Genomic DNA, 57,671 nt, shown 5'->3' with positions numbered 1-57,671 from the left:
GTTTTATATAAACGTTTGGCCACCTGCGAAACCGAAGCGCAAATCAACGCCGTGCACGAAGAGCTGGTCGACCGCTTCGGCCTGCCCGAGCAACCGGTGAAAACCCTGATCGAAAGCCACCGCATCCGCCTAAGCGCCAAAGCAATGGGCATAGACGCGATTGATGCGACCAGCGAAGCCGTTACCCTCACCTTCGGCAAACACCACAACCTCGACCCCGCCGACATCATCATGCTGATGCAGAGCAACAAAAACTGGCGCATGGCCGGCGCCGACAAACTGCGCGTGGGCGCAGTGTCGGACGATGTGGAAACGCGGATTCACACCGTGAAAACAGTGTTGAAACAACTGGCGGGGAAATAAAAAGGCAATGCCTGTCTGAAAAGTTTTCAGACAGGCATTCAAGGTATCCGTATTTGACGGTTATCAAACTCGGGCTTAGCTATATATATTCACCACATTTCGGCCACTCTTGTAAAAGATACCGCTTCACCCTATACTTTAGCGCACTCTTATTCTTCTTCAATTTAAGGACAAAATTATTATGGCACGTTTAACCGTACACTCTATTGAATCTGCTCCGGAACAAGCCAAAGAACGCATGGAAACGGTTCAAAAAAACAATGGCTTCATTCCCAACTTAATCGGTGTATTGGCTAATTCGCCCCAAGCCTTGGCGATGTATCAAGAAGTCGGCAAACTCAACGGCAGCAACAGCCTGACTGCAGAAGAAATCGAAGTGGTTCAAATTACCGCCGCTGCCCACAACGGCTGTGATTTCTGTGTTGCCGGCCATACCAAGCTCGGCAAACTGAAGCTGCATATGCCGGACAACGTGCTCAACGCATTACGCAGCCGCACCCGTATCGAAGAAAATGAAAAATATCAGGCATTGGCCCAATTCACCATGCAATTAATCGATCAGCGCGGAAAAGTATCTGATCAAGAACTGCAAGCTGTCAAAGCCGCAGGTTACAACGATCAAAATGTATTAGATATAGTAATGGGCGTAGCATTGGCCACCTTATGTAATTATGCCAACAATGTCGCTCAAAACGATATCAACCCTGAATTACAAGCTTACGCACCTTAATTGGTCCGTATCCGTTATTCAACCAACCCCGTAACCTGAGTGTTTGGGGTTGGATTTTTATCGGTATCTTTACCCTTTTACGCTATCGCTTATTCCCGTTAGCCATAAATATATAGCGGCCCCAATTACTTCGATACAAGGCGACAGTACACACGTACGAAACCGATTCTGTTGCCGCTTTAGCGGCTTACAAAATCGTTCTTTTTGAGTTAAAGACGCAGCGGAACCTTCGCGAAAATTAAGTTAATCCGCTATTCCGCTATAGAGTGGGTTAATTCAAACTTACTTGAAGGCTCCGATCCACTATAAAAGCCCTGCTTTGCTATCCAAAATTCATTGAACACACTCTTACATGTTCATAGGATGATTATGAATCAATTCAGCACCTACTATCACGATACCCCGGCGCCGAACCAGCCGCTTCCTACCATTACACAATGGTGCAACCAGCCGGATTTTTTCGACAATATCAGTAAAGCTGCCCACACCTTACTTGACCCGATTGCAATTGATAAAGGTTACTACCCGATCAAAGAAATGAGTGAGCTGGCTAGGTTGGGCGCATTTTCTACTCATCTCAACAGCCAAGGAAACCGTTTGGGCGATGCCATTTTGTCTACTGCCAAAATCGGCGAAGTATGCGGTACGACCGGATTTCTATCATGGTGTCATCAAGTATGTGCTTTATATCTCGACCAATCCGATAATACCGAACTGGCCAACCGCATTTTACCCGGCCATATGCTCGGACACAGCTTCGGCGGTACCGCCTTGTCCAACCCAATGAAAACTTTTGCCAATATCGAATCAATGATTCTACGCGCAAACAAAGTAGACGGCGGTTATACCGTATCGGGCACTTTGCCGTGGATCAGCCATATCGCACCCGATCAATACTGCGGTGCGATTGCCAGCGTAGAGGCAGACAGGGCTGTTGAAAAAAATATTTTCTTTTTATTGTCGTTTGACGAAGAACGTAAAGGCCAATGGAAGCTCAATCCCTGCCCAACGTTTAGCGGAATGGAAGGTTCCAGCACTTGGCAAATCGAACTTAACGATTATTTTGTTCCTCACAACACCCTTATCGCCGACCCGGCCGCGCCTTTTATCCAAAGGATTCGGGGCGCGTTCGTATTAATGCAATTGGGCATTGGTGCCGGCATTATTCAAGGTGCGATTAACGACATCATAGCAGTAGAAAACCAGCTGGGGCATGTTAACCAATTCTTAGAAGACCAAGCAGGCGGCCTGCAAGAAGCATTGGATGACTTGGTTGCCCAAACATTAAGCCTGGCGCAAACACCTTTTGAAACACACAAAGACTTTTTCTTGGATGTGTTGGATGTGCGCATCCAAGGCGCAACACTGTCGCTGAATGCCACCCAAGCATCTTTATTACATCAGGGCGCAAGAGGCTACCTGATGAGTGCTGCGCCGCAACGCCGCATCCGTGAAGCACATTTTGTAGCGATTGTTACGCCGGCGATTAAGCACTTGCGCTACTTGTCGCACCAATTACTGTCCGACGTATCGCCACGATAAAGGAGCGGTGATGAGCAATCCCTTATTAACTTCCGTCAATATGGATGCAGACTGCAATCCCACCGATGGCCGCGGTGATTGGAAACGCTTTTTATGCCGTGCTTGCGGTTGGATTTATGACGAACAACTGGGTGATCCGGATGGCGGTTTACCTGCCGGTACCCGCTTTGAAGACATCCCCGATGATTGGGAATGCCCATTGTGCGGCGTAACCAAGCGCGATTTCGAACCTTACGTCTGCCGTAATGAACTGGTTGTCAAACCGATTTTCAACCCTTGCGCCGATAATGACGGCGTGGTGGTCATCGGCGGGGGCACGGCCGGCTGGACGGTAATCGAAGCCTTGCGCACTTTAGACAAACAATTACCCGTTACGCTGATTACTGCCGACAGTGGCAACCGGTATATGAAACCGCAACTATCGGTGGCCATCAGCCAAAACAAGACACCCGACCAACTTATTTCCCAATCAGCGGTATCATCGGCGCAACAACTGCATATCGGGCTGATCGCCCACACTTTCGTAACACGCATCGACACCAACAAACGGCAAGTACGCACTACCCGTGGCGATTTCGGTTATCGTCATTTGATTTTGGCGCTGGGCGCGGCACCGGCTCTGCCGGCATCCTTGCCGCCTGATTGTGTCTGGCGGATCAATCATGTCGATATGTTTGCCGATTTACAAGCCAAATTAGCCGCACGAGCGAACCAACACATTGCCATCGTCGGAGCAGGCATGATTGGCGTAGAGCTGGCCGAAGACATCGCCAAAGCGGGCCATCACGTTACCTTAATCAACCGCGAAGCACTGCCTTTGGCAGAAATTTTGCCCGACATCGCCGGAGAACGGCTGAAACAGGCTCTGGAGCATACAGGTATCCGCTATCTCGGTAATACACACCTGCAAAAAGTCTCCGCACTAAGCAACGGCCAATACCGTATCCAACTTAATGACGAATGTTTTATAGCCGACGAAATTGTCGCCAGTACCGGCTTAACCCTCAACGAGCGTTTACCTAAACGTGCCGGGCTGGATTACTCCCAACAAGGCATTGCCGTAGACGAGCGTACCTTACAAACTTCCCATCCCGATGTATTTGCATTGGGCGACTGTATTGCCATCGGCGGGCAAGCCTGCCGCTTTGTCGCACCGTTGCGCGAGCAAGCCGAAGCCATCGCCCACCGCATCGTCGGACTGGAGCATAAGGGCTATATTCACAGTCCGCCGCTTATCCGTCTGAAAACTAAATCGATTAACGTTTCCGTAACCGGTAAGGTCGATAAAGCACAACCGTGGCAAGTATGCGAAGACAGTGCCCAACGCTTGTTGTTGATTCAAAAACAGCAAGGCAAAACTACGGCCAAAATCGAACTAAAACATTAACCCAACGAATAAAACCTATCAATTATGCCCAATATTTTCCGCCCTTTTGAAGATAAGCAGTTGAATTTAGGCTGCAGCTGCGGCAAACACCGCAGCCAACATGAATGCAATCAGAGCGTGCAGCTGGATGAACGTTTCACCGGTGTACAAGACAATAGTCGTGTTGAGCATACGGCCACCGATATGATTGAGGCTGCGGCTGTAAAAGCACTTTTTCCACACGATCCCACCCGCCGTGCCTTTTTAAGAGCAGTTGGTAAAAGTACTGCCGTGGCTGCCATCACCAGTGTATTACCGCTAGCCATGTTGCAAGAAGCATCTGCCATTACCCTGCTGAAACCCGAAAAAAAGAGTGTCGATATTGGTTTTTTACCGATTTTATGCTCTACGCCGCTGATTATGGCCGACCCTTTGGGCTATTATGAAGAACAAGGTATTAAAGCCAACCTGCACAAGCGTGCCGGTTGGGCATTGGTGCGCGACCAAATGATGAATCGCGAGCTGGATGCTACCCATTTCTTAGCCCCCATGCCGCTTGCCATCAACTTAGGCCTGGGATCTGCCAAGCAAGATATGAAAGTCGCCGCCATTCAAAACACCAACGGCCAAGCCTTGGTTATGGCACTCAAACATCAAGACAACCGAGATCCCAAAAATTGGAAAGGCATGACTTTTGCCATTCCGTTTGAACACTCCATTCACAATTACCTGCTGCGTTATTTCTTAGCAGAGCATGGCATTGATCCCGATAAAGACGTCAAACTGCGTTTGACCACGCCCCCGGATATGATTGCCAATCTGAAAGCCGGCAATATCGATGGTTTTTTCGGCCCTGAACCGTTTAACCAACGGGCCGTTTGGGATAAAGCAGGTTATATTCACACCCTCTCCCGCGATATTTGGAATGGGCATCCATGCTGTTCATTTGGCACCTCGCAAGCGTTTATCAACGAATATCCGCAAACTTTTTTAGCCATGTACCGCGCCATTATCAAAGCCAACGTTATGGCTAACGATCCCAATATCCGTAAAGATTTATCCAAACTGCTCGCACCGGCCAACTATCTCAACCAGCCCGAGCTGGTGTTGCGCCAATCCATTATGGGGCGGTTTGCGGACGGTGCGGGCAATATCCAAGACTTTCCCGACCGCATGGGCTTTGACGTGATGCCGTGGCATTCGGTAGCCGTATGGATGCTGACACAAATGAAACGCTGGGGCTATCTTAAAGGCAATGTCAATTATCAAGACATCGCCAATCAAGTATTTATGTTAACCGATGCCAAAAAGCAGATGCGCGAAATGGGCTACCGCTTCAACGAAAAAGAACCGGGTATTACTGTGATGGGCAAATCATTCGATGCCCAACGCCCCGATGCGTACCTCAATTCATTTGCCATTGGTAAAAAGGCTTAAGGCTTAGGAAAATATAATGAAATTAACCACTAAAACCAAAGGCTATCTACTCTCTTTGCTGATTGTGCTGGCGACTTTGGGCATATGGCAAGCTGCCACCTTACCCAAACAAATCCATGCACCGACCGATCCGGTCAAACTGGAATACAGCATCCTCATGGGAGATATTCCCGAATTCACCCAACCCGGCGCAGTTGTATCCAGCCAAAAAAGCGAATTCCCTTCACCGACCGATTTCGCTCAAACCGCCATCAAGCATTTATCCAATCCGTTTTATGATAACGGCTTAAATGATAAAGGTATCGGCATCCAGCTGGGCTATTCTATCGGTCGGGTGTTATTAGGATTTGCACTGGCGATGCTGGTGGCCATTCCGTTGGGTTATCTGATCGGTATGTCGCCGGTACTGGGCAATGCCGCCATGCCGTTTGTACAGATTCTGAAGCCGATTTCACCGTTAGCATGGATGCCTATTGCGCTCTACACCATTAAAGACTCCAATGCCTCCAGTATTTTTGTGATTTTTATTTGCTCAATTTGGCCCATGCTGACCAATACTGCTTTCGGCGTGGCATCGGTTCGGCGCGAATGGCGTAACGTTGCCAAAACACTGGAATTCTCTCCTCTGAAAACCGCCGCCAAAATCGTTATTCCGGCTGCCGCACCCACCATCGTTACCGGCATGCGCATTTCCATGGGGATTGCCTGGTTGGTGATTGTCGCCGCCGAAATGTTGGTTGGCGGAACCGGTATAGGCTATTTCGTTTGGAATCAGTGGAACAATTTATCGCTTGCCAATGTGATGTTCGCCGTTCTGTTAATTGGCTTGGTAGGCATGATTTTAGATATGCTGTTTGGCATTTTGCAAAAAAAGGTGAGCTATGTTGAATAATAACGTCACAACTTTAATTCAAGTCGACAATCTCACTAAACGCTATGGCGATGGCGAAAATGTTTTTGAGAATGTCAACTTCGATATCCGTAAAAACGAATTTATCTGCCTAATCGGCCACTCCGGCTGCGGAAAGTCCACCATTCTGAATGCTTTGGCCGGTTTGGAACAAGCCAGCTCCGGTAGCATCGTTATGCACGGAAAACCTGTCGTCAAACCGGGCTTGGAGCGCGGTGTGGTGTTCCAAAGCCATGCCCTTTTACCTTGGTTGACCGTTGGCGAAAATATCGGCTTTGCCCTTAAAGCCAAAACGCCCGCCATTGAGGCCGAAGAATTACATCAGAAAATCGATTTCTATCTCGACATGGTCGGCTTAGCCAAAGTTAAAGACAAAAAGCCCAGCCAACTATCCGGCGGAATGAAACAGCGTGTCGGCATTGCGCGTGCCTTTTCTACTCAGCCTGAACTCTTGCTGATGGATGAGCCTTTCGGTGCTTTGGATGCCCTGACCCGGGGCGTGATTCAAGACGAATTGGTCAATATTGTCGAAGAAACCCATCAAACCGTGTTTATGATTACCCACGATATAGATGAAGCGATTTTGCTGGCCGACCGTATCTTTCTCATGAGCAACGGCCCGCACGCTTTTTTAGCGGAAATTTTGGAAAATACCATTCCAAAGCCCCGTCACCGTGACAATATCCACCACCATCACCAGTATTATAAAATCCGCAACCATCTACTGGATTTTCTGGTCCACCGCAGCAAAGCATTGCAACAAAGCAGCGAACGCCCGTCTCAACCAACTATTGTTAATTTTAATCACGATGCATGGAGTATCTAACTTTTGCGAATGCCGGTAATTAGTTCAATAGGCTATAACACAGGATGAAAAAATGCCTGTCTGAAAACTTTTAGCTTCGCCCAAATACGCAAACCGGTTTTCAGACAGGCTATATATTACTTACGCAAGCCGCTTGTTCAGATTTTCACCACCACACGGCCGCGGATTTTACCTGCCAATAAGGCTTCTGCCGCCGCAGGTACCTCTTCCAGCAAAATCTCTTCGCTAATCTCAGACAACAACGGCGAGCCTTGGAAAATTTCGCCCAATTGCTGCCAAGCAAAAATACGGTCTTCGATCGGGCGCATCACACTATCGATACCGGCCAATGTCACACCGCGCAGAATAAAGGGAGCAACCGTACCTTCAAAGTCCATTCCCTGTGCCAAGCCGCACGCTGCCACAATGCCGCCGTAACGGGTAGCGGCACAAATATTGGCCAAGGTATGACTGCCCAAACTGTCTACCGCCCCTGCCCAGCGCTCTTTCAATAAAGGTTTACCTTTTATACTGTATTCACTGCCCTCCATGATTGCTTTGGCACCCAAGGTATCGATTAAATAAGCACCCTCGTTAACGCGGCGGGTTAATGCGGTTACCTCGTAGCCCATTTGAGCCAAAATGGCGATGGCAAAGCTACCGACCCCGCCGTTGGCGCCGCTGACCACAATGTCACCCTCCCCGGCTCTTACACCGTGCGCTACGATGCGCTGTACCGACAACATTGCGGTGTAACCGGCCGTACCCAACGCCATACAGTCGTATAAGCTTAATCCTTCTGGTTTGTGCAGCAGCCACGCAGCCGGCACCCGTGCCATTTCGGCCAAACCGCCCCAATGGCGTTCGCCGACACCCCAGCCGTTGAGTATCACTTCATCACCCGGTTTGAAGCGCTCGCTTTCGCTGGCTATGACCTCACCGGCAAAATCAATACCGGGAATCATGGGAAAATCACGGATAATTAGGCCTTTATTAGTGATTGCCAACGCATCTTTATAATTGAGCGTGGAATAACGTACCCTTACGGTAACCTCGCCCGCAGGTAAATCCATTTCACTCAATTCATTACAAATCTCAACACGATAATCAGGGTTTTTATCAATTTTGATGCCTTTAAACATAAATTCTCCTTGGTTGGATTGGGCGCCACACCACACACTAGCGGTTTCACCTATCGGGCAACCCGTACTCGCTACTTCCGTTGCTATTTGCCATCAGAATCCCCGTTTAAATCCGGCAGTATTTTCAATACTATACGTTTTTTTCTATCACATTAATAGGTACAACATTTATCAAAAACAGATTTTAAGTCTATAATCCCTTAAAAATCAAAGCCTATAAAGGCATTCTTTGTACATTACCCTCTCCCCGGCAACGCTTTGTTCACTTGACAACATTTTGCAATCTCTGTTTAATAATTAATACAAATATTATTTTGTATTAATTCAAAAAATAAAAGGTTTATTTTGTTATGGATGCATTAATCCTGAGCCGGTTACAATTCGCGCTCAATGTTAGTTTCCACATCCTCTTTCCGGTAATCAATATCGCGCTGGCTTGGTTTGTGGTGTATTTCCGTTATAAAGCAGGCAATAGCGGTGATGCGGGCTGGTTGGCCGCTTACCGTTTTTGGACAAAAGTTTTTGCCGTTACCTTTGCCATCGGCGTGGTCTCCGGCGTAACCATGAGTTTCCAGTTCGGTACCAACTGGCCGGGTTTTATGGAAAAGGCGGGTAACATCGCCGGCCCCTTGCTTGGTTATGAAGTGTTGACTGCGTTCTTTTTGGAAGCGGGCTTTCTCGGCATCATGCTGTTCGGGCGCGAAAGGGTAAGCCAAAAAGTGCATATGACCGCCTCCGTAATCGTGGCCATCGGCACCTCGATTTCGGCTTTTTGGATTTTGGCGCTGGATTCGTGGATGCAGACACCCCAAGGCCATTGGATAGATGCCCAAGGCGTGATTCATGTGAAAAACTGGCTGGAAGTGATTTTCAACCCCTCGTTCCCTTACCGTTTAACTCACAAACTCTTGGCTTCCGCACTAACTGCTTCATTCCTGCTGATTGGTCTGTCGGCTTGGCAGATCCTGAAAAAATCAGGTAACAGTGCCACGCCAAAGGTGTTGAAAACCGGCCTTACTGTTGCCGCTATCAGCATTGTGCTGCAAGTATTCGCCGGCGATGCGCACGGTTTGAACACGCATAAATACCAACCGGCCAAACTGGCCGCCATCGAAGCGGTGTGGCATACCGAAAAACCGGTTCCGCTTACCTTAATCGGCTGGCCGAACGAAGAAACCCAAGAAACCGACTATGCGGTAAAAGTACCTTATCTGGGCTCGCTGATTCTCACCCACACCATGGACGGCGAAATCAAAGGCTTGAGCGAGTTTGCCGACAAACCGCCGGTTGCACCGGTGTTTTTCGCCTTCCGTGTGATGGTGGGCGTGGGCGTGTTGATGCTCTTGGTAAGCTGGTACGGCTGGTACCGTTTCCGCAAAACCCGCTGGCAACCGCAACATCTGCCCAAATGGTTGCTCTATACTTTTGCCGGTATGACTTTTTCCGGCTGGGTAGCCACGCTTGCCGGTTGGTATGTGACCGAAATCGGCCGCCAACCGTTTTTGGTATACGGCGTGCTGCGCACAGAAGATGCGGTTACCAAAATCGTACCTTCCGACAGCATCGGCCTGACATTGGTAATGTATCTGGTGTTATACACCGCTATGCTGATTTCTTACATTATGGTTTTAAAATACATGGCCGAACACCCCGAACATGAGGTACATCAAACAGGCCGTCTGAAAGCGGAGGATCAATAATGGATTGGAGTTACTGGCTGCCCCTCGTATTCTTGGGCTTACTCGGTTTTTCGATGACCGTGTATGTGGTACTCGACGGCTTCGATTTAGGTGTGGGCATGCTGATGCCGCGTGCCAAAGCGGAGGAACAAAACGTAATGGTCGGCTCGATCGGACCATTTTGGGATGCCAACGAAACCTGGCTGGTTCTGGGCGTAGGCGTATTGTTTATCGTATTTCCCAAAGCGCATAACCTCATTTTAGGCAATCTCTACCTGCCCGTTACCTTTATGCTGTTTTCCGTGATTGTGCGCGGCGCGGCATTCGACTTCCGCGTAAAAGCCGACGACAACCACAAAAGCTTGTGGAACATCGCCTTTATGCTAGGCTCGGCCGGCATGGCGCTCACGCAGGGCTGGATGCTTGGCCGTTACGTAACCGCTTTCGGCACCCGTCCTTTGGATTATCTGTTTTCAATCGGCATCATGGCCACCGTACCGGCGGTTTACGTATCATTGGCCGCCTGCTGGCTGCTTGCCAAAACCGAAGGCGAGTTGCAGAAAAAAGCCCGGCAATGGGCCAATGAGTCTTGGTGGTTGCTGGTAGGCTGCCTCTTGCTGATTTCACTGGCTACGCCGTTTGTCAGCAGCAGCATCTTCCAGCGTTGGTTTACTTTTCCCAATCTTTTGCTTCTCATGCCGATTCCGCTACTGGCCGCGTTTTGCCTGATTCGCGCGAAGATATTGCTGCGCCGCGAAGACATTTGGCAGGAGCGTATTTGGCAGCCGTTTGCCCTGCTGATAGCCTCATTGGTATTGTGTGCACTGGGCTTGGGCATCAGTATCTTCCCCTACGCCGTTATCGGCCAGCTCACCGTATGGGAAGCGGCCGCCAGCGTGCCGACTCTGGCCGTTACCTTAATCGGCGTAAGCATCACTGTTCCCTGTATTATTGCTTACAGTATCTTTGCCTATTGGGCGTTCCGCGGCAAAGCCACCGAACTTACCTACGGTTAAGCTAACTTCTGTTTAACAATAATGCCTGTCTGAAAACTTTTCAGACAGGCATTTTTTGTTTATTCCGATTAAGCATAGTTGAACACTTAACCAAGGCTGTTCTAAATATGTGGTGTGTAGTTCTTATCAGATTGACTAGGTGGTTAACACAACGCGACGGCTGATTCAGCTTCACGCAACACGTTAAACGGTCGTTACGCCCCTTGCCAGTCTTTTCAGATTACTTTATATATAAACCTTTCTTTATGTTTCCCCGCACTATTCATGCCGCTCACCAGCCCGCCCTTCGCCCCCGGCACCCTGCGCGCCCTGCAAGCGCTTGCCGTCAGAAGCCATGAGGATTTACGCCGTATCGGTGCAGTCAAAACCTTTTTGTTGTTGAAAGCCGGCGGCCTTACCGCCACCCGCAGCATTTTGTGGCAACTCGCCGCCGCCTGCCGCGGCATCCTGCCTGCCGAACTAAACGAAGCGGACAAACAAGCGCTATTGGCCGAAATGGCCGCCCATCCGCCGGTAGATATATTTCCGCCCGAGCAAGAAATGGCCGGTTTTATGCGCCAAGCGTTGATACAAGCGGAATTGGCGGCGGCGGCAAACGAAGTACCGGTCGGCGCCGTCGTCGTGAAAGAGGGCAGGATCATCGCCGCCGCACACAATCTTTGCGCCTCGTCGCACAACATTAGCCAGCACGCCGAAATCCGTGCGCTGGCACAAGCCGGCGCCGCTTTGCAAAACTACCGCTTAGACGGTTGCGATATTTACATCACACTGGAACCCTGCATCATGTGCAGCGGCGCCCTATTGCAAGCACGGCTGCGGCGGGTAATATTCGGTGCCGCCGAGCCGAAAACCGGTGCCGCCGGCAGCATTGCCGATGTGTTTTCAGACAGGCATTTGAACGCGCATACTGCCGTATTGGGCGGTGTATTGGCCGAAGAATGCCGCACCTTGTTGCAACAATTTTTCCAACACCGCAGAGGAAAATAATATGGAAACCGCTATTTTTGCCGGCGGCTGTTTTTGGTGTATCGAAGCCGTTTTCAACCGCATTCAAGGCGTCGAGCAAGCCCTGTCGGGCTACATCAACGGCCATACCGAAAACCCGAGCTATCAAGCCGTTTGCCAAGGTGATACCGGCCATGCCGAAGCCGTACAAATCACCTTCGACCCCACAATCGTCAGCTATCGCACACTCTTGGAGATTCTGTTTTCCATCCACGATCCCACCCAACTCAACCGCCAAGGCCATGATGTGGGCACTCAATACCGCAGCGGCATTTACTACCTCAACCCCAAGCAAAAAGCCGAAGCCGAAGCGTTTGTGCAAGAAGCCGCCGGCCATTTCGATGCACCGGTTGTTACCGAAATCCGCCCGGCCGCCCGCTTCTGGCCGGCTGAAGACTATCACCAAGGCTATTTCCTGCAAAATCCCGGCGCCGGTTATTGCCAAGCGGTTGTCGGGCCCAAGTTTTTCAAAGCCCGCGAGCGTTACGCCCGCTTGTGGAAAGATTAAAACCGTCCGCTCCGAATCTTCTCCATCAATGCCTGTCTGAAACCTTAATGCCACAATCGGCCGCCCCTCTTAAAGTTTTCAGACAGGCATTAGCCCGCAGCAGGCAGATAACTGTATATAATCGCAAGCAACCACATACACGTCTTCATTCGTCATGAAAAGCCAATTCCAACATATCGGTATCGTTACCCGCCCGCAAACGCCGAGCGTCGAACCCTGTTTGCATGCTTTAATTCAATTTCTGCTGGAAGAAAACATCAACGTCTACATCGATGCCGACAGCGTGGCCGATGATGTGGTGCGCCCCGAAGACCTCGAACGCTGCATCGTCACCACCAAAGACATGCTCGGCAAACAATGCGATCTGGTTATCGTACTGGGCGGCGACGGTACATTCCTTTCGGTTGCCCGCAAAGTCGCGCCTTACCGGGTGCCCCTAATCGGAGTCAACCAAGGCCATCTCGGCTTTCTTACCCAAGTCTCGCACGAGACCATGCTCGAACAGCTGCGCGGCATGTTTACCGGAAAATACAGCTCCGAAGAACGCATCCTGCTGGAAGCCGACCTCATCCGTGACGGCGAAGCCATCCACCGCGCCCTCGCATTGAACGATGCGGTGATTTCACGCGGCGGCGCCGGCCAGATGATCGAATTCGAAGTATTCATCAACAAAGAATTCGTCTACACCCAACGCTCCGACGGCCTGATTGTTTCCACCCCCACCGGTTCCACCGCCTACGCCTTGGCCGCCGGCGGCCCGATTCTGCAAGCCAGCCTGCGCGCACTCACTCTGGTGCCGATTTGCCCGCAATCGATGACTAACCGACCGATTGCCATTCCCGATACTTGTGAAATCGATATTCTGATTACCAAAGCCGGCGACGCACGCGTACATTTCGACGGCCAATCCTATCTCGACATCAAAAGCATGGACAAAGTCCGCATCCGTCGCTACCGCTACAGCCTGCGCATTCTTCACCCCAGCGATTACAATTACTACACCATCCTGCGCCAAAAACTGCATTGGGGCGAGCAATTGATTTAAAAAGCACCAAACCTAGCACTCAGGCGGAAAGCAAAATGTTTTCCGCCTGTTTTTCTGGTCATTTGAAGCTATAATAAAGCCTCTTTTTAACCCTTTGGACAACCGAATGCTCTTGGCGCTTTCCCTCCGCGATTTCGTTATTGTCGATAAACTCAATCTGGATTTCGACAACGGCTTTACCGTACTTACCGGCGAAACCGGTGCCGGCAAATCCATCACCCTCGACGCCCTCGGCCTGCTGCTTGGCGACAAAGCCGACTTCAGCCAGATCCGCCACGGCGCGCCCGAAGCGCAGCTCTCAGCGCTGTTCGATTTAAGCGATCTGCCCCAATTGCAAGCCCAATTGCGCGAACAAGGCTTGCTGAAAGCAGACGAAAACGAGCTGGCCATCCGCCGTATCATCGATGCCAAAGGCAAGAGCCGTAATTTTATCAACAACCAAGCCGCTACCCTGTCGCAACTCAAACACATCGGCGAACAGCTTATCGATATCCACGGACAAAACGCCCATCATTCGCTCAATCAAGAAGCCGCCCAACGCAAACTGCTCGACGCTTTCGCCGGCGCACAACCCTTGGCCGAACAAGTACACCGCGCCTGGCAAGAATGGCAAGAAGCCGTATCGGCGCTGCATGAGGCGCAAACCCAAGCCGAGAGCCTACAAATCGAGCGCGAGCGCCTCGAATGGCAACACAACGAATTATCCCGCCTCAATCCCGCGCCGGAAGAATGGGAAAACCTCAGCCAAAGCCACGACAGCTTGGCACACGCCGCCGAAATCTTGCAGGCCGCGGAAGAAACCGCCGAATTGATAGACGGCGACAACGGCTTGCAACGACGCTTATACCAATGCCAAAAAACATTGGAACAACTCAGCAACATCCAACCGCGTTTTGCCGAAAGCTTGGAATTATTGGCCAGCATCGAAGCCGAGCTGGGCGAAATCAGCGCCAATATGCGCGACGTCGCATCCGATGTCGAAATCCGGCCGGAAGAATTGGCGGCACAGGAAGCGCGCATGGCCGAATTAATGGGCATGGCGCGCAAATACCGCATCGAGCCGGAAAGCCTGCCGGCCAAACTGGCCGAAACCGCCGCTGCTTTGCAACAGTTGGAAGCCGCCGCCGATATTGCCGCATTGGAAGAGGCCGCAGCCGAACGGCAAGCCCGTTATCAAACTGTTGCCGAACAACTTAGCGCCGAACGCGCCCACGCCGCGCAAACACTGGGTTCGGAAACCACCTTGAAGATGCAGGAATTATCGATGGCGGGGGCCGACTTCCATATTGCACTGTTACCCGGCGAGCCCGGTGCACACGGTCTCGAACACATTCAATACCAAGTGGCGGCCAACCGGGGCAATCCGCTCAGACCCTTGCACAAAGTCGCTTCCGGCGGCGAGCTCGCCCGTATCAGCCTTGCCCTGCAAGTCGTTACCAGCCAATATGCACCGGTACCCACCCTGGTTTTCGACGAAGTGGATACCGGCATCGGCGGCGGCGTCGCCGAAACCGTCGGCAAAGCCCTGCGTGCACTGGGGCAACGCCACCAAGTGTTGGCGGTTACCCACCTGCCGCAAGTAGCAGCCTGCGGCGAACACCACTGGCAAGTGAAAAAGCATTTGGCCGACGACAAAACCATCAGCGAAATCCAAGTACTCGACCAAGCAGGCCGCATCAATGAAATCGCCCGCATGCTCGGCGGCGAAACCATTACAGAAACCACCCGCAGCCATGCGGCGGAACTGCTGGCGCTGGCCTCCGCATGAGCCGGGCAGGCGCTTTCCTGATGAAACCCTCAGCACAGGAGCAAAATAATGGACATCATCTTATGGCGGCACGCCGATGCCGAATACGGCCCGCCCGATTTACAACGCCGTTTGACCGAGAAAGGCCACCGTCAGGCTGAGGCAGCCGCAAAATGGCTGAACCGCCATCTGCCGGCCGATTATCAGGTATGGGCATCCGAAGCGGCACGCAGCCAAGAGACCGCCGCCTATCTCGGGCGCAGGCTGATTATCCGCCCCGAGCTGAATCCCGAAACCGATTTTCGAGTCTTCCCTGCCTTGCTTTCGGCCATTGGCGAGCAACAAACCGTTGTCATAACCGGCCATCAACCTTGGATCGGCGCTTGGTGCGCTTACCTGCTCAACGGCAACTGGCAGGCCGGTTTGGATTGGTCGGTGAAAAAAAGCGGTTTCTGGTGGTTCCGTTATCAGCAGAGCGAGGGTTATACCCACGCGAAATTAGTGGCTGCACTTACACCCGCCATCTTGCTTGCCGATTAGATTGAATCAGAGGATTAACGAGATAATTAATCAAATGCCTGTCTGAAAGAAAATATTCAGACAGGCATTTATCAAAAAAACGAAACGCTTAACTTCCTGCGAAGCAAGTCCTCAGCCGAACCATTTACGCCACCACAAAACCAAATTGTCGCGAATACGCCCCCACAAACCGGCTTCTTCTACCGGGTTGAGTGCAGCCACTTTTACTTCGGCCAACACTTTGCCTTCGTAAGTCAACTTCACTTTGCCCAAAACCTGGCCTTTGCGAATCGGGGCAACCACCGGTTGCTCGGTCTCCAAAATCGGTTTCAGGTTTTTCCCCTCGCCGTGCGGAATGGTGAGGTAAACGGCATCCAGAAAACCGGCATTCACCGCCGTTGCCTCGCCTTTATACACTTTCACCTGGGTGACAATCTGGCCGGCACTGTAAAGTTTCGGCGTATCAAATGCCTGCAACGCCCAGTTCAACAGTTTGCTGCTTTCGGCGGCCCGCGATTCGGGGCTGTCCATGCCTACCGCCACCGCCACCACACGGCGGTCGTTACGGCGGCTGGAGGAAACCAGGTTATAGCCCGCGGTCGGAGAATGGCCGCTCATCATACCGTCCACACTCGGATCACGATAGAGCAACAGATTGCGGTTGGGCTGTTCGATACCGTTGTAAGTAAACGAACGCATCGAGAACAGCGGGTAATATTTCGGAAAATCATGGATAACAGCGCTGGCGAGCTTAGCCAAATCGCCTACCGTAGAAAGGTGGCCGTCTTCCGCACGGCCGGTGGCATTTTTAAACGTCGTATCCAGCATGCCCAAGCGCTTGGCCTGATCATTCATTTTTTTGACGAAACCGGCTTCGCTGCCCTCACCCAACGCTTCTGCCAAAGTCAGAGTCGCATCGTTGGCCGACTGTACGATCATGCCTTTGAGCAAATCGGCAACCACCACCGGTTTATCCGGCGACAAGAACATTCGCGAACCTTCGGCTTTCCAAGCGTTCTGGGAAACATTCAGCGCTTGATCCGCTTTGAGCTGGCCGTTATCCAGCGCTTGAAAAACCAGATAAGCAGTCATCAATTTAGTCAGCGCGGCAGGCTCAATCAAGGTATTGGTCTCTTTAGCACCCAACGTTTGATTACTTTGCAAATCGCGTACGATATAGGCAGTGGCAGCCAATTCGGGTACTTGCGGCATAGCAGTTTGCTCGGCTGCCTTGCTTGCCGATGCAGCAGCTGAGGCGGGTGCCGAAGCTGCTTGAGGTGTAGCGTTTTTGGCAGAAGCAGCCGCAGGTGTTTTAGGCACATCGGCAGCCATGGCGGTCATGGTAGCGGCCAGCATCAGGCCGGATAAATATTTTTTCATGGGTATTCGGTATGAAGGATAGAAGACGGAGAGAGCACCGTTGTTGGGCTGACCCGCTTAAATTTAGCTTAAATATCAGTGTTTTCTATCCGGTGAAAACCCACCGGAATCCGTATGTATGGTGATACTGCCGCTCAAAGCGCCGGCTTCGGAATATTCATCCGACTTGTTATTTGATTTTCAGGCTGCCGATTATACCGTAAACTGCTTTTTTTCTTGCATGAAAACCTTACACGGAGTATGGTTTTACCTTTTCCTTGCATCTTCTTAACAAAGCAAGACTCCTCTTTCCATTGTTCTATTTTGCTTAAATCATGGCCAAAAATCTGCATTCCGACTACCTTACCCGTATCCTCACCGCCTCCGTTTATGATGTTGCCATTGAAACCCCGCTGGAGCCGGCGCGCAGCCTGTCGCAACGCCTGAATAACCATATCTGGCTCAAATGCGAAGATTTGCAGCCTGTCTTCTCGTTCAAAATCCGTGGTGCTTACAACAAAATGGCCTCTCTCTCGCCTGAAGCGCTCCGCAAGGGCGTGATTACCGCCAGCGCGGGCAATCATGCGCAAGGTGTGGCCTTATCGGCGCAGAAATTGGGCTGCGAAGCCATCATTGTGATGCCGGAAACCACGCCGCAGATTAAAGTTGATGCGGTTCGGGCGCGAGGCGGCAAAGTCGTGCTGGCCGGTACTTCCTATAATGATGCTTATGATCATGCGATGAAACTGGTAGCCGAAAGCGGTTTGACCTATATCCCGCCGTTTGACGATCCTTATGTGATTGCCGGCCAAGGTACGATTGCACTGGAAATCATCCGCCAGCATCCCAAGCCGATTGATGCAGTGTTCGTGGCCATCGGCGGCGGCGGCCTGGCAGCTGGTGTAGCCGCTTTTATCAAGAATGTGCGCCCGGAAATCAAGGTTATCGGCGTAGAAACCTTTGATGCTTGTGCGATGAAGCAGTCTATCGACAAGGGCGAACGTGTGGAATTAAAAGATGTCGGCCTGTTTGCCGACGGTACTGCGGTGAAGCTGGTGGGTGAAGAAACCTTTGCCTTGTGCCGCGATTTGCTCGACGACATTATCTTGGTCGATACCGATGACATTTGCGGTGCATTAAAAGATATTTACGACGACACCCGCAGTATCACCGAACCTTCCGGCGCGCTGGCATTGGCCGGTTTGAAAGCCTATATCGAGCGCGAAAACTGCCAAGGGCAAACGCTGATTGCCGTCAACAGCGGTGCCAACATGAATTTCCACCGCCTGCGCCACGTTTCCGAGCGCAGCGAACTGGGCGAAGGCAACGAGGGTATTTTCGCTGTCTCGATTCCCGAACAGCGCGGTAGTTTTCTGAAATTTGTCAACGTTTTAGGCAGCCGCAACATCACAGAGTTTAATTACCGCTACGGCGATGAAAAGATTGCACATATTTTTGTCGGCATTCAATCTGCCGGCGCACGCGATTTGAAGAAAATCAGCGAAGAGCTGACTGCCGCCGGCCTGCCCAATACCGATCTTACTGAAGACGAAGTGTCCAAAATCCACATCCGCTATATGGTGGGCGGGCGTTCCGCCAAAGTACAGAACGAACGCTTGGTAACGTTTGAATTTCCCGAACGCCCCGGCGCACTCACCCGTTTCCTCAGCCAGATGCGCGGAGTATGGAACATTACCCTGTTCCACTACCGCAATCACGGCGCCGACTACGGCCGCGTGCTGATGGGGGTAGACGTACCGCCGGCTGAAATCGACGAATTCAACGCTTTTTTACAATCGGTAGGCTATGTCCATCACGATGTTAGCGACAATGCCGCCTTCAAGCTGTTTCTCAGCAAAGAATAAAATGTAAAATGCCTGTCTGAAAAATATTTATCTGCTCCGTATCACTTTCTTGCGGTTGAAAGTAAACTTTTTCAGACAGGCCTTTACTAATCTTAATGACAACGCCGGCTTTGCCGATCCAAGCGAACGCCGCCTTTCATTTTCTATTGAATGATTGAAGAAAATATGACGATCAACCCCAAATCCATGCTCGCCTCCGTTGACCTCGGTTCCAACAGCTTCCGCCTGCAAGTCTGCCAGATTATCGATGGCCAGCTTAAAGTTATCGACTCGTTGAAGGTGATGGTCCGCTTCGCCGCCGGCCTCGACGAACACAAAAACCTTGATGCTGAATCACAAGAACGCGCGCTGGCCTGTCTGGCCAAATTCGGCGAGCGCCTGCGCGGTTTCGAGGCCGATCAGGTACGCGCAGTGGCCACCAACACCTTCCGCGTCGCGAAAAACATCCGCGAATTTCTGCCCAAGGCCGAAGCGGCGCTGGGCTTTCCGATTGAAATCATTGCCGGCCGTGAAGAAGCGCGCTTGATTTATACCGGTGTGGTGCACACCCTGCCGCCCAACGGCGACAAAATGCTGGTTATCGACATCGGCGGCGGCTCTACCGAATTCGTTATCGGCGCCGATATCAAACCGCTCCATACCGAAAGCCTGCCCTTGGGTTGCGTAACCTACAGCCTGCGCTTCTTCAACGGAAAAATCAGCCAGAAAAACTTCCAAGCCGCCATCAACGCCGCGCGTGCGGAAATCCAACGCATCAGCAAGCTGTTAAAACGCGAAGGCTGGGATTTCGCCGTCGGCACTTCCGGCTCGGCCAAAGCCATCCGCGACCTGATTGCCGAAGAGTTGGGCGAAGACGAAAACATTACCTACGCCGGCATGCAACATCTGGCCCGCCGCATCTGCGAGGCCGGCAGTGTGAAAAAAGCCAAGTTTAACGATTTGAAACCCGAGCGGATAGAAGTATTCGCCGGCGGCTTGGCCGTGATGATGGCTGCGTTCGAAGAGTTGGAAATCAAAAACATGATGGTAACCGACGCTGCCCTGCGCGACGGTGTGTTTTACGACTTAATCGGCCGCCAGCTCAATCAAGACATGCGCGACCAAACCGTCGAACAATTCCGCCAACGCTATCATGTTGCCGCCAGCCAGGCCGACCGCGTGGCCAAAGTGGCGCAAACCTTCCTGCAAAGCGTGTCGCAACATATTTCCGTGCAAGAGCTTGGCTACTGGCAGCGTTATGTCAACTGGGCGGCGCAACTGCACGAAATCGGCCTCAATATCGCGCATACCGCCTATCACAAACACACCGCCTATATTCTGGAAAATGCCGATATGCCCGGCTTCTCCCGCAAAGAACAACAACTTCTGGCGGCGCTTGCGCTCGGCCAGCGCGGTGATTTGCGCAAAATGCCCGAATATGTGGGCGATAACCAAATGATGTGGTTTGCCATCCTCACCCTGCGGCTGGCCGTATTGTTCTGCCGCGCACGCCTGCCCTTGGATCTGCCGAACAACACCCAGCTGCGCCACGACCCGCAAACCCAACAATTTATCCTGCGCCTCACGCAAAATTGGTTGGATGAAAATCCGCTGGCTGCCGATGCATTGGCTTTCGAAGCCGAGCAATGGCATAAAATCAATATGGATTTCGTTATCCAGGCACAATAAATTAAATTGTTTAAATAACCCGAATGCCTGTCTGAAAACTTATATATCGTATTATGTTTTCAGACAGGCAAAGACCTTTGCAAATCATTTTAACATCTTAAAAATCAGCGCTAAGCTCGAGGATGACGAAACATCAATCAATCCTGGATAGAAATGGATTTTTGCAAAGATCTCTCATATTTTTTCGAGCCATACCGCAAGATGATATTCGATCCCCCTGCGCGCAGTAATATTGACCATGCGCCCAAACAAGCCGTCTACCAAACGCTCTATAACGCCGAATCCTGCATTCTCGATGAATTCACACTGCAAGAAAACCGGCAGTTGGTCTCGGAAGACGGCAACGTATTGATCAGCCGGCCGGTAGAGCCCGGTAAAATCTGCTGGCTGCACAGCATCGGCATCAACGATTCCGAATTGCTCAAACAAATCCTCGCCCCCTACCGCATCCACGATTTGGTGATTGAAGATATTCTCAACAACAAACAACGGCCGAAAATCGAAGAGTATCCCGAATACCTGTTTATCGCCGCCCGCGTATTCCAATACAACGGCCCCAAGCTGCAATCCGACCCGGTATTCATCATTATCGGCCAGAATTTCGTCTTAACCTTCCAATCGCGCCCGCTGGGTTTGTTTACCGAAATTCGCAGCCGGTTTGCCGATAACCGCCAACACATCCGCAACAAAAGTATCGCCTATCTTGCCTATCTCTTCATCGACCGGCTGGTGGACGATTATTTCATCACCTTGGAGCAATACAATACCCGCGCCGAAACCATAGACAAAACCCTGTTTAAAAACGATGAAGATACCAACACCTTGCTGTTGCGCATCCATTCGCTCAAACGCGATGCCGTGCGTTTGCGGCGCACCCTGATACCGCTGCGCGAGGTCATCAACGCCCTGATGCGTGGCGATTATTCCATGTTCGACAATGATTTGCGCTTATACATTCGCGACGCATACGACCACATGCTGCAATTGGTCGAATCACTGGAAGCCTCGCGCGATATGGTATGGGGCATGATGGACGTACACCTCTCGTTCCAATCCAACCGCCTCAACCAGCAAATGCGCCTGCTCACCGTCATTACCGTGATTTTTATGCCGCTCACCCTGCTCACCGGTATTTATGGTATGAACTTCGACAATATGCCCGAATTGCACTGGCATTACGGCTATTTCATCCTGCTCGGCGTGATGGCCACCATCATCATTTCACTGCTGGTATTTTTTAACCGCAGAAAATGGTTATAAACTCATCGTTTTATATAGCGGATTTAATTACTTCGATACAAGGCAGCAAGCCGCAGACAGTACAAGTAGTACGGCAAGGCGCAGCAACGCCGTAGCGAAAGTTAAGTTAATCTGCTATAGCAAATAGTCTTCATAAAACAATGCCTGTCTGAAAGGTTTCAGACAGGCATTGAAAGTGATTGGCTTTGTCTATTCTGTTAATCGTGAACACTTTCATGCAAAGCTTGTTCGGCCTGCACATCGGCGTGGTAACTGGAGCGCACCATCGCACCGATGGCTGCGTTTACAAAACCCATTTCATAAGCTTCCTGCTCAAACGCTTTGAATTGATCGGGCGTCACATAACGCAATACCGGCAAATGGCCGTCCGACGGCTGCAAATACTGGCCGACAGTAATCATCTCGATATTGTGCTCGCGCATATCGCGCATGATTTCGCGGATTTCCTCATCGGTTTCGCCCAATCCAACCATAATACCGGATTTGGTCGGCACATCGGGTTGCAACTCTTTATAGCGGCGCAGCAATTCCAGCGAATGTTTGTAATCCGCACCCGGCCGGGCTTGTTTATACAAACGCGGATGAGTTTCCAGATTATGGTTCATCACATCCGGCGGATTTTTCGCCAAAATATCCAGCGCGATATCGAGGCGGCCGCGGAAGTCGGGCACCAGAATCTCGATTTTGGTTTGCGGGCTTTTTTCGCGGATGGCGTTGATACAGTCGGCAAAATGCTGGGCACCGCCGTCGCGCAAATCATCGCGGTCTACCGAAGTAATCACTACATAACGCAGCTTCATCGCCGCCACACTCTCGGCCAGATTTTTCGGCTCGTCCGCATCCAAAGGATTGGGACGGCCGTGGCCGACATCGCAAAACGGGCAGCGGCGGGTGCAAATATCGCCCATAATCATGAAAGTAGCGGTACCCTTGCTGAAACATTCGCCGATATTCGGGCAAGAAGCCTCTTCGCATACGGTATGCATTTTCTGATCGCGCAAAATGTTTTTGATTTCAAAAAACTTCTTGCCGGTCGGTATCTTGGCGCGTATCCACTCGGGCTTTTTCAGCTTTTCTTCCAAGGGCACAACTTTGATGGGAATGCGCGCGGTTTTGGCGGCGCCTTTGTGTTTGACGCCTTGTGCATTGTCTAATTTGACGGTTTCGTTGTTCATGATTGTATATTTCGGGTTAACGGTTTTTAGATGGCTGGACGGTTACGGCTCATGCCACAGGCATGCGGCCGTATGGTAAACACAAGCCCAGTCGGTGCGGTGTTCTTTATGCTGAAGCGGCTTAACTGAAAATTGCCAAACTGCTGTTTTACATTCAAAAAATGTCTTTCAGACAGCCTTTTACGCAGGCGTTTCCAGCTTTTTCTGCAAATGGGCGGCCAGTTTTCCGGCTACTTCGGCAAGCGGCGGGCAAGGCTTGAGAAAATCAGCCATCTGCGTCATTTCCATGCCTGCGTAGCCGCAGGGATTAATGTGGGTAAACGGGGTTAAATCCATATCTATATTTAATGCTAATCCATGATAAACCGAACCGTTTTTAATCCGTAACCCCAAAGAGGCGATTTTGCGCCCGTTTACATACACACCGGGGCGCTTGGGATCGGCGGCAGCGTCGATGCCGTATTCGGCCAACGTGGCGATAATGCTGTTTTCAAGAGCGCTTACAATATGGCGGACACTGGTTTTGCGGCGTTTGAAGTCGATCATGGTATAGACCACCAACTGGCCGGGGCCGTGGTAGGTGATTTGGCCGCCGCGATCAATCTGCACCACAGGAATATCGTCGCGAACCAGCAAATGTTCGCTCTTCCCCGCCATGCCTTGGGTGAACACGGGCGGGTGTTCGACTATCCACAGTTCGTCTTCGGTATCTTCGTTGCGCGCCTCGTTAAACGCTTTCATCGCTTCGAAAGTGCTGCCGTATTCTGCCAGCCCCCATTGAACGGTTTTCATGATTTATAGAACGACTTTCACTTTGGGGTGGGAAGTTAGTGCACGGTAAATATTGTCCAATTGTTCTTGATTTTCTACATTCACCGTTAAAGTCAGCCCGGTATAATTGCCTTTGCTGCTGTGGCGTTCGACCAAGCTGGTTTTGTCTGCATCCGGCGCGTGTTCGCGTACGGCTTCTAAGATTGAGTCGCTAAATTCCGGATGCTTTTCACCCATAATTTTAATCGGGAAGCTACAAGGAAATTCGACCAAACTTTTCTGTTCATTATCGGACATTGCTTACTTTCATTTAAATTATACGTTTTTTCAGACAGGCATTTTCAGCATACAATGCCTGTCTGAAAAATACCATTTCGAAATAATGGGATTTATGCGAGAAAAACACTTGCCAACGATTCATTTTAGCGTAAATCATACCGCGAATCTATGTTCGGGCAAATGTATGCACCCGGCGGATTTTCAAGTCTTGAAAAATGTTTTTCCAGCCCAACATACCGGCTATCCCTATGCATCCCAGCCCCGCTGAACCGATGCACCAATCATAAAGCATGAAGAGACCGAATTATGACTACTAAAAATAAAAAAGAGGAATATGGCACCTTAGCCTTGCTGCCTTTGCGCGATGTCGTGGTATACCCGCATATGGTGTTACCGCTGTTTGTCGGCCGTGCCAAATCGATAGCTGCTTTGGACGCAGCCATCGAGCACGACCAACCGGTATTTTTACTGGCACAGCGTAATCCTAACGACGAGGAACCAGGCGTCACTGATTTACACGAAATGGGTACAATCGCCAATGTGCTGCAAGTATTAAAACTGCCGGACGGTACCGTAAAAGTATTGGTTGAAGGTATTAACCGTGCAAAAGCCATTCATGTGGAAGAAAATGAAGAATATTTTTCTGCCCAAGTTGAAGTGGTGGCAGACGAAATATCCGAAAGCAGCGACATGGAAGCGCTCAAGCGTGCCCTGTTGAACGAATTCGATCAATTCGCCCGCCTGAATAAAAAAATCCCCGCTGAAGTAGTGGCCACCATTCAAGGTATAGACGATCACAGCCGCTTGGTAGATACCATTGCAGCCCACCTGCAACTGAAGCTGGAGTTCCGTCAAACCATTCTGGATATCGCCAATGTAGCCGAACGCATGGAATTCCTACTCGGCCAATTGGAAGCCGAATTGGATATTCTGCAAGTGGAAAAACGCATCCGTGGCCGCGTAAAACGCCAGATGGAAAAATCGCAACGCGAATACTATCTGAACGAACAAGTTAAAGCGATTCAAAAAGAATTGGGCGAAGAAGACGAACGCGGAGAGTTGGAAGCACTGGAGGCACAAATCATGCAGGCCGGCATGAGCGAAGAAGCTCAAAACAAAGCCCTGTCTGAATTGAAAAAGCTTAAAATGATGCCGCCCATGTCTGCCGAATCCACCGTGGTACGCAATTATATCGATACCCTGTTGGAATTGCCGTGGAAGAAAAAATCCCGCGTTATCAAAGATATTGCAAAAGCCGACCTGGTGCTCAATGAAGACCACTACGGTCTCGATAAAGTCAAAGAGCGTATTTTGGAATATTTGGCCGTTCAAAAGCGTACCGATAAATTAAAAGGCCCTATTTTGTGCTTGGTAGGCCCTCCGGGGGTAGGTAAAACCTCGCTGGGCGAATCCATCGCCAAGGCCACCGGCCGTAAATATGTGCGCATGGCTTTGGGCGGCGTAAAAGACGAGAGCGAAATCCGCGGACACCGCCGTACTTATATCGGATCAATGCCCGGGAAAATCATTCAAAGCATGATCAAAGCCGGTGTAAAAAATCCTTTATTCCTGCTCGATGAGATCGATAAGCTCGGCAACGATTTCCGCGGCGATCCTGCCAGCGCCTTGCTGGAAGTGCTCGATCCCGAACAAAACAGCACTTTTGCCGATCACTTCATCGAAGTGGATTTTGATTTGAGCGACGTGATGTTTATCGCCACTTCCAACAGCCTCGATATCCCGCCGGCATTACTCGACCGCATGGAAATCATCCGGCTTTCCGGCTATACCGAAGACGAAAAAGTCAATATCGCCATGCAGTATCTAGTGCCGAAACAAATGAAGCGCAACGGCGTGAAACCGACTGAATTGGTTATCGAAGAAAGTGCGGTACGCGATATCGTACGCTATTACACCCGCGAAGCCGGTGTACGCTCTCTTGACCGCGAAATCGCCAAAATCTGCCGTAAAGCCGTGATGGCCGTGCAATTGGCGGAAGATTCGGCCAAGACTGCGAAGAAAAGCAAAGCAAAATCGAAAGTCAAAGACGATACCATCGTAGTCAACTCGGAAGCATTACACGACTATCTCGGCGTACGCCGCTTTGATTTCGGCGTTGCGGGCAAAGAAAACCGAATCGGCCAAGTAACCGGCTTGGCATGGACGGAAGTCGGCGGCGAATTACTCACCGTAGAAGCGGTTGCCCTCAAAGGCAAAGGCAATATTGTGCGTACCGGGAAATTGGGCGACGTCATGCAAGAATCGATTACCGCTGCTTGGAGCGTCGTACGCTCACGCGCCGAAAGCTTGGGCATTGCGCCGGATTTCTATGAAAAACACGATATCCACGTACACGTACCGGAAGGTGCCACGCCCAAAGACGGTCCCAGCGCCGGTATTGCCATGACGCTGGCGATGGTTTCCGCTTTTACCGGTATTCCCGTGCGCGCCGATGTGGCGATGACCGGCGAAATCACCCTGCGCGGCGAAGTATTGCCTATCGGCGGATTGAAGGAAAAACTGCTGGCAGCGCTGCGCGGCGGCATCCAACATGTGATGATTCCGCACGATAACGTTAAAGACTTGGAGGAAATCCCGCAAAATGTGAAAGAAGGCTTGCAGATCCATCCGGTTAAATGGATAGACGAAGTACTTTCTTTAGGTTTGGAACGACAACCTGAACCATGGTCGGACAAAACCCCGGCAATAACGGAGGGAACTGCCGCAAGCACTACCCTGTCGAACCCCAATGGCAAGTCAAGCGTAAAAGCAACCAAGCACTGAGAAAGTGTAGTTTAGTGTTGTAAAAGCTGCGGCGGGAAGCAAGATAATGTTGAAAAGCCCGATTATTCTTGCATTCCCGCTTGACACAGCGATTTTAGGCTTGTTATAAAGTCGGTGATGTATCAATTTCCACCTTAAAAAGCCCGATTTTTCGGGGTTTCCATCCATAGTAATACAGAAAGGGACTTAATCGTGAACAAGTCTGAATTGATTGAAGCTATTGCTCAAGAAGCCGATATCTCCAAAGCAGCCGCAGCAAAAGCCTTGGACGGTATGATGAACGCTGTAACAGGTGCTTTGAAAAAAGGTGATACCGTGACCTTGGTCGGATTCGGAACCTTCTATGTAGGCGAACGTGCCGCACGTCAAGGCCGCAACCCGAAAACCGGCGAACCTTTGACTATCGCCGCCGCTAAAACGCCTAAATTCCGCGCCGGCAAAGCTTTGAAAGATGCGCTGTAATCCTGTTTTCTGAAGCGCTAAAATTTCTGAATCGTTAAAAAGCAGACTTTTAAGTCTGCTTTTTCTTCTTTACAGACTTTATTGTCCGCCATAACTTTTCAGACAGGCATCCGGCAGCAAAATACGTTACAATGGCATGTTTGTTTGATTAACTAATTTACTTAATAAAGACTTATCCCTATGTTTGCAGCCGTAGAGAAATTCAGCGGCCCGGCTAAAATCCTGCTGGGTCTGATTGCCCTAACCTTTGTCGGTTTCGGCGCCAGTTCCGTTTCCACCTCCTCTTCCGACTACATTGTAAAAATCGGCGAGCGCCCGATTACCGTGCAAGACGTTCAGCGTGCGCTGCAAAACGCACAGGCTTCCGGCAGCCAGAACGCAACTGAACAGTCTATTCTGCAAGCCTTGCAAGAACGTGCTTACTTATTGGAAGGCGCCAAATTGATGGGCATCGGCGTTTCAAAAGAAAAATTGAAACAGCAGATTGTTTCCATGCCCGCTTTTCAAGAAAACGGCAAATTCAGCCAACAAAAATTCAATGATTATTTAAAACAAATCAATATAAGCGAAGACCAATTTGTGGCCAACGCAGAAGAAGACATGCTGCTGAACAACCTGATCAATCTCGGCGGCGAAGGCAATATCATTTCCGACAGCCAGGCAACCGACCTCATCAAACTAACCCAATCAGCCCGCATGGTGCGCTCGGTAAGCTTCAATCCGCAGCAGTTTGTCGGCCAAATCAATACCAGTGATAAATCCCTGCAAGATTTCTATAATGAGAAAAAAGCCGATTATATGTTGCCGGAAGCGGTGAAATTCCAATATGTCGTTCTGTCCTTGGCCGACTTGGCTGCCAAACAAACCGTCAGCGAGCAAGAATTGAAAACCGCATTCGAGCAGTCTGCCAATAACAATAAACCACGCCGTGAAGTGCAACACATTCTGATTCCGAAAGGCAATACGGAAGCCGAGCAATCTACCAATAAAGCGCAAGCAGAACAGATATTGGCCGAAGTCAAAGCCAATCCGGCTAAATTCGGCGAACTGGCGAAAAAATATTCTCAAGATCCGGCCACAGCCTCCCAAAATGGTAATTTAGGTTGGATCCAACAAGGCGGCGGCTTGCCTAAGGCCTTTGAAGATCAGGTATTTGCTATGCAGAAAGCCGGAGACATCAGCGATGTACTGACCACTGAATACGGCTACCAAATTATCAAGCTCAACAAGATTCAGGATAAAGGCTCATTCGAACAAGACCGGCCGATGCTGGAAGCCGATTTGAAAATGAAAAAAGCGCAGGAAAGCTTTGCCAAAGCACGCGAAGAATTGGCCGCCGCCGCATTCGACCATCCCGACAGCCTCAAGCAGGCGGCCGACAAGCTTGGCTTGAAAATCGTTTCTATCGACGAATGGGTGACCCGCAAAGAAGCCGATGCGCAAGTGGCGGAACAAAAATTATCGGCCGATTTTGTTAAAGCCTTGTTCAGCGACGATGTACTGAAGAAAAAGCGCAATTCGGAGCCGGTTACCGTTAGTGAAAATACGGTAGCGGTGGTACGCGCCAGCGATGTACGCGCCGCCAGCCAGCAATCTTTCGAACAGGCTAAAGAACAGGTGCGTTTCGATTATCTGCGCACACAAGCCGAAAAAATGGCACAGGAAAAAGCCAAACAAGCCTTGGTTGACCTGCAAACCGGTGAGAAAGTTGATTTAAAATGGTCGCCGCAGGAAAAACTAACTGCCGCACAAGCCGGCCAGAACTTGCCGCCACAGGCCTATCAATCTTTGCTGAAAGCCCGCCCAAGCGAAAATAAACCGGTTTATTTCCTGGCTGAAGGCTTGCCGGTACCGGTATTGATTGCAGTGGATTCCCTTCTGCCGCCGGAAAATATCGAGGCGCAATTGCCGCAAGCCAAGCAAATGCTTCTAAATGCTGAAACCAATACGGTGTTTGCCGGCTTGATGTCTTACCTGCAAACACGTGTTCCCGCCGAGCAAGGCAACCAAAAGCTGGAGAATAAATAAACCCGATGCCCGATTATCGACTGCATAATCGGGCTTTGGCTTATTCCGTATGCCTGTCTGAAAATCGAACTGAAGTTTTCAGACAGGCATTATCTTTTTATAAACTATAGCGGATTTAATTAACTTTCGATACAAGGCAGCAAACCGCAGACAGTACAAGTCGTACGGAACCGATTCTGTTGCCGCTTTAGCGGCTTACAAAATCGTTCTCTCCGAGCTAAGGCGCAGCAACGACGTAGCGAAAGTTAAGTTAATCCGCTATAAAAGTAGCGCTGCGTTTGATTCAGCATTGAGTACCCCTTTACTTCAAACAATAATGCCTGTCTGAAAACCTGTTTAATTGTCTGATTTCGTTTTCCAAGTCTTTGTTTTTTTCTATATTCCGTTTTTCATTGCACTGATTACAAAAATTAACAATTAAATTAATCCCATTGAAAACAGCATCATAACAAAATACCATCATTCGAGATAACCAATTTAGAATATAACGCCTAGTAGCAAAACGGTTTTTCATATTATATTACTGCTTACCAAGGCTGATTCTTTAAAACTAAAACTCAAATCAACCGGTCTGACAATATAATCAATGGAATTCTACGATGACCGATAATACGCTCTCAACGCAAGCAAATCATTTGGGAATCGGGCTGGGCTATCATGATATCAATGGCCGCTATCACCCCACTTCCGACGAAGTATTAACCGAATTGGTGGCTCTGCTCTCAACGGTAACGCCGGCTGATGATGCTTTTGATACGGTGGCAGTCTTGCCGCACCAGATGCCGGTCGAATTTTTTGCTCCCGATCACCTGCCGCACGAAGCAGAATTTCTGCTCAGCGGCGACAATGGTTTGAATTTGGCACTCAATGTCGAATCCGGTTTCAGACAGGCCTCTTCTTTCGCACTGCGCCTGCCTTCCCTTCCCGACGGTTATTACACCCTTACCGCCTCGTTGCACGATTCGGACATTGTCTGGCGCTGCCTCTTAATCGTGGCGCCGCCTACGGTATACCGCCCCCCTTTTCTCGCCGGCGACAACCGCCTCAACGGCTTAACGATCCAGTTATACAGCCTTTATTCCGACACCAGCTGGGGGATAGGCGATTTTTCATGCCTGTCTGAAACCATGCGTTTTGCCGGACAAAACGGCTTGGATTTTGTCGGCATTAATCCCCTGCATGCACTATTCACCCGCTCGCCGGCGATGGCGAGTCCGTACAGCCCCTCTTCCCGCATCTGGCTCAATCCGATTTATCTCGATCTGCATCAAATAAGTGCTTTCACCGGTTCACCCAAAGCACGCCGTTGGTTTAACGGTAAAAAAGTGCAAAGCCGCCTAGCTGCCGTAAGGGCCAGTGAAACGGTGGATTACACCGAAGTGTGGGCACTGAAAAAAGAGGCGCTGCAAAAAGCTTTTGAATATTTTGAAGAACACCAAAACGATGCGACAGGCGCAGAAGGAGATCGGTTTGCCCGTTTCATAGCAGAAAAAGGCAGCCAACTGGCCGGCTTTGCGCTGTTTGAAGCGATTGACCAGCATTTTGGCTCTTCCGAACAAATCGGTTGGCTTGGTTGGCCAAAAGATTACCAAGACCCCGAACACGATGCCGTGCGCCGTTTTGCTGTCGAACACGCTCGGGAAGTGCGCTTTTATATGTGGCTGCAATGGTTATGCGCCGAACAACTGGATAAGGTGCAACAAACCGCCGCCGAAGCCGGCGTACGCCTCGGTATCTACGGTGATTTGGCCGTCGGCGTGTCGCGCGGCAGCGCCGATACTTGGCAAAACCGCAGCAATTACTGCCTCGATGCTTCTATCGGTGCTCCGCCCGATCCCTTGGGCCCGTTGGGGCAAAACTGGCAATTGCCGCCGCTGCATCCGGTTGCGTTACAACAGACCGGCTTTCGCGCCTTTATTGATCTATTGCGCGAAAACATGCGCTTATACGGTGTTTTACGCATCGATCATGTGATGGCACTTTGCCGTTTATGGTGGGTTGTGCTGGGAGAAAACGCCGCCAACGGTGCATATGTACATTACCCGCTCGAAGCCATGATGGCGATTCTCGCGCTGGAAAGCCACCGCCATCAGTGCGTGGTGATCGGCGAAGACTTGGGAACGGTGCCCGACAATATGCGCGAAGCCCTCTTCCGCTACCAGGTATTCACCTATTCCGTGTTGTATTTCAACCGTCACAGCAACGGCTATACCCTGCCCGAACACTATCCAGAACAGTCGATTACGGTAACCAGCACCCACGATGTCGCACCGCTGGCCGGTTTCTGGCGCGGTCAGGATTTGCTCGACATGGCCGAACTGGGCGTATTCGACGGTGAATTGTCGCTAACGGAAGCGCAAGCCGAGCGTGAACGCAACAAACAGGATTTGTTTAACGCACTGAAACAAGCGGGATGCCTGTCTGAAAACAGTGAAATGCCGCATGAAATGACGCCCGAGTTGCTGCACGCGGTACATACTTTCGGTATGCAGAGCAAAAGCCGCCTTTATGCCTTCCAGATAGAAAACCTACTCAATATCAGCCACAATTTCAATATCCCCGGTATCGCTTCGGGTTATCCCAACTGGGCACGCAAACTGCCGGTGGCGGTAACCGCATTCGATTCGCAACCACAAGTCTGCCAAGAACTTGCCTCAATCAGGAAAGAAATAGATATGAAAAAAAATACTTCCGCTACGCCTGCTTATCCCCCGCTCGATCGCGACGAACAGCAAACGGTTGATAGCTTTTTCTTTGCCAACCACGGCAACCCCTTCTCCTATCTCGGCCGCCACCGTGTCAACGGTTTGGGCGAGGTTATCCGTACCATACAACCCGATGCGGAAAAAGTAAGCGTGATCGATCGCAACAGCGGCGAAGTCATTATCGAAATGAACAAAACCGATTCACGCGGTTTCTTTGCCGTGATTTTGCCGCCCAATACCCCCGATTATGCACTTTTGGTACAACATCCCGGCAGCGAAGCTTACCGCATCGAAGATCCTTACCGCTTCACTTCCGGCCTGCAACCCTTGGATTCCTGGCTGCTCGGCGAAGGCAGCCACCTTCGTCCTTATGAAACATTGGGTGCACACCTCGCGGAAATGGACGGCGTTAAAGGCGTGCACTTCCGCCTGTGGGCACCGAATGCCCGCCGCGTATCGGTTATCGGCGAATTCAACCAATGGGACGGCCGCCGTCATATGATGCGCTTCCACCCCTCTACCGGCATCTGGGAAATCTTTATCCCCGAAGTACCGTTTAATGCCTTGTATAAATTCGAATTGCTTGATGCAAACGGCAATGTCCGCCAGAAATCCGATCCTTATGCTTTCGCCTCCGAACTGCGTCCGACCACTGCTTCAGTGGTGCGCGGCTTGCCGGAAAAAATGCCGGAACCTGCCTTCCGCCGCCAAGCCAATGCGGTAGACAGCCCGATCAGCATTTACGAAGTCCATCTGGGTTCGTGGAAACGTAGGGTGGAAAACAATTTCTGGATAACTTACGAAGATTTGGCCAAAGAGTTGGTCGACTATGTAAAAGAAATGGGATTTACCCATATCGAATTCATGCCGATTTCCGAATATCCGTTCGACGGCTCTTGGGGTTATCAGGCCACCGGCCTTTATGCGCCGACCAGCCGCTTCGGTTCGCCCCAACAGTTGCAATACCTGATCCAAACCGCGCATGATGCCGGTATCAGCGTCATCCTCGATTGGGTAGTCGGCCATTTCCCGGTAGATGACCACGGCCTTAACCATTTCGACGGCACCCCCTTATACGAACATGCCGATCCGCGCGAAGGCTACCATCAGGATTGGAACACGCTGATCTACAACTTCGGTCGCACCGAAGTGAAAAACTTCCTGCAAGGCAATGCCCTTTACTGGATTGAGCGTTTCGGTTTCGACGGTTTGCGTGTTGATGCCGTCGCCTCGATGATTTACCGCGATTATTCTCGTAAAGAAGGCGAGTGGATTCCCAACCAATACGGCGGCCGCGAAAATCTGGAAGCCATCAAATTCCTGCGCGACACCAACACCATGTTGCAACAGGAAGTGCCCGCCGCTTCCGAAATTGCCGAAGAATCCACTTCGTTTGCCAATGTTACGCGCGCTGAAGGGCTGAATTTCCAATATAAATGGAATATGGGTTGGATGAACGATACCTTGCGCTATATGCAGGAAGACCCGGTTAACCGCAAATACCATCACAACCTGATGACGTTCGGCATGGTTTACCAATACAGCGAAAACTTCATTCTGCCCTTGTCGCACGACGAAGTGGTGCACGGCAAAGGCTCGCTGTTATCGAAAATGCCCGGCGATGCTTGGCAGAAATTCGCCAACCTGCGCGCTTACTACGGCTTTATGTACGGCTTCCCCGGCAAAAAACTGCTGTTTATGGGCAGCGAATTTGCCCAAGGCCGCGAGTGGAACTACGACCAAGCACTCGACTGGTTCCTGCTGGAAGAAGAACACGGCGGCGGCTGGCACAAAGGCGTGCAGGATTTCGTGCGCGATCTCAATCATGTCTATCGCGAACACGCGCCGCTCTATCAATTGGACCAATGGCCGGATGGATTCGAATGGCTGGTGGCCGATGACGGCAATAACTCGGTATTCGCCTTCGAACGACGCGACCGTGAAGGCAACCGCATGATTGTAGTCAGCAACTTCACCTCTGTGGTACGTGAAAACTACCGTATCGGCGTGAATGCGGCAGGTACCTACCGCGAAGTGATGAACTCCGATAAAAGCCAATACAAGGGCAGCGGCGTCAGCTCGGGATCGGAAGTATTCACCGAAGAAATTTTTTCGCACGGACGCCCGCAGTCGCTTAATCTGACTTTACCGCCGTTGGCAACGGTTTTCCTCTATCTGGATAATCAAGAACAGGAATAATACCTTCTGCTTTTTCAGACAGGCATTGCCAACACAGAATGCCTGTCTGAAAAACAGCAAAACCTGCCATCAAGAAGTTTTTGCAAAACAGCCCGTGCCGGTTTCAGGTTGTTTTCCAAAAATTTCCATAACTTAAATAACCGCTGTTTTTCAGACAGGCATAATCCCTACCTATTTGTAGATACGGCCGTTATTCTTAAAGAACCAACCCCATCCGCACAACACATGAATAAGTTTTACCCCAGAAAAGATAAAAAATTCAGCATAAGCAAAGGCAGCCCTTACCCGATGGGCGCCACTTTAAAAGACAACGGCGTGAATTTCGCTTTATTCTCCTCACGCGCAGAAAAAGTAGAGCTCTGCCTATTTGACGACAACGGAAAAGAAACTCGCCTCACCCTGCCGGATGTCGACCGCCATATCCATTTTGGCTTTGTCGAAGGCTTGCAAGCCGGACAACGTTACGGCTACCGCGTATACGGCAGTTATTACCCCGAGCTCGGCCTGTTTTTCAACCCGAAAAAATTACTGGCCGATCCCTATGCGCGAGACATAGACGGCACACTGCATTACTGCAACCCGGAAGAGTTGGCTTGGCTGCGCTACGATGACCAGCGCGACAACGCAGCCATCGCCCCCAAAAGCGTTGTAACCGCACCCAGCACATTTGATTGGCAAGACGACCGTTTTCCCGATATCCCATGGCCGGATACCGTGATTTACGAAGCCCATGTAAAAGGCTTAACCAAATTAATACCCGGCTTGGAACACGCAGGCACTTACGCCGCCTTGGCCGATCCGAAAGTCATTGCCTATCTGAAAGAATTGGGCATCACGGCAGTCGAATTACTGCCCGTACAGCTGCATTTGGACGAATACCATCTTCAGCAAAACGGCTTGAGCAACTACTGGGGCTATAACACTTATTCGCATTTCAGCGTAGAGCCCTCTTATGCGGCAGCCCCCAAAAACGCCGCCGACGAATTGCGTTGCGCCGTACGCGCCCTTCACGCTGCCGGTATCGAAGTGTTTCTGGACATCGTATTTAACCATACCGCCGAGCAAGACCGCAGTGTCGGCCTGATGCTCAGCCAGCGCGGTATCGATAATCCGGCCTGGTATTGGCAGGAAGCAAATTGCTCATACAGCAATTGGAGCGGTACCGGTAATACGTTGCAATTATCCGAACGTAACGTTACCCGCTGGCTGATGGACTGCCTGCGTTATTGGGTGCAAGAATTCCACATCGACGGCTTCCGCTTTGATTTGGCCGTAGTATTGGGGCGCGAACCCGGCTTCAATACCTACGGACGATTGTTTCAGGCGATTTACCAAGACCCGGTGCTGGCCACCCGTAAAATGATAGCCGAACCATGGGACATCGGTCCCGGCGGCTACCAAGTCGGCCATTTTCCGCCGCCGTTTGCCGAATGGAACGACCGTTTCCGCGACGACATGCGCGCTTTCTGGGTTCAGGAAAGCGGCAACCTCGGAGCCTTTGCCGAAAGATTGGCCGGCTCGTCCGACCTATTCCGTCACCACGGCCGCACCCCTGTCGAAGGAATTAATTTTATTTGCTCGCACGACGGTTTCACCTTGCGCGATTTGGTCAGCTACAACGAGAAACATAATGAAGCCAATGGCGAGCAAAACCGAGACGGCCACAGCCATAACTTGAGTTGGAACCACGGTGAAGAAGGCGGCACCGACAATGCCGAAATTCTAAAGTTGCGCGAATACACCAGCAAAGCATTGCTCTCATCACTATTCCTCGCCAACGGCACCCCCATGCTGCTGTCCGGTGACGAGTTCGGCAACAGCCAAAACGGCAACAACAACGGTTATTGTCAAGACAACGCCATCACTTGGCTTGACTGGTGGGCCCGCAATGCCGAATTGGAAAGCTATGTTCAAAAACTATTGGCCTTACGCCGCGATATTGCCTTGCTGCACGAAGATGCATGGTGGGACGACAGGGTACACTGGATGACCGCCGAAGGTTTGGAAATGCACAAACACTGGGAAAACCGCAGCAGCAAAGCCATGCAGGTTTTATTGGACGACGAATGGCTGCTATTGGTCAACGCCAAACGCAGCACACAAATGTTCTATCTTCCGACCGGTAGCTGGAAATGCCATCTCGCACCATCAGAAGATTACGAACATAACCATTCCGAATGCCGTGTCGGTCATATGGGCATTTGGATTTTTCATAAAAAAACCTGACCTCAATAGCAAAGGAGAAATTTATGGCAACCCTTACCGAAAAAGAAATTGAAAACAAACGGTATTTAAGCAGCAGCAGTATTGCAGACAACACGCTCGTGTTGATACTGGCAGGCGGCCGCGGTTCCCGGTTGTATGAAATGACCGATCGCCGCTCCAAACCGGCCGTCTATTTCGGCGGCAACTGGCGAATCATTGATTTCACCTTATCCAACTGCTTGAATTCCAATTTGTTGAAAATCGGCGTGATTACCCAATACGAAGCCCACTCGCTGCTTCGACATCTGCAACATGCCTGGTCGTTCCTTCCGCGCGAACGCGGCCAGTTTGTCGATATGCTGCCCGCCCGCCAACAAGTAGATGAGTCTATGTGGTACCGCGGCACTGCCGATGCCGTGTGGCAGAATGTCACCATCATGAAAGAGCATTACAAACCGAAATACGTGCTCATTCTGGCCGGTGACCATATTTATAAAATGGACTATATGCAAATGTTGCGCGACCACATTAACAGCGGCGCAAAATGCACGGTAGGCTGTATCGAAGTCAAACGCAGCGAAGCCGACCAATTCGGCATCATGGCGGTCAACGAACACCTGAAAGTGCAACAATTCGTTGAAAAACCGGCCGATCCCCCCGCCATGCGAGAAAAGCCGGATTCTTCGTTGGCCTCCATGGGTATTTACGTATTCGATGCCGACTATCTTTACAGTACCTTGGAAAGAGAAGTCTGCCGCGAAAACACCCATCACGATTTCGGCAAAGACGTGATTCCGCGCGCATTGGAAGAAGGTGTATTGTATGCCCATCCGTTCGAGCGCTCGTGCATGGGACGCAATGCCGAAGGCAGCATCTACTGGCGCGACGTCGGTACCCTCGACAGCTACTGGCGCACCCACATGGATTTGGTAACCGAGCATCCGCAGCTGAATCTGTTTGACAATCAATGGCCGGTTCGCGGCCTGCCCACCCAATCCATGCCCGCCAAGTTTTTCTATAAAAACAAAAGCCGGCGCACCTTAGATAATTCGATGGTCAGCGGCGGCTGCATCATCAATGATGCCGAAATTACTTCTTCGGTATTGTTCGGCCGGGTAACGGTGGACGAAGGTTCCGTTATCGATTCGGCGGTAATATTGCCGGGGGTTTCCGTCGGTAAAAACTGTCATCTCAAAAATTGCATTATCGAACGCAACTGCGTTATCCCTGACGGTATGCAGATAGGCATTGATCAGCAAGAGGATGCCAAATACTTCCGTACCAGCAGTAGTGGCGAAGTGGTATTGGTCACCCCCGATATGCTACAAAAACGGGAACAGGCAAAAACCAAATAAACCACCGTCTGCACCATACACGGGCCGACTAAATCATCGTCGGCCCGTGTAATAAAAATAACCGTAAACTGGTATAATTTATGTAACAAAATAACAACTAATACAAACAGATACTCAAATAAAACCGGCTTGTCCTGTAAATAGCTATCTGAACGCGATAAAATAACCAAACACAATAATAATTACGAAGCCTTAGGCTACCATTATCAAATCTGGAGATTGTAATGAAAATACTGCATGCAACTTCTGAACTTTATCCCTTAATCAAGACCGGTGGCTTAGCCGACGTCTTAGGTGCGCTACCGTTTGCCCAGCAAAAACGCGGCGACGATGTGCGCGTAGTGTTACCTTATTACCGCAAAGTACGCGAAGCATTGCCTGAAACTATTGAAATTGCCTCGCGCGACACCTTTGGCGGTTATGTCACCGTCCGTTTTACCGATTTCAACGGTATCGGCCTTTATTTGGTTGATGCTCCCCACTTGTTCGACCGCGAAGGCAATCCTTATCACGATGCCCATTACACCGATTACAGCGACAACGTTATCCGTTTCGGCGTTTTAAGCTGGGCGGCGGCTGCCCTTGCCTGCGGCTTGGACGAGAACTGGGGCAAACCGGAAATCCTGCATGCGCACGATTGGCAGACCGGATTAGCACCCGCTTATCTCAAACATTGGCAGTCGCCCGTACGCAGTGTTTTTACCATTCATAACATTGCCTACCAAGGCATGTTTCAAGCCAAACATTTAGCAGAATTGGATTTGCCATCTTCCATGTATCAAGTGGAAGGTTTGGAGTTTAACGGCCAATTATCATTTCTTAAAGCCGGACTGTTTTACGCCGACCATATCACTACCGTCAGCCCCACTTATGCAGCGGAAATTACCCAAGAACCCGCAGCCTGCGGCTTGCACGGTTTATTGCAAACCCGTCACTCTGAAGGCCGGCTCAGCGGCATTCTCAACGGAGTAGATGATGCAGTATGGAACCCGCAACACGATAAGCATTTGGAAAAGCCTTATCATCTGCGGGCCATGCAAGGCAAAAAAGTCAATAAAACCGCTATTCAAGAGCAGTTCGGTTTACCAGTGGATACCGATACCTTGTTACTGACCATGATTTCACGCCTAACCTCTCAAAAAGGCGCGGATTTACTGTTGGATGCATTAAACCGAAAACTGGCCGAAGGCGCACCATTGCAATTCATTTTGCTCGGCAGCGGTGTACCCGGTATCGAGCAAGCATTTAAGACGCTTGCTGCCGCCTACCCCAATCAAGTAGCCGTACACATCGGCTACGACGAAGAACTTTCCCACCGCCTGATTGCAGCAGCCGATATTATTTTGGTTCCCAGCCGCTTCGAGCCCTGCGGCCTTACCCAACTTTATGGCCTGAAATACGGCACCCTGCCGTTAGTACGCAAAACCGGCGGTCTGGCAGACACAGTGGTCGATAGCGATAACGCCAGCATCAAAAACAAAACTGCCACCGGATTTGTTTTTGAAGAAGTTTCATCGGAAGCCTTATCCAATGCCCTGAATCAGGCTGCCAACCTATGGGGATCGCGTACTTGGAGCAGCATCCGTAAGCAAGCCATGCAGCAAGACTTCGGTTGGCACATCGCAGCCGAAAACTATAATGAATGTTATCAACAGACTTACTGATGTTTGGAAACTGAACGAATATCTCCTGTAAAACACCGTGTTTTCAGACAGGCATTCTTGATACTCCTGTCTGAAATCAATACTCTATCTCAACTTACCTCAACCACGATATTAATCAGTCATAATTCACAAAAAAGGAATAACACTATGGTTAACAAACTTCCAGAATACGAATATCGGATGCCCAAGCCGGATGCCGATTTCGTCCGCCAATCCATCGTATACAAACTGATTTTCACCCTCGGTGTAGATCCCCGCGAAGCCAAACATGAAGACTGGCTCAACGCCGCCATGTTTGCCGCCCGCGATCTGATGACCGAGAGTTTCCTGAAAACCCGCCGCAGCCACATCGAAAACAAAAAACGCATGGTGTACTACCTTTCCATGGAATTTTTGATGGGCCGTGCCTTTGTCAATGCACTGATTAACGAAGGCGTATTTGAGACCTTTAACGAAGCCTTCAAACAACTCGGCCTGGAATTCTCAGAAGTGGCCGAAGAAGAAGAAGATCCCGGCCTGGGCAACGGCGGTTTGGGTCGCTTGGCCGCATGTTTCCTCGATTCACTCGCCACCTTGCGCATTCCGGCCATGGGCTATGGTATCCGTTATCAATACGGTATGTTCAAGCAGGAAATCGTAGACGGCCAACAAATCGAAAAACCCGATTTGTGGCTGGAACAAGACATGGCTTGGCAATTTTTGCGACCGAACAAAAGCTATCCTGTTTCCTTCGGCGGCCAGTTGCACAGCCACGGCAGCATCAAACACTGGGAACCGGGCGAACAGATTACCGCATTAGGTTACGACGAAATCATTCCGGGCTACGGCGGCGATGTAGCCAACACCCTGCGTTTGTGGACCGCCCACGCCGGCGACCTGTTCAACCTGGCCGAATTCAACAAAGGCGATTACTTCTCCGCCATGCGTGCGCAAACCAGCGATGAAAACATCTCGCGCGTACTCTACCCCAACGACTCGACCGACAGCGGCCGCGAACTGCGCCTGAAACAAGAATACTTCCTGGTATCAGCCTCTATTCAAGATATTATTGCCCGCCATAAATGCCGCTTCCCCAACATCCGCACTTTGGCCGATGAAGTTGCTATCCACCTGAACGATACCCACCCGGTATTGGCCATTCCGGAACTGATGCGCATCCTGCTTGACGAAGAAGGCTTGAGCTGGCAAGAAGCTTGGGGCATGTCATGCAAAATTTTCTCGTACACCAACCATACCCTGATGAGCGAAGCGCTGGAAACTTGGTCTATCGACCTGATGGGTCGCCTGTTGCCGCGCCACCTCGACATCATTCTGGAAATCAACAAATATTTCATTGATGCCCTGCGTGCGATCGGCCATTATGATGATGACTTTATCCGCCGCGTTTCCATTATCGATGAAGAACATGGCCGTCGCGTACGCATGGCTTGGCTTGCCGTTATTGGTTCGCACAAAGTCAACGGCGTGGCCAAAATCCACTCAGATTTGATGAAAACTTCGATTTTCTCTGACTTCGCCCGCATCTTCCCCGACCGTTTCACCAACGTGACCAACGGCGTGACTCCCCGCCGCTGGATTGCCGTGGCCAACCCGCCGCTGGCCGCCTTCCTCGACAAGAACCTCGGCGAAAAAGACTGGCGCCTGCATCTGGATCACCTCACCAATCTGAACAAATTGGTAGATGACAAAAAAGTACAGGCCGAATTTGCCGAAGTGAAACAATACAACAAACAACGCTTGGCCGATTACATCGAAAAAGAATTGGGCATTAAAATCAACCCGCAGGCTTTGTTCGACGTACAGATCAAACGCATTCACGAATACAAGCGCCAAGCGCTGAACCTGATGCACATCATCGACCGTTACAACAAAATTCTGGAAAATCCCGATGCCGACTGGCAGCCGCGCGTATTCATTTTCGCCGGTAAAGCCGCCTCCGCCTACTATATGGCGAAAAAAATCATCCGTCTCATTAATGATGCCGCTAGTATCATCAATAATGACGACCGCGTGCGCGATTTGATTAAAGTAGTATTCATCCCGAACTACAGCGTCAGCCTCGCCGAAATGATTATTCCCGCCGCCGATTTGTCCGAACAAATTTCATTGGCTGGCACCGAAGCCTCCGGCACCGGCAACATGAAATTCGCCCTTAACGGTGCATTGACCATTGGTACGCTAGACGGTGCCAACGTTGAGATTCTGGAGCATGTCGGTGATGAGAATATCTTTATCTTCGGCAACACGGTAGAAGAGGTAGAAGCCATCCGCCGCCAAGGCTACGATCCGATCAGCTACATGGAACAAGACCCGGATCTTCGCCGCATCATTCGCCAAATCGCCACCGACGTATTCTCGCCGCAAGAACCTGGCCGTTACAGCGACGTATTGCATGCAGGCGGCGATTACTACCAAGTGCTTGCCGACTTCCGCAGCTATGTCGATACCCAGTACAAAGTGGACGACTATTATCGTCAACCGGAAAAATGGCGCCGCTCCGCACTGATTAACATCGCCAACATGGGCTATTTCTCGTCTGACCGATCGATTCAAGATTACGCAGACGGTATCTGGCACATCAAACCGCTGACCGATAAAGAACTGCCACATGATCCGCATGTGATTCAGCAATAAATCGGCCTTAGCCCCAAATGCCTGTCTGAATAATTTCAGAAAGGCATTTTTATTTCCAGATGGTTTTAAGCCCAAGGGGCAAAATAAACAACAAATGCCTGTCTGAAATTATTCAGACAGGCATAATCGATACAAGCTATTCCTATTTCTTCTTGTGCGTATCGGTATGCACTAAAGCATTCGATACTGCCTCACGTTCATGTTGGTCACGGGCGCGCTGCAAACTGTCGCGCACATAATCCAAATGCAATCCTGCCGCCTGAGCCGCTGCTTCACTATCGCCCCGTTCGATGGCCGCATAAATTGCTTCATGCTGCTCCATCAAATCGTTTTTTAAACGGTCTGAACCAAACATATTAGCCAGATTCTGGCGGGTATGACGATGCAACAGGCGCAACAAACTATCGGACAAGCGGGTAAACAACAAATTATGGGTTGCCTCAGCCACCGCCTGATGAAAAGCAACATCGGCTATTGATTGTCGGTCGATTTGTTCTTCCTCGTAAGAGCGGCGCAATTCGTCGAGCCAATTTCTCATCCTTTTCAAATCTGCTTCGGTTCGCCGTTGTGCAGCCAAAGAAGCCATCAACCCTTCCAGCCCTCGGCGGAAATCCAATACATCCTGCTCCAACCCGCCGTGTTCTCCCAAAATATCTTCCCAGCCGAACTGAAAATTTTTTTCAATTTTTTCAGAAACATAATGGCCATCTCCCTGGCGGGACTGGATCATGCCGCGAGTAGCCAGAATTCGTAAAGCCGCACGTACCGACTGGCGCGACACATTAAAATCCTCCGCAAGCTGGCGCTCCGGCGGCAGTTTGAAGCCTATCGGATACACATTTTTCAGGATACGCTCCTCGATAATCGCGGCAATCTGGCCGCCGATACTCGGTAAACGAACCGCATTATTTTCAGAAAGAGACGCATGCTGTTGCATAATTCATACCTTAATCAAATTATTTTTCGGTTATTTAACCCTGCCGTTCCAACCGATATCCGTGTTTTTAACCATTATACTTTCCCCACAACCGACAACATCGATTGCCATGATATATTAAAAAATTATTTTTATTGACACAAAACACTCAAAATCACCATTTCCAAATGATACAGTTAAATTGCAAAACAGTAGATTTTCACTCGTTAACATGTTTATTAGGTGTCGTTGCCAATCGTTGCACCCAATATTACCTACCGCGATATTGCCACGGATTGTACCGTAAGTCGCCGCTTTGCCCAGTCAAATCCATCAAAAAAATCTAAATTTTTATCCTTCTTTTGCTTGACCCGAATGCAAAGCTTTTGTAAAGTAACAAACAACTACATAAATTGGTCTGACCAATTCACCAAAAACAACCGGATCACAAACCATGTCAACACAGGAATCTCCCGTTTTCCCGAAACGTCCTACCGACGTTTATTTTTTCGGCACCTGCCTTTTGGATATTTTCATGCCCGAGGCAGGGATGGATGCCATTACCCTGTTGGAGCAACAAGGCATCCGCGTACACTTCCCGATGGAGCAAAGCTGCTGCGGCCAGCCGGCCTACTCCGCCGGTCATCCGAAAGAAGCATTTAATGTTGCCAAAACACAATTAAACCTGTTTCCCAACCCCTGGCCTATCGTCGTTCCGTCCGGTTCCTGCGGCGGCATGATGAAACACAGCTGGCCGGTATTATTCAAAGATAGCGTTTATGAACGCCAAGCTCAGGAAGTGGCTTCACGCATCGTGGAATTCACCCATTTTCTCCTGGCCATCGGTTACCAACCCGAAGATAAAGGCACTCCGGCCAAAGTAGCAGTACATACCTCTTGCGCCGCCCGTCGCGAAATGAATGTACATATTTCCGGCTGGAAACTGGTCGACAGCTTAGCCAACGTCGAACGTGTGGTACATGATCATGAAAGCGAATGTTGCGGTTTCGGCGGTACTTTCTCGGTAAAACACCCCGACATATCCGGCGCGATGGTAAGCGATAAAGTTTGTGCGCTGAAGGAATCCGAAGCGGTGGAAATCATCAGCGCCGATGCCGGATGTATGCTCAACATCGGCGGCAAAATCGCCAAAGACGAGCCGGGTATGCCCAAGCCCAAACACATCGCTACTTTCTTGCTGGAGCGTACCGGAGGTAAAGCATGAGTGCCCGCGACAATATTCTGGCCAAGCTGCGCATGGCCAATGCCACACCGCTCAAAGAGCCTGAAACTGCTGAGTATTACCAAGAGATGAGCCCGCATTGGGACAATGAAGTCGACAGGCTCAAACATTGGGCCGCCGCCATGCGGGCGGTAAAAACCGAAATTTACTGGGTTCGCGCTAACGATTGGGCAAAAACCTTGGTAGAGGTGGCTCAACAGAAAGGTTTGCGCAATATCCTGCTGCCGCTGCAAACCGAACACGGCCAAACCGCCGCTACTGCCGTTAAAGCCGCCGGTATTGAAGTTAAGGCGTTCGAGCGCCCGATTGAAGACTGGAAAGACGAATTTTTCGCAGATATAGACGCCGGATTTACCGACAGCCGCTGCGGCATCGCCCACACCGGCACCCTGATGCTGTGGCCTACGGTAGAACAACCGCGCAGCCAAAGCTTGGTACCGCCGGTACACATCTGCCTGTTCGACACCGCCACTATGTATGACGATTTTTACAGCGCCATGCAGGGCGAAAACATGGCAGAAGGCATGCCCACCAATGTCGTGCTGGTATCCGGTCCCTCGAAAACCGCCGATATCCAGCTCACGCTGGCTTTTGGTGCCCACGGGCCGCGCGATATGGTGGTATTGGCCGTATTGCCCGAGCATATCAATCCTGCCGATTTAGCGGATTAAATACCGAATGAAGATCATAAAAACGAATCGACAAACGCTTTTCATGCCTGTCTGAAAAGCGGGGAGCACATCAGATGAACACACAAACCGTCCATTTCCATCCCAAGCCGGAAACCTTCAAGCAAAATGCCGTCGGCGCACTGGCCGACGCACCGCTGCGCAAAAGCCTGCGTACCGCCATGGACATGCTGATGACCAAGCGCAAAATGGTATTGTCCGACGAACACGAATTACAAGCCCTGCGTACACTGTGCGAACACATCCGCCAGCGCTCGCTCTCACGCCTGCCGGAGTTGCTGGTACAACTGGAAACCAAGCTTACGGAATTGGGCGTAAAGGTACATTGGGCGGAAACCCCCGATGAAGCCTGCCAAATCATTCACAGCATCATCAGCGCCAAAAACGGCAAGCTGGTGGTAAAAGGCAAATCGATGGTGAGCGAAGAGGTCGAACTCAACCACTATTTGGAAGACAAAGGCATCCGCGCGATAGAAAGCGATTTGGGCGAGTACATCGTACAAATGGCCGGCGAAAAGCCCACCCACATCGTGATGCCTGCCATTCACAAAACCAAACAGCAAGTGAGCGAGCTGTTTCACGAAAATATCGAAACCCCGCTTACCGACGATGTTGACCAACTAACCAGCTTTGCCCGCCATGCGCTGCGCGATATTTACCGCACCGCCGACGTCGGCCTCTCCGGCGTAAACTTCGCAGTAGCCGAAACCGGTACCTTGTGCTTGGTGGAAAACGAAGGTAACGGCCGGCTGACCACCACCGTACCGCCGGTACACATCGCCATTACCGGTATTGAAAAAGTGGTGGCCAAATTATCCGATATTCCGCCCTTATACAGCCTGCTGCCGCGCAGCGCCATCGGCCAACCGATTACCACCTATTTCAATATGATTACCGGCCCACGCCGCAGCGCCGAGTTGGACGGCCCGCAGGAAATGCATCTGGTATTGCTGGACAACGGCAGAAGCCAAGCCTATGCCGACGAACAATTGCGCAAAACCCTGCAATGCATCCGCTGCGGCGCCTGCATGAACCATTGTCCAGTGTATACCCGCATCGGCGGCGCAGCCTACGGTACCACTTATCCCGGCCCCATCGGCGAAATCATTTCCCCGCATCTGATGGGCTTGGAATCAACCAAAGACCTGCCTACCGCTTCTTCATTGTGCGGTGCTTGCGCCGAAGTCTGCCCGGTGCGCATTCCCATTCCCGATTTGCTGATCCGTCTGCGCGAAGAAGCTCAGCGGCCGCCTTCGGAAAAAGTAGCCCACCCGCTACGCGGCCAAGGCGCTTCTTATAATCTGGGAGAACAACTGGCTTGGCGTACTTTCAACGGTATTTTCAGCGGTAAGAAGGCCTACCGCGCCTTTGGTTGGGCGGCCACCAAATTCCGTTCGCTCACACCCAGCAAGCAAATGGGTTGGACGCAGAATCATATCCCGCTGCAACCCGCACCGAAAACACTGCACCAACTCATCGAAGAGAGAAACAAAAACCGCTAAGCTGGCTATTTACCAAACAAAATTTATCAGCGTTTTTCAGACAGGCATACCGTTTCTTGAATGCCTGTCTGAAAAAATACGAAATCAAAAAGAAAGAATGATTTCGTATTTTTTGTGGCTGCTGCCGATTTATCCGGCGCTGCCGATAAGCAGAAAATTAAATAAACATACCATCCGCTTCTTACATTCGGCGGACAATATATGTTTGATTTAATTCTGTGCCCAAGATTCTTTCAAGAATCACCCCGCTCTACTGCCCCATCTCCATTGAGGCAGGATGCAGCAAAAAAACCTGACTCACTATTATTTCGGAGATTGAACAAATGGAGACTTGGATTCAAAATTATTCGGCGGTAGGCGGTAGCCTCTACCTGACTGCCGCCGTCGCCCTGCTCCCCATCGTCTTCTTCTTTGTCGCCTTGACAATACTGAAGATGAAGGGCTATGTAGCAGGTTTCTTTACGCTACTGATTTCCATTCTGGTAGCGATTTTTGCCTTCGGCATGCCCGCCGGCATGGCCTTATCCTCTGCGGCTTACGGCTTTGTCTACGGCTTATGGCCGATTGCCTGGATTATCATCACCGCCGTTTTCCTGTATAAAATCACCGTAAAAACCGGCCAATTCGATATTATCCGCGCTTCGGTAATCTCCATTACCGAAGACCAGCGTCTGCAAATGATTCTGGTAGGCTTCTCGTTCGGTGCTTTCTTGGAAGGTGCGGCGGGCTTCGGTGCACCGGTGGCGATTACCGCCGCCCTGCTGGTAGGCTTGGGCTTTAATCCGCTGTACGCAGCCGGTTTGTGCTTGATTGCCAATACCGCTCCGGTAGCCTTCGGCGCCATGGGTATCCCGATTATCGTTGCCGGTCAAGTATCCGGCTTGGATGCTTACCACATCGGCCAAGTAGCCGGCCGTCAATTGCCGATTCTGTCGATTATCGTTCCCTTCTGGCTGATTGCCATGATGGATGGTATGCGCGGTATCAAACAAACTTATCCTGCGCTGTTGGTTGCCGGCGTATCTTTCGCTATTACCCAGTTCATTACCGCCAACTTTATCGGCCCGGAACTGCCCGACGTTACCTCCGCACTGATCAGCCTGATCTGTTTGTCGCTGTTCCTGAAAAAATGGCAGCCGGTTGAAATCTTCACCTTCCAAGGCATGAGAAAACCGGAAGCGCGCAAAGCATCCGAATACACTACCGGTCAAATCATCAAAGCTTGGTCGCCTTTCGCCATCCTGACCGTATTTGTCAGCCTGTGGACCATGAAATCACTGAAAACCTTTTTGGACAGCTTCAGCCTGATTGAAATCAAATGGCCGGGCCTGCACAATCTGGTGATGAAAGCCGCTCCCGTGGTCCAAGAACCGACCGCTTACGCCGCCGTTTACAAACTCAACTTGTTAAGCGCAGTGGGTACCTCCATCCTGTTGGCCTCTTTCGTTACCATCATCCTGTTGAAAATGAAACCGGCAGACGCAGTGAAAACCTTTGTTGAAACCCTGCACGAGTTGCGCTTCTCGATTTTGTCCATCGGTTTGGTATTGGGCTTTGCCTTCGTAGCCAACTATTCGGGCTTGTCTTCCACTCTGGCCTTGGTATTGGCCGGTACCGGTGCCGCTTTCCCGTTCTTCTCGCCGTTCCTCGGCTGGCTGGGCGTATTCCTGACCGGTTCCGATACTTCCGCCAACGCCCTGTTCGGCTCGCTGCAAGCCAGCACCGCACACCAAGTGGGTATTTCTCCCGAGCTGGCGGTTGCAGCCAATACCACCGGCGGTGTAACCGGCAAGATGATTTCTCCGCAATCTATCGCCATTGCTTGTGCAGCAGTAGGTTTGGCCGGTAAAGAGTCCGATCTGTTCCGCTTTACCGTGAAACACAGTCTGATTTTCTGTACTTTCATCGGCATCATGACCGTGCTGCAAGCCTATGTATTGCCATGGACACTGATTTTCTTCCATAAATAAGAAAATCTTTGCCAACCGGCGGCCCGAAATTCTTTTCGGGCCGTTTTTTATCATGCCGGCAATACCTCAGCCTTCAATCTTTATACTTATCCTTCTAAAATTTGATAATAATTCTCAAATTTATTGACATTTAAACCGATAAACGGCATTGTTCGCGCTCATCTGATCATTCGCATTATCATTCTGGAAAATCCATGCCGCTTCTACGCCAATTGCTGCACCAACACCGCACGCTCTTTACCACCATGTTGTTGCTTACCTTATTATCCGGTCTGCTCAGCATCGCGCTGCTCTCCTATATCAACCAAAACCTGCTCCATGCCGTAGGTGGTGAAAATACCCTGCTGTTTTTTATCGGTCTTTTGGCAGTGTATTTAATCAGCAGCACCGCCGGCCAAATCCTGCTTTCCACCATCGGACACCGCTTGGTTTATCAAATGCAGATCCGGTTGTTGAAACAAATACTCGATACCCCCTGGATGCAGATTCAGCAAACCGGCCACGCCAAAATTCTCGCCAGTTTGTCTAACGACATCCGAAGCATATCGATTGCCTTTACCCGATTACCCGAATTGTTGCAGGGTGTATTATTTGTTGCCTGTTGCAGCCTCTATATTCTGTGGCTTTCCCCGCGCCTGTTCGCCGTGGTTGCCTGCCTGATGCTGCTGATGATTGCCTTGAGCCACCTGCTGGTACGCGGCCATTACCGTCATTTCCATCTGATGCGCCGTTCGGAAGATACGCTCTATGAGCACTACCAAACCGGCCTAAACGGCCATAAGGAACTGAGCCTCAACCGCTACCGCGCTGAACGCTTTTATCATGAAGACTTCAGCAGCGAAGCCGCCCTCAAACGCGATCACCACATTCGTGCCGATGTTTACCATGTGTTTGCCGTCAATTGGGGCAACAGCGTGATGCTGGCCGCCGTCGGTATTATCTTTTACCTGGCCGCCTACCAAGACTGGGCAAGCCTCAACGAAGCCGCGGTGATCGCCATGACCGTTCTTTTGATGCGCGGGCCGTTAACCGCCGCCATCGGCGCGCTGCCGGCCATATTACAAAGCCGAATTGCGGTTCAAGCACTGGAGCAGCTCGACTTGAGCGAACCGCAACAAAGCTTTCACGATACCGCCCTATTGCCGGCCGACTGGCAGCAAATCCGCTTGGAAAACGTCAGCTACCACTACCCGAGTCAAGCCGGCCAGATTTTTGCGCTACAGCCCACTTCGCTTAGCATACGCCGCGGCGAAACCCTATTTCTGATTGGTGCCAACGGTTCCGGCAAATCCACCTTATGCATGCTGCTTGCAGGGCTTTACACACCCAGCGAAGGACGGATTTTTGTCGATAATATCGAAATTACCGAACACAACCGCCGCGCCTACCGTCAACTGTTTGCCAGCGTATTTACCGATTTTCATCTGTTCGACCAATTAATGGACGGCTTCGGCCGCGAAGTAGCCGACGAATGGATAGCAAACTGGCTTTCCCATTTGCAATTGGCCGACAAAGCCAAAATCGAACAAGGAAAACTACTCAACAAACGGCTTTCGCAAGGGCAAAAAAAGCGGCTGGCACTACTGCTGGCCGCCGCCGAACAGCGCAGCATCTTGCTGCTGGATGAATGGGCGGCTGATCAAGACCCCGAATTTCGCGCACTCTTCTACCAAGAATTACTGCCCCTGTTAAAACAGCAAGGTCATACCGTATTTGCCATCAGCCACGATGATAAATATTTCCACCATGCAGACCGCATTCTGGCAATGAAGCAGGGATGCCTGTCTGAACAGGCCAATTGAGCCGGATAAAACCATATTCGTTTTTTCAGACAGGCATCAATCCCCCAGGCCAACCGATGCCTGTCTGAAATCATCCACCGGTTTGCGTATCGCAATCCCACAAACCGCTGTGGCCGCTCACCGCATCTTCAGTTTGAAATCAACCGCAGTGTTGCGAAAACAAAAAAACGTTTCGATCCTATCGACTACTTTTTTCAGGCTCTGCCTCGGATTATTTTGTGTGGTTTAAACCACATTTTCTGATATTAATTATCAATTATTCTATTTAATCGTACATACCCGTATGCCTGTCTGAAAAAAATCTCTACAATTCACAATCTGAGAATGATTTTCATAATGATTTTAATCAAAGAGACACACAACATGACCAACCCTCAAAGATTCCGCTATCACTTGGTTGCGCTGGCCGTATTGGCCGCTTACACACCGGCTTTTGCCGAAAATCAAAACACTGAGGCCGAAGCACCGGCTACTGAGCTGGAAACCATCACCGTATCCGGTTCCATCAACAAATTATCGGTTGTACCCTTCCGCCAAGCCAAATCCGCGGTCAGCATCAAGGCAGATGAAATTGCCGATCAAGGCGTGGAAAAAATGGATGAAATCGGCCGCTATCAATCCGGTTTTACCAACCAACCTTTCGGTTCCGACAACAACACCAACTGGTTCCGCATCCGCGGCACTACTGCCAGCCAATCTTTCGACGGCCTGCCGGCTGCCGAATACGGCTTCTTCACCCCGCATGTAGAAACCTTCGGCGTAGAGGCGGTAGAAATCACCAAAGGCAGCGATTCGCTTACCTATGGCGCCGCCAACGCCGGCGGTTTGATCAACTACATCAGCAAGCGGCCGCATAAATCGCAAGTCGGCCACGGTTCGGTTGAAGCGCACATCGGCAATAAAGAGCAGCGCGGCATCGCCGCCGATTACACCGGTGCCTTAAATGCAGACCAAAGCCTGCGTTACCGCTTGGTCGGCAGCTATAAGCATGCCGACGGCGATTGGAACGGTACCCGCAACGAAAGCTATTACTTTGCCCCTTCGCTCAGCTTCGATTTCAGCGAACGCACCAACCTGACTTTATTGGGCAGCATCCAAAAAGACGTAGGCGTGCCCAGCTCTAACTTTATGCCGCAAAGCGGCACCTTAGTCGCCACCGATTTGGGCTATATCGATCCCAACAATAATCTGGGCGACCCGACCCAAGACCATGAAAAAAACGTCGCCAAATCGATAGGCTACGAATTCAGCCATGATTTCGGCAACGGCTTAAAGTTCAACCAAAATTACCGCTACCAACATATCCGCAACCGCCATCTCGGTGCTTATGCCTATCCTTCTGCTTACGATGCCAATTGGGCTGCGCAAGCCTTGTCGGCGGATAACGATTATTCGGTTAACCGCGGCGTGGTATTTAACGACGGCACCGCCAAAAGCCACAGCTTCGACAACCGCTTAAGCTGGCGCTTCCAAAACGAAAACATCGATAACACCTTGCTGGGCGGTATCGATTACCGTCATCAGAAAGTCGATGCGCTCTATACTTTATTCGGCAGCGGCGCAGCAGTTAACGTTTACAACCCCGCCGCCTCTTACGGCCAGGCTTATACCGTTAATGCACCGAATACCGGCGTAAAATCGCGCCAATTGGGTTTTTACCTGCAAAACAGCACCAAGCTGTTTGATACCTTCGGCATCACCGCCGGCATCCGTCACGACCGCGCACGCAGTGAAGAAGTGAGCAACGGCCAATCGGTTAGAGCCAACCACACTTCTTATTCCGGCTCGCTGATGTATTTTGCCCCCTACGGCATCAACCCGTATATCGCATACAGCGAATCGTTCAGCCTGCCCACCGGCTTGAGCGGCAACCAAACGCTGTACGATCCGAAAACCACCGAACAATACGAAGCCGGTATCAAATATCTGCCAAGCTGGGTGGACGGCAGCTTGTCGCTGGCGGTATTCAAAGCACGCGACAAAGGCGCACTGGTAAGCAACAACATCGGCGCCACTGTCAGCAGCGAAAGTCCGATTAAACGCAAAGGCATTGAAATCCAAGCCGAAGCCCAGATTACCGACAACATCAAAGGCGCGTTTGCCTATACCTACCTGAGCAGCATCACCGATGACAACGGCAATACCGTACGCAATCCGCTGATTCCCAAACACAGCGCCAGCCTGCGCGGTATTTACCAGTTCACCAAAGGAGCGTTGAACGGCCTGGACATCGGCGCCGGCATCCGCTACACCGGCAACAGCTACACCCAATCCGGTTCGCTGTATTCCGGTTACCAAGTGCCTTCCTCCACCGTATTCGATGTTTTCGCCAAATACCGCATCGCCGATGATTGGGAAGTTCAGCTCAATGCCGACAATATCACCAACCGCAAATACATCAGCGGCTGCGATTACAACTGCTATTACGGTGCCGAGCGCAGCATCACCGGCAAAGTCAGCTATAAGTTTTAAACACCGCTAGGGGCTGTCGACAATTAACCGGCGAAGCGGTTTTTTGAGGCAAAAACCGCGTATGCAAGGCAAAAAGCACAGCAAGGTTGAACACCTTGCGAGCATTTTTAACGCCGCAGACGGGGATTTTTGACCAAAAACACCGCCGTTGCGTTAATTGTCGACAGACCCTAACGTTTTTCATCAAACGGAAGCCTGTCTGCTTTCAGACAGGCTTTCCCTTGTTTTTTCCCTTACGGAGGATCCGAAGATTCATGTTCCGACTCGAACAAGCCTCCTTTGCCCTGCAAGGGCGCACGATATTACATCCCTTGGATTTGGCATTCTATCCGAATCGGGTTTACGGACTCATCGGCCACAACGGCTCGGGCAAATCCACTCTGCTCAAACTGCTCACCCGCCAATACCCCTTGGCCGGCGGCCGCATTCTGTTTGATGACAAATCCATATTTGATTACAGCAGTCGCGAATACGCCCGGCAGATCGCCTATCTGCCGCAACATCTGCCCGCTGCCACTTCGCTCACCGCCCGCGAATTGGTCGCCATGGGCCGTTACGCTTGGGGCGGCTTATTCGGCGGCAAACGCGAGCAAGACCAGACCGCCGTCGACCAAGCTTTCGCTCTAACCCATACCGAAGCCTTTGCCGACCGTATGGTCGATACCCTTTCCGGCGGCGAGCGTTCGCGCATCTGGCTGGCCATGTGTTTGGCACAACAAAGCCGTTTCCTGCTGCTGGACGAACCCTTGGCAGCGCTGGACATCGCCCATCAGCTCGAAGTGATGGAATTAATTCGCCATCTCTCACGCCATCTGCAACTGGGCATTGTGATTGTTATCCACGATATCAATCTGGCCGCCCGTTATTGCGATCAACTGATTGCGCTGAAACAAGGCCGGCTGCTGCGGCAAGGCAGCCCGGCCGACATCATGAACCGCGAAGCGCTGCACTCGATTTATACGGTTGAGATGGACATCATCGCTCATCCGAAAACTGGCCATCCGATTGCCCTGCCTTAGTTCGGTATATCCAATGCCTGTCTGAAAAAGATTTTCAGACAGGCATTAGGAAACCCTACCGGATATTTCGTAAAACATCATATAAAAACAATAATGCCTGTCTGAAAATCTTTTTCAGACAGGCATTAAGGGCAAGTTTCCTTTTCTCTTGCCGCTATCCCAACCGGAGTGTTTAACATGCCCCGTTTTTTCAGGCACCTTATTCTACTGGCCGCGCTGTGGCTGCCATTTAACGCACAGGCTGCGCCGCGGATCGCCACCAGTGATTGGTCGGTAGCCGAAACGCTGACAGCCATGAAGCTGCCGCCGATCGGCGTCGGCGACAAACGCGCTTATCAGTTTTGGGTGAACCAACCCGCGCTGCCCGATCAAATCCTTGATGCCGGTTTGCGTTTCCAACCGAATCTGGAACGGCTCTACCAGCTCAAACCCGACCGTTTTATCCAATCCTCCTGGTTTGCCCACTTGAAACCGCAGTTCGAACAAATCGCGCCGGTTAGCGAGCTGGATTTTGCCGACGACAAAGGCATACGCTTCGAGCATACCGTGGCCGCCACCCGCACGCTCGGCAAAATGGTCGGAGCAGAAGCCGCGGCCGAACAATTGATCCGCAGCAGTCTGCAAAGCCTCGTCCAGGCCCGCCACGCCGTAGCCCCCTACCGCAGCAGGCCGCTGGCAGTGGTGCAGTTTATCGACAGCCGCCATCTGCGCATTTACGGCGAAAGCTCGCTCTATCATGCGGTAATGAACCAATTGGGTTTGCAAAACGCCTGGCGGGGCGAATCAAATGCTTGGGGGTTCGCCAATATTCCGTTAACCCGTTTGGCACAACTTCCCCCCGGCACTCTGCTGATTATCGTGCCGCCGCATCCGCCGCTATTGCATAGCGCTTTGCAGAAAAACGCCATCTGGCAGAGATTGCCGTTTGCACAAAGCGCCAACCGCCGCGTATTGGAACGCTCTTGGAGTTATGGCGCGCTGCCTTCGATGACGCATTTTGCCGGCCAACTGGCCGAATATTTGCCGAAAACACAGGAGCGGCCATGGTAACGGTTTTTGCTTCGAACAAACTGCTGCGCAACGGCAGCTTGCTGCTGGCCGTTTTGTGTTTGGGCAGCAGCTTGACGATTATCGGCCTGCAATGGCCGCTGCCGTTCAGCGATTTTTTTGCCGCAGCCGAAAGCCTGCCGGTGGAAGCTTTGCTGGTACGCGATGCCGTATTGCCCCGCATGCTGATGGCGCTACTGGCGGGCGGCTGTTTGGCGCTGGCCAGCACCCTGTTGCAACAGGCCATGCGCAATCCTTTGGCCGCCGACAGTACGCTGGCAGTGAGCAGCGGCGCGCAAACCGCTTTGTTGCTGGCCACCTTGTTTGCCCCCGGTTTATTGATACGCGGCGGCGGTTTAACAGCTCTCTCCGGTGCATTATTTTCTTTAATCATCGTATTGTGGCTCTCCGGCAAACGCAGTTGGCAACCTTTGAGCGTGGTATTAATCGGCTTGGTCGTCAGCCTGTATCTGGGCGCGGTAAACGGCATTCTGATGCTGTTTTACAGCGAGGAAGCCCGCGGTGTGATGCTGTGGGGCAGCGGCTCGCTGGTACAAGACGGCTGGTACGACAGCCTTAGCCTTGCTTGGCGCATGCTGGCCGCAACGCTTGTATTACTGTTCCTCATCAAGCCCTTATCCATTATGGCTTTGGGTGACGAACAAGCCGCCTCTTTAGGCATTCCGGTACGCCGCATCCGCCTGATCACGCTGGCGGTAGCGGCGGTATTGGCCGCCAATGTGGTGGCATTGGTCGGCATGATGGGCTTTGTCGGTTTGGCTGCGGCGGCTGCCATACGCCAATTGGGCGTGGCCGACTTTGCACGCCGCTGCCGTTTATCCTGGCTGTGGGGGGCGGCGATTTTGCTGTTGAGTGATAACCTCTTGGTATTGCTGCAACATTACAGCGGCATCGAATTGCCCACCGGTTCGGTAACCGCCTTGCTAGGCGCGCCGATTCTGTTGTGGCTGATGCTGCGCCACAGTCCGCCGCAAACATTGGCGCCGCCTGCCGCTCCGGCAACTGTTTCGCGCGGATGGCTGCTGCCGTGGCTGCCGCTGATTGCCGCATTAATTGCCGTTTGCGCCTTATTTATCGGCCACAATGAAGACGGCTGGCAGGCAAGCGCCGATGCTTACCTGCTGACGTTGCGTTACCCGCGCGTACTGCTGGCCGCCGCTTGCGGCGCCGTATTGGCCGTGTGCGGGGTATTGCTGCAAAAGCTCACCCTCAACCCGATGGCCAGCCCCGAATTGCTCGGCATCAGCTCGGCTGCCGGCTTGGGCGCGATGGCTTCGGTAATGGTTTGGCGCACCACTTCCGGCAGCCCGGTATTTTGGTTGGCCGGCTTGGCAGCAGCCTTGGCAGCGCTCGGCCTGATGATGTGGCTGAACCGCAAAAACGGTTTGCAGCCGGAAAAAGTTTTGTTAACCGGTATGGCGCTGGCCGCCTTGAACGATGCAGCGATCAGGGTATGGTCGGCCAGCGGCGACTACCGTATCCAACAATTATTGGTCTGGCTATCCGGCTCTACTTATCACGCGCAACCGGTCTTATCCCTCTGGGTAGCGGCGGGCGCGGTATTTCTGTTGCTCATTGTACGGCCGCTTGCCCCCTGCTTGACCCTGCTGGGCTTGGGCGCAGCCACTGCCCAAGCAGCGGGCTTGAACGTATTGTGGGCCCGCCGCAGCTTAATCGTGTTAAGCGCCGTGATGACGGCTTTTTCCACCCTGTTAATCGGCCCTTTAAGCTTTATCGGCCTGCTCGCACCGCATCTGGCCCAAGCTTTTGGTGCCCGCTTAACCGCCCGCCAATTGAGCGCCGCCGCCTGCATCGGTGCATCGGTGATGATGGCTGCCGACTGGCTGGGCCGCATCTGGCTGTTTCCCTATGAAATTCCGGCCGGCCTGATGGCAAGCCTAGTTGGCGGCGCATATTTTCTCTGGCTGATGCGCAAGAATTAAAGTTTTTATATGCCTGTCTGAAAAACCATCAGGCCACAAAAGTGGCAATTACACAGCCTTTATTGTTTCCTTAAAACGACCTTCCTTCCTGAAAATAACCCGTATATCTGAAATGCCTGTCTGAAAAAACCGACACAGTCGCCGTTTTTTCAGACAGGCATTTTTTTATAAAAATTAAAATAAACATTAAAAAACAAATAATAAAGTTATTTGATAGTTTCTATTCAGTATTTTTACTTTATTAAATTTCTTTAAGGTAGTTAAAGATATGCCAGCACGCAAAAGACGGATATCCCGCTTGCTTCATCCCCCCTTATAATCCCACCATCTTACTTCCATAATAAATAATTTAAAAAGTTATTATCATGTCACATTACACCTTACGTATTACCCACAATAATCAGGTCCAAAACATTTCTTTAGTTTCCGGCGAGCCCATTACTTTAGAGGCACAACCCGAAACCATCTATCAATTATTCGATGCACAAGGTAATCCGGTTACCCCGCCGCAAACCCAGATAGTCGGCGAAGATTTATGGGTTTACACAGGTGAGCAGGCCGGCCAGACTCCCGAGCTGATTCTGAAAAACTATCAAAACCATTTCTTAACTGCAGACAGCGGCCACATCGGTATTGACGGCGTATTCGCCCAAACAGCATCCGAGCAACTGCTGGCCGCCGAAGTAGGCATCGCATCAAGCGCTCCGATGTCGTTGGCAGCAGCAGGAGCCATCGGCCTCGCTACTGTCGGCGGTGTCGCACTGGCAGCATCAGCCGGCAACGGCAGCTCCTCTGCTACCGACCCGGTTACACCTACCGA

41 protein-coding genes and 1 pseudogene (1 of these 42 running past the window's edge) are annotated in these 57,671 nt (G+C 51.0%); 36 read left to right on the top strand and 6 right to left on the bottom strand.

Features of this window, described 5'->3' with window-relative positions:
* The 8 genes and pseudogenes from Q4C79_RS03210 to Q4C79_RS03175 all read left to right on the top strand — a co-directional run.
* On the top strand, positions 1–363 hold part of the coding region annotated (locus Q4C79_RS03210) for a TRCF domain-containing protein (RefSeq protein WP_303089592.1) (this coding region is incomplete at its 5' end). The annotated region extends 1,245 nt beyond the left edge of the window; 363 of 1,608 annotated nt are visible.
* Between the two features lie 181 nt (positions 364–544).
* Positions 545–1,093 (top strand): carboxymuconolactone decarboxylase family protein, encoded by a 549-nt coding sequence (locus Q4C79_RS03205; protein ID WP_303089591.1) that lies wholly within the window; start codon positions 545–547, stop codon positions 1,091–1,093.
* A 369-nt stretch (positions 1,094–1,462) separates the two neighbouring features.
* On the top strand, positions 1,463–2,635 hold the full coding sequence (locus Q4C79_RS03200) for an acyl-CoA dehydrogenase family protein (RefSeq protein WP_303089590.1): 1,173 nt from the start codon (positions 1,463–1,465) through the stop codon (positions 2,633–2,635).
* Positions 2,636–2,675: 40 nt separating this feature from the next.
* Positions 2,676–2,861, top strand: a pseudogene (locus tag Q4C79_RS03195) (rubredoxin); the annotation flags it as partial.
* 69 nt (positions 2,862–2,930) lie between these two features.
* Positions 2,931–4,022: an FAD-dependent oxidoreductase gene (locus Q4C79_RS03190; RefSeq protein ID WP_303089593.1), complete on the top strand. Its 1,092-nt coding sequence runs from the start codon at positions 2,931–2,933 to the stop codon at positions 4,020–4,022.
* Between the two features lie 24 nt (positions 4,023–4,046).
* Positions 4,047–5,438: a CmpA/NrtA family ABC transporter substrate-binding protein gene (locus Q4C79_RS03185; RefSeq protein ID WP_303089589.1), complete on the top strand. Its 1,392-nt coding sequence runs from the start codon at positions 4,047–4,049 to the stop codon at positions 5,436–5,438.
* 16 nt (positions 5,439–5,454) lie between these two features.
* Complete coding sequence (ntrB, locus tag Q4C79_RS03180) at positions 5,455–6,330, top strand: nitrate ABC transporter permease (RefSeq protein ID WP_303089588.1); 876 nt, start codon at positions 5,455–5,457, stop codon at positions 6,328–6,330.
* Positions 6,320–7,174, top strand: coding sequence for an ABC transporter ATP-binding protein (locus Q4C79_RS03175; protein WP_303089587.1), 855 nt, complete (start codon positions 6,320–6,322; stop codon positions 7,172–7,174). Before ntrB ends, Q4C79_RS03175 begins: the two co-directional genes overlap by 11 nt.
* Before the next feature lie 137 nt (positions 7,175–7,311).
* Here the strand turns inward: Q4C79_RS03175 and Q4C79_RS03170 are convergent, their stop codons facing one another.
* Positions 7,312–8,295: an MDR family oxidoreductase gene (locus tag Q4C79_RS03170; protein ID WP_303089586.1), complete on the bottom strand. Its 984-nt coding sequence runs from the start codon at positions 8,293–8,295 to the stop codon at positions 7,312–7,314.
* 350 nt (positions 8,296–8,645) lie between these two features.
* Here Q4C79_RS03170 and Q4C79_RS03165 point away from each other — a divergent pair, with 350 nt between their 5' ends.
* The 7 genes from Q4C79_RS03165 to Q4C79_RS03135 all read left to right on the top strand — a co-directional run bounded on the left by Q4C79_RS03165 (position 8,646) and on the right by Q4C79_RS03135 (position 15,835).
* A complete protein-coding gene (locus tag Q4C79_RS03165) occupies positions 8,646–9,995 on the top strand; it encodes a cytochrome ubiquinol oxidase subunit I (RefSeq protein WP_303089585.1) in 1,350 nt (449 codons plus the stop codon).
* Entirely contained in the window at positions 9,995–10,990 is a 996-nt protein-coding gene (locus Q4C79_RS03160) for a cytochrome d ubiquinol oxidase subunit II (protein ID WP_303089584.1), read from the top strand. Before Q4C79_RS03165 ends, Q4C79_RS03160 begins: the two co-directional genes overlap by 1 nt.
* Before the next feature lie 264 nt (positions 10,991–11,254).
* Positions 11,255–11,977, top strand: a complete 723-nt coding sequence (gene tadA / locus Q4C79_RS03155; RefSeq protein ID WP_303089583.1) for a tRNA adenosine(34) deaminase TadA — start codon at positions 11,255–11,257, stop codon at positions 11,975–11,977.
* A 1-nt stretch (position 11,978) separates the two neighbouring features.
* A complete protein-coding gene (msrA, locus tag Q4C79_RS03150) occupies positions 11,979–12,503 on the top strand; it encodes a peptide-methionine (S)-S-oxide reductase MsrA (RefSeq protein WP_303089582.1) in 525 nt (174 codons plus the stop codon).
* 154 nt (positions 12,504–12,657) lie between these two features.
* Complete coding sequence (locus Q4C79_RS03145) at positions 12,658–13,548, top strand: NAD(+) kinase (protein ID WP_303089581.1); 891 nt, start codon at positions 12,658–12,660, stop codon at positions 13,546–13,548.
* A 106-nt stretch (positions 13,549–13,654) separates the two neighbouring features.
* A complete protein-coding gene (gene recN / locus Q4C79_RS03140; protein ID WP_303089580.1) occupies positions 13,655–15,316 on the top strand; it encodes a DNA repair protein RecN in 1,662 nt (553 codons plus the stop codon).
* A gap of 48 nt (positions 15,317–15,364) precedes the next feature.
* The gene (locus Q4C79_RS03135; RefSeq protein ID WP_303089579.1) at positions 15,365–15,835 is read left to right on the top strand and encodes a histidine phosphatase family protein; all 471 of its coding nucleotides are present in this window, start codon (positions 15,365–15,367) and stop codon (positions 15,833–15,835) included.
* A gap of 111 nt (positions 15,836–15,946) precedes the next feature.
* Here the strand turns inward: Q4C79_RS03135 and Q4C79_RS03130 are convergent, their stop codons facing one another.
* Positions 15,947–17,194, bottom strand: coding sequence for a D-alanyl-D-alanine carboxypeptidase family protein (locus Q4C79_RS03130; RefSeq protein WP_303089578.1), 1,248 nt, complete (start codon positions 17,192–17,194; stop codon positions 15,947–15,949).
* A 314-nt stretch (positions 17,195–17,508) separates the two neighbouring features.
* On the opposite strand from Q4C79_RS03130, the gene ilvA reads away from it, so the two are divergent.
* From ilvA to corA, 3 genes are all read left to right on the top strand, one after another.
* The gene (ilvA, locus tag Q4C79_RS03125) at positions 17,509–19,038 is read left to right on the top strand and encodes a threonine ammonia-lyase, biosynthetic (protein WP_303089577.1); all 1,530 of its coding nucleotides are present in this window, start codon (positions 17,509–17,511) and stop codon (positions 19,036–19,038) included.
* A gap of 165 nt (positions 19,039–19,203) precedes the next feature.
* Complete coding sequence (ppx, locus tag Q4C79_RS03120) at positions 19,204–20,706, top strand: exopolyphosphatase (RefSeq protein WP_303089576.1); 1,503 nt, start codon at positions 19,204–19,206, stop codon at positions 20,704–20,706.
* A gap of 201 nt (positions 20,707–20,907) precedes the next feature.
* Positions 20,908–21,966, top strand: a complete 1,059-nt coding sequence (gene corA, locus Q4C79_RS03115; RefSeq protein WP_303089575.1) for a magnesium/cobalt transporter CorA — start codon at positions 20,908–20,910, stop codon at positions 21,964–21,966.
* 197 nt (positions 21,967–22,163) lie between these two features.
* Here corA and lipA read toward each other — a convergent pair whose 3' ends face one another.
* From lipA to Q4C79_RS03100, 3 genes are all read right to left on the bottom strand, one after another.
* On the bottom strand, positions 22,164–23,141 hold the full coding sequence (gene lipA / locus Q4C79_RS03110) for a lipoyl synthase (RefSeq protein WP_303089574.1): 978 nt from the start codon (positions 23,139–23,141) through the stop codon (positions 22,164–22,166).
* 180 nt (positions 23,142–23,321) lie between these two features.
* Positions 23,322–23,933 carry a lipoyl(octanoyl) transferase LipB gene (gene lipB, locus Q4C79_RS03105; protein WP_303089573.1) on the bottom strand — a complete coding sequence of 204 codons (612 nt, stop codon included), beginning with the start codon at positions 23,931–23,933 and terminating at the stop codon, positions 23,322–23,324.
* Positions 23,934–23,936: 3 nt separating this feature from the next.
* Positions 23,937–24,209, bottom strand: a complete 273-nt coding sequence (locus Q4C79_RS03100) for a YbeD family protein (protein WP_303089572.1) — start codon at positions 24,207–24,209, stop codon at positions 23,937–23,939.
* Between the two features lie 288 nt (positions 24,210–24,497).
* On the opposite strand from Q4C79_RS03100, the gene lon reads away from it, so the two are divergent.
* From lon to Q4C79_RS03060, 8 genes are all read left to right on the top strand, one after another.
* Positions 24,498–26,975: an endopeptidase La gene (lon, locus tag Q4C79_RS03095; RefSeq protein ID WP_303089571.1), complete on the top strand. Its 2,478-nt coding sequence runs from the start codon at positions 24,498–24,500 to the stop codon at positions 26,973–26,975.
* Between the two features lie 192 nt (positions 26,976–27,167).
* On the top strand, positions 27,168–27,437 hold the full coding sequence (locus tag Q4C79_RS03090; protein WP_303089570.1) for an HU family DNA-binding protein: 270 nt from the start codon (positions 27,168–27,170) through the stop codon (positions 27,435–27,437).
* Positions 27,438–27,617: 180 nt separating this feature from the next.
* On the top strand, positions 27,618–29,465 hold the full coding sequence (locus Q4C79_RS03085; RefSeq protein ID WP_303089569.1) for a SurA N-terminal domain-containing protein: 1,848 nt from the start codon (positions 27,618–27,620) through the stop codon (positions 29,463–29,465).
* A 599-nt stretch (positions 29,466–30,064) separates the two neighbouring features.
* Positions 30,065–34,369, top strand: a complete 4,305-nt coding sequence (glgB, locus tag Q4C79_RS03080) for a 1,4-alpha-glucan branching protein GlgB (protein ID WP_303089568.1) — start codon at positions 30,065–30,067, stop codon at positions 34,367–34,369.
* A gap of 225 nt (positions 34,370–34,594) precedes the next feature.
* Positions 34,595–36,595, top strand: coding sequence for a glycogen debranching protein GlgX (gene glgX, locus Q4C79_RS03075; RefSeq protein ID WP_303089567.1), 2,001 nt, complete (start codon positions 34,595–34,597; stop codon positions 36,593–36,595).
* A 23-nt stretch (positions 36,596–36,618) separates the two neighbouring features.
* Positions 36,619–37,929 (top strand): glucose-1-phosphate adenylyltransferase, encoded by a 1,311-nt coding sequence (gene glgC / locus Q4C79_RS03070; RefSeq protein ID WP_303089566.1) that lies wholly within the window; start codon positions 36,619–36,621, stop codon positions 37,927–37,929.
* Positions 37,930–38,153: 224 nt separating this feature from the next.
* Complete coding sequence (gene glgA, locus Q4C79_RS03065) at positions 38,154–39,593, top strand: glycogen synthase GlgA (protein ID WP_303089565.1); 1,440 nt, start codon at positions 38,154–38,156, stop codon at positions 39,591–39,593.
* A 147-nt stretch (positions 39,594–39,740) separates the two neighbouring features.
* The gene (locus Q4C79_RS03060) at positions 39,741–42,227 is read left to right on the top strand and encodes a glycogen/starch/alpha-glucan phosphorylase (RefSeq protein WP_303089564.1); all 2,487 of its coding nucleotides are present in this window, start codon (positions 39,741–39,743) and stop codon (positions 42,225–42,227) included.
* A gap of 142 nt (positions 42,228–42,369) precedes the next feature.
* Here Q4C79_RS03060 and Q4C79_RS03055 read toward each other — a convergent pair whose 3' ends face one another.
* On the bottom strand, positions 42,370–43,164 hold the full coding sequence (locus Q4C79_RS03055; protein WP_303089563.1) for a FadR/GntR family transcriptional regulator: 795 nt from the start codon (positions 43,162–43,164) through the stop codon (positions 42,370–42,372).
* A 433-nt stretch (positions 43,165–43,597) separates the two neighbouring features.
* Here Q4C79_RS03055 and Q4C79_RS03050 point away from each other — a divergent pair, with 433 nt between their 5' ends.
* From Q4C79_RS03050 to Q4C79_RS03005, 10 genes are all read left to right on the top strand, one after another.
* Positions 43,598–44,368 (top strand): (Fe-S)-binding protein, encoded by a 771-nt coding sequence (locus Q4C79_RS03050; RefSeq protein WP_303089562.1) that lies wholly within the window; start codon positions 43,598–43,600, stop codon positions 44,366–44,368.
* Positions 44,365–45,057 carry a lactate utilization protein C gene (locus Q4C79_RS03045; protein ID WP_303089561.1) on the top strand — a complete coding sequence of 231 codons (693 nt, stop codon included), beginning with the start codon at positions 44,365–44,367 and terminating at the stop codon, positions 45,055–45,057. The genes Q4C79_RS03050 and Q4C79_RS03045 overlap by 4 nt, the downstream gene beginning before the upstream one ends.
* Positions 45,058–45,131: 74 nt before the next feature.
* Positions 45,132–46,577, top strand: coding sequence for a LutB/LldF family L-lactate oxidation iron-sulfur protein (locus Q4C79_RS03040; protein ID WP_303089560.1), 1,446 nt, complete (start codon positions 45,132–45,134; stop codon positions 46,575–46,577).
* A 323-nt stretch (positions 46,578–46,900) separates the two neighbouring features.
* On the top strand, positions 46,901–48,547 hold the full coding sequence (locus tag Q4C79_RS03035; RefSeq protein WP_303089559.1) for a lactate permease LctP family transporter: 1,647 nt from the start codon (positions 46,901–46,903) through the stop codon (positions 48,545–48,547).
* A 194-nt stretch (positions 48,548–48,741) separates the two neighbouring features.
* Positions 48,742–50,349 carry a multidrug ABC transporter permease/ATP-binding protein gene (locus Q4C79_RS03030; protein WP_303089558.1) on the top strand — a complete coding sequence of 536 codons (1,608 nt, stop codon included), beginning with the start codon at positions 48,742–48,744 and terminating at the stop codon, positions 50,347–50,349.
* Positions 50,350–50,712: 363 nt separating this feature from the next.
* The gene (locus Q4C79_RS03025; protein ID WP_303089557.1) at positions 50,713–52,821 is read left to right on the top strand and encodes a TonB-dependent siderophore receptor; all 2,109 of its coding nucleotides are present in this window, start codon (positions 50,713–50,715) and stop codon (positions 52,819–52,821) included.
* A gap of 254 nt (positions 52,822–53,075) precedes the next feature.
* On the top strand, positions 53,076–53,840 hold the full coding sequence (locus tag Q4C79_RS03020) for an ABC transporter ATP-binding protein (RefSeq protein ID WP_303089556.1): 765 nt from the start codon (positions 53,076–53,078) through the stop codon (positions 53,838–53,840).
* 177 nt (positions 53,841–54,017) lie between these two features.
* Entirely contained in the window at positions 54,018–54,890 is an 873-nt protein-coding gene (locus Q4C79_RS03015; protein ID WP_303089555.1) for an ABC transporter substrate-binding protein, read from the top strand.
* The gene (gene fhuB, locus Q4C79_RS03010) at positions 54,884–56,851 is read left to right on the top strand and encodes a Fe(3+)-hydroxamate ABC transporter permease FhuB (protein ID WP_303089554.1); all 1,968 of its coding nucleotides are present in this window, start codon (positions 54,884–54,886) and stop codon (positions 56,849–56,851) included. Before Q4C79_RS03015 ends, fhuB begins: the two co-directional genes overlap by 7 nt.
* Positions 56,852–57,216: 365 nt before the next feature.
* On the top strand, positions 57,217–57,671 hold a 455-nt coding region (locus Q4C79_RS03005; protein ID WP_303089553.1), incomplete at its 3' end, for a hypothetical protein.

This window comes from Neisseria sp. (assembly GCF_030523955.1).
Taxonomy (GTDB): domain Bacteria; phylum Pseudomonadota; class Gammaproteobacteria; order Burkholderiales; family Neisseriaceae; genus Neisseria.
Note: the sequence above shows the minus strand (reverse complement) of the source record. Positions and strands in the feature narration are given on the sequence as shown.

What these genes read in the sequence shown, in the direction of transcription:
- Q4C79_RS03205 (WP_303089591.1), top strand. Translation starts at nt 545, where the DNA reads ATGGCACGTTTAACCGTACACTCTATTGAATCTGCTCCGGAACAAGCC.
- Q4C79_RS03200 (WP_303089590.1), top strand. Translation starts at nt 1,463, where the DNA reads ATGAATCAATTCAGCACCTACTATCACGATACCCCGGCGCCGAACCAG.
- Q4C79_RS03185 (WP_303089589.1), top strand. Translation starts at nt 4,047, where the DNA reads ATGCCCAATATTTTCCGCCCTTTTGAAGATAAGCAGTTGAATTTAGGC.
- ntrB (WP_303089588.1), top strand. Translation starts at nt 5,455, where the DNA reads ATGAAATTAACCACTAAAACCAAAGGCTATCTACTCTCTTTGCTGATT.
- Q4C79_RS03175 (WP_303089587.1), top strand. Translation starts at nt 6,320, where the DNA reads ATGTTGAATAATAACGTCACAACTTTAATTCAAGTCGACAATCTCACT.
- Q4C79_RS03170 (WP_303089586.1), bottom strand. Translation starts at nt 8,295, where the DNA reads ATGTTTAAAGGCATCAAAATTGATAAAAACCCTGATTATCGTGTTGAG.
- Q4C79_RS03165 (WP_303089585.1), top strand. Translation starts at nt 8,646, where the DNA reads ATGGATGCATTAATCCTGAGCCGGTTACAATTCGCGCTCAATGTTAGT.
- Q4C79_RS03160 (WP_303089584.1), top strand. Translation starts at nt 9,995, where the DNA reads ATGGATTGGAGTTACTGGCTGCCCCTCGTATTCTTGGGCTTACTCGGT.
- tadA (WP_303089583.1), top strand. Translation starts at nt 11,255, where the DNA reads ATGCCGCTCACCAGCCCGCCCTTCGCCCCCGGCACCCTGCGCGCCCTG.
- msrA (WP_303089582.1), top strand. Translation starts at nt 11,979, where the DNA reads ATGGAAACCGCTATTTTTGCCGGCGGCTGTTTTTGGTGTATCGAAGCC.
- Q4C79_RS03145 (WP_303089581.1), top strand. Translation starts at nt 12,658, where the DNA reads ATGAAAAGCCAATTCCAACATATCGGTATCGTTACCCGCCCGCAAACG.
- recN (WP_303089580.1), top strand. Translation starts at nt 13,655, where the DNA reads ATGCTCTTGGCGCTTTCCCTCCGCGATTTCGTTATTGTCGATAAACTC.
- Q4C79_RS03135 (WP_303089579.1), top strand. Translation starts at nt 15,365, where the DNA reads ATGGACATCATCTTATGGCGGCACGCCGATGCCGAATACGGCCCGCCC.
- Q4C79_RS03130 (WP_303089578.1), bottom strand. Translation starts at nt 17,194, where the DNA reads ATGAAAAAATATTTATCCGGCCTGATGCTGGCCGCTACCATGACCGCC.
- ilvA (WP_303089577.1), top strand. Translation starts at nt 17,509, where the DNA reads ATGGCCAAAAATCTGCATTCCGACTACCTTACCCGTATCCTCACCGCC.
- ppx (WP_303089576.1), top strand. Translation starts at nt 19,204, where the DNA reads ATGACGATCAACCCCAAATCCATGCTCGCCTCCGTTGACCTCGGTTCC.
- corA (WP_303089575.1), top strand. Translation starts at nt 20,908, where the DNA reads ATGATATTCGATCCCCCTGCGCGCAGTAATATTGACCATGCGCCCAAA.
- lipA (WP_303089574.1), bottom strand. Translation starts at nt 23,141, where the DNA reads ATGAACAACGAAACCGTCAAATTAGACAATGCACAAGGCGTCAAACAC.
- lipB (WP_303089573.1), bottom strand. Translation starts at nt 23,933, where the DNA reads ATGAAAACCGTTCAATGGGGGCTGGCAGAATACGGCAGCACTTTCGAA.
- Q4C79_RS03100 (WP_303089572.1), bottom strand. Translation starts at nt 24,209, where the DNA reads ATGTCCGATAATGAACAGAAAAGTTTGGTCGAATTTCCTTGTAGCTTC.
- lon (WP_303089571.1), top strand. Translation starts at nt 24,498, where the DNA reads ATGACTACTAAAAATAAAAAAGAGGAATATGGCACCTTAGCCTTGCTG.
- Q4C79_RS03085 (WP_303089569.1), top strand. Translation starts at nt 27,618, where the DNA reads ATGTTTGCAGCCGTAGAGAAATTCAGCGGCCCGGCTAAAATCCTGCTG.
- glgB (WP_303089568.1), top strand. Translation starts at nt 30,065, where the DNA reads ATGACCGATAATACGCTCTCAACGCAAGCAAATCATTTGGGAATCGGG.
- glgX (WP_303089567.1), top strand. Translation starts at nt 34,595, where the DNA reads ATGAATAAGTTTTACCCCAGAAAAGATAAAAAATTCAGCATAAGCAAA.
- glgC (WP_303089566.1), top strand. Translation starts at nt 36,619, where the DNA reads ATGGCAACCCTTACCGAAAAAGAAATTGAAAACAAACGGTATTTAAGC.
- glgA (WP_303089565.1), top strand. Translation starts at nt 38,154, where the DNA reads ATGAAAATACTGCATGCAACTTCTGAACTTTATCCCTTAATCAAGACC.
- Q4C79_RS03060 (WP_303089564.1), top strand. Translation starts at nt 39,741, where the DNA reads ATGGTTAACAAACTTCCAGAATACGAATATCGGATGCCCAAGCCGGAT.
- Q4C79_RS03055 (WP_303089563.1), bottom strand. Translation starts at nt 43,164, where the DNA reads ATGCAACAGCATGCGTCTCTTTCTGAAAATAATGCGGTTCGTTTACCG.
- Q4C79_RS03050 (WP_303089562.1), top strand. Translation starts at nt 43,598, where the DNA reads ATGTCAACACAGGAATCTCCCGTTTTCCCGAAACGTCCTACCGACGTT.
- Q4C79_RS03045 (WP_303089561.1), top strand. Translation starts at nt 44,365, where the DNA reads ATGAGTGCCCGCGACAATATTCTGGCCAAGCTGCGCATGGCCAATGCC.
- Q4C79_RS03040 (WP_303089560.1), top strand. Translation starts at nt 45,132, where the DNA reads ATGAACACACAAACCGTCCATTTCCATCCCAAGCCGGAAACCTTCAAG.
- Q4C79_RS03035 (WP_303089559.1), top strand. Translation starts at nt 46,901, where the DNA reads ATGGAGACTTGGATTCAAAATTATTCGGCGGTAGGCGGTAGCCTCTAC.
- Q4C79_RS03030 (WP_303089558.1), top strand. Translation starts at nt 48,742, where the DNA reads ATGCCGCTTCTACGCCAATTGCTGCACCAACACCGCACGCTCTTTACC.
- Q4C79_RS03025 (WP_303089557.1), top strand. Translation starts at nt 50,713, where the DNA reads ATGACCAACCCTCAAAGATTCCGCTATCACTTGGTTGCGCTGGCCGTA.
- Q4C79_RS03020 (WP_303089556.1), top strand. Translation starts at nt 53,076, where the DNA reads ATGTTCCGACTCGAACAAGCCTCCTTTGCCCTGCAAGGGCGCACGATA.
- Q4C79_RS03015 (WP_303089555.1), top strand. Translation starts at nt 54,018, where the DNA reads ATGCCCCGTTTTTTCAGGCACCTTATTCTACTGGCCGCGCTGTGGCTG.
- fhuB (WP_303089554.1), top strand. Translation starts at nt 54,884, where the DNA reads ATGGTAACGGTTTTTGCTTCGAACAAACTGCTGCGCAACGGCAGCTTG.